We start from the raw sequence: 57,671 nt of genomic DNA, 5'->3' as shown, positions 1-57,671 counted from the left end.
TGGATCCTAACGAATACGACTTACTCCAAGGAAAGTTGTTTGCCAGTTTCGGTAACGTCAATAGTCAGTATCTCGTTTTCGTTGGTGTGGCGGTACTCATGATTTGTGGGATACTTTGGCGGGAAAGTTACCGTTTAGACGTTTTACATTTAGGGAACCATCAAGCCCAGAATTTGGGGATTGCTGTGAATCAGTTTCAATTAGTGTTGTTGTGTTTGATCAGTAGTCTGGTCGGCTTATCAACAGCATTAGTGGGACCGATTACATTTTTAGGTTTTATCGTGGCCAATATGAGTTATCAATTCATGAAAACCTATCGCCACCGAGAACTGTTTGTGGCAGGGAGTTTAATAGCAGTCTTTTTACTGGTGTTTGGTCAATTGATGGTTGAACAGGTCTTCCATTTGAATACCCCGCTAAGTGTGGTGATTCAATTTGTTGGGGGCGTTTATTTTATATGGAAAATTATTGCAGAAAGGAAGCAACGCACATGATCCAGATGAGTGATGTATCAAAAAAATATGGCGATAAATTTGTCGTTTCAGACATTGATTTACCTATTTCTGAAGGCAAATTAACGGCCTTTATTGGGCCAAATGGCGCTGGGAAAAGCACGCTGCTAGCCATGATGAGTCGCTTAATTCCCAAAGATACCGGGGAAATTTATCTGGACAAGCAAGAAGTAAAAACCTGGAAGCAATCGGCTTTTTCACAAAAAATTGCCCTTTTAAAACAAGCCAACGGTGTACAACTTAAATTAACTGTGCGAGAACTGGTCAATTTTGGTCGTTTTCCTTATTCCAAAGGTCGCTTAAAAAGCGCTGATCATGAAAAAGTAACAGAAGCGTTGGAACAATTGGGCTTAACTGAAATGGCGGAAGAATACATTGATACCCTTTCTGGGGGCCAATTACAGCGGGCGTATATTGCCATGATTTTAGCCCAAGATACCGATTATATTTTATTGGATGAGCCCTTAAATAACCTCGACATGAATTATGCGGTTCAAATGATGCAGATTCTTAAACGCTTAGTGGATGAACTAGGAAAAACGATTCTGATTGTTCTACATGATATTAATTTTGCCGCAAGCTATGCAGATGAAATTGTCGCCATGAAAGGCGGAAAGCTCTATGCGCATGGCGCAACAGAAGAAGTTATTCAAACAAGTATTTTAAATGATCTTTATGAAATGAATATCCGGATTTGTGAAATTGAAGGAAAACGCTTTTGTCTTTATCACTAAATCGGGCAATTTAAAAATAACGTTTTTGGAGGAAAAGAATGAAAAAGAAATTTTTAGCAATGATGGCAGTTTCAATGATGGGACTGTTAATGTTAAGTGCTTGTCAAACAAATAAAAAAACAGCAGATTCTGCAACAAAAGAAACAACAGCTAAAACGGAAGTCACAGTCAAAGACACCAATGGTCAATTAACCGTTCCCAAAAATCCTCAGAAAGTCGTTGTTTTTGATAATGGTTCCTTGGATACAATGGATGCACTAGGTGTCGGTGACCGCGTGGTAGGTGCGCCAACCAAAAATATCCCTGCGTATTTAGAAAAATACCAAAAAGTTGAATCAGCAGGCGGTATTAAAGAACCAGATTTAGAAAAAATCAATCAACTAAAACCAGACTTGATTATTATTTCTGGTCGTCAACAAGATTATCAAGAACAATTAAAAGCCATTGCGCCAACCATTTACTTAGCTGTAGATGCCAAAAATCCTTGGGCATCAACGAAACAAAATATCGAAACGTTAGGCACTATTTTTGATAAAGAAGAGGTAGCTAAAGAAAAAATAACTGGCTTAGAAAAAGAAATTGCTGACGTGAAAAAACAAGCAGAAGCTAGCGCGAATAATGCGCTTGTTGTGTTAGTTAACGAAGGTCAACTTTCCGCTTACGGAAAAGGCTCTCGTTTCGGTTTAATTCATGATACATTTGGCTTCAAAGCAGCAGACGATAAGATTGAAGCTTCCACTCATGGGCAAAGTGTTTCTTACGAATATGTTTTAGAAAAAAATCCTGGAATTCTCTTTGTGGTAGATCGCACCAAAGCAATTGGTGGCGACGATTCAAAAGATAACGTCGCTGCAAACGAATTGATTCAAAAAACCGATGCTGGTAAAAATGATAAAGTCATTATGCTTCAACCAGATGTTTGGTATCTAAGCGGTGGTGGATTAGAATCAATGCATTTGATGATAGAAGATGTTAAAAAAGGATTAGAGTAAAATTGTTTTAGAAAAGAGGAATTGAAACCTCTTTTCTTTTTTTAATGAAAAACAAAAAAGTTTTAAATTAAAAATGTGGTTGACGGCCTCGAAAATGTTTGCTAAACTATCCGTAAATCAGTATGATTGATGAAACAAATAAAAGAACAAAATGTGATGAGAAGGAAAGTACTTTTTAAAATAGCTTGCAGAGAGCCTCGTTTGGTGAGAAGAGGTAGTGACGTTAAAGGGGAAAATGGCCTTTGAACAGGTTGGTTGAAGCCGTTCGCTTAAACCAATTCAGGTGCGCCTGTTATAGCGCTACAGTATGATTGTACTGGAAACGAGCGGATCTTTTTTAGCGAAGAGATCAACAAAGGTGGTACCGCGATTGCATAAGCATTCGTCCTTTTTAGGACGAATGCTTTTTTTATTTGTTTAAAAAATATGAGGGGGCAACAACATGAAATTGGGGAAAAAAGTAGTAGGTTTGATTGCAACAGGGTTTCTTTTAGCCGCATGTGGCGGAACCAAAGAAGCGGCAGAGAAAGTAGATTCGGGAAATTTAGCAGCTGAACAAAAAATCAGTATTAGTTCACCTGCACCAATCTCAACATTGGATACAACACAAACAACAGATAAAAATACCTTTACAATGGCACAACATTTATTTGAAGGCCTTTATCGGTTTGATGATGATAGTGCCACGGTGCCAGCTCTAGCTAAAGATGTCAAGATTAGTGACGATGGGCGCAAGTACCACTTTACCTTGCGGGAGGGGATTAAGTGGAGCAACGGCGAGCCAATTACGGCCCAAGATTTTGTTTATTCTTGGAAAAAACTGGTGACACCAGCGACGATTGGACCGAATGCCTATTTACTAGACAGCGTTAAAAATAGTTTTGAAATACGCAACGGTGAAAAGTCAGTCGATGAATTAGGGATTTCAGCCCCGAATGACAAAGAATTCATTGTTGAATTAAAACAGGCCCAACCTTCCTTCTTAGCAGTCGTTTCGATTGCTTGGTTAGCGCCACAAAATCAAAAATTTGTCGAAGCGCAAGGCAAAGATTACGCCTTGGATAGTGAACATTTACTTTATAGCGGGCCATTTACGCTAGCCAATTGGGATGCGACTTCAGATACTTGGACATTGAAAAAAAATCCAGAATACTATGATGCGGATCAAGTGAAACTGGAAGAAGTTGCGGTTAGTACAATCAAAGAAGATAATACTGGGATTAACTTATATCAAGCGAATGAACTAGACTTAGTTCGCATTAACGGACAATATGTTCAACAATATCAAGAGGATCCAGGCTATGTCAGTCATCCAGATGTGGCCAACTACTTCTTAGATTTCAACAAAAAAGAAGGAACGCCATTAGCGAATGTTCATTTACGAAAAGCGATTGGCCAAGCAATTGATAAAGAAGCCTTAACACAAAGTGTCTTAAACGATGGGTCAAAACCCCTCAACGGATTGATTCCAAGTAAACTTTATGCGAATCCAGAAACAGATGAAGATTTCCGAGCTTACAGTGGCGAGTATTTGAAAAATGATGTCAAAAAAGCCCAAGCTGAATGGACGAAAGCCCAAGCGGATGTCGGTAAAAAAGTGAAACTTTCCTTGCTGGCGGCAGATACAGATCAAGGAAAACGAATTGCGGAATATGTTCAAAGTCAGTTGCAAGAAAATCTGCCAGGTTTAGAAATTACCATTTCATCGCAACCAAGTAATAATGTGAATCAATCGCGACGTGAAAAAAATTATGAGTTGTCTCTTTCAGGATGGATTGCCGGCAGTAGTGAATTAGACTCTTACTTTAACTTATATGCAGGAGAATCAAGCTACAATTATGGCAATTATCATAATGCCAAATACGACCAATTGGTAGAAGATGCACGAACGATTAATGCCAATAATCCAGAGAAACAGTTTGCAGAATACAAAGAAGCGGAAGACATCTTGCTGAACCAAGATGCTGCCCAAGTACCGCTGTATCAAAGTGCCTCAAATTATCTAATCAATCCTAAATTGAAAGGCATTAGTTATCACTTGTATGGGGATTATTTCCACTTGCGCAATGCTTATTTAACAGAATGATTCAGGAAGAAGGAGTAAAAAATGGAAAAATTAGTCGAACGATTTTTAACTTACGTGAAAGTTAACACCCGTTCAGATGCCAACAGTCAAACCACACCGACGACGGTCGGTCAAGTGGTTTTGGCCAAAATGATTGAAACAGAACTTCATGAATTAGGTTTGGCCGATGTGCATTATAACGAACAAAACGGCTTTTTAACGGCACGGTTGCCTGGTAACCAACCTGCAGCGAAGAGTATCGGCTTGATTGCACATCTGGATACGGCGGATTTTTCAGCAGAAAACATCCGTCCCCAAGTCATCACTAATTATGATGGTCAAGATGTCCTCTTGAATCAAGAACAAGGCATCGTTTTATCAGTTGCTGAATTTCCCAATTTAAAAGAGTATCAAGGGGAAACGTTGATTACTACAGACGGAACCACACTTTTAGGAGCAGATGACAAAGCGGGAATTGTCGAGATATTAGCTGCTGTTGAGTATTTTTTGGCACATCCAGAAGTAGCGCGGGGGGATGTTTGGCTCGCCTTCGGTCCAGATGAAGAGATTGGACGCGGGGCCGATCAATTTGATGCGCCGAACTTCCCAGTCGCTTTTGCGTATACGATTGACAGTGGCCGCGTGGGGCATTTCGAGTATGAAACGTTTAACGCTGCCCAAGCTGTGATAACAATTGAGGGAACCAGTGTCCATCCGGGAACGGCCTATGGTTCGTTAGTAAATGCCATTAAATTAGGCGAACAACTTGATCAATCACTGCCGCAAAAGGAAGTACCAGAACAAACACGTGGAAATGAAGGATTTTATTTACTCAATAAATTTACAGGAAGTATTGAAAAAGCAGAACTTGTCTATATCATTCGGGATCATGATCGAGAAAACTTTCAAGCGAGAAAGCAATTTTTGGAAAAACAAGTCCAACGTTTAAATGCGCTGGCGGATAAACCCAGACTAACAATTACTTTCCAAGACCAATACTATAATATGAAGGAAATCGTCGAAAAAGATTGGACGCCTGTAGAATTGGCCGTCCAAGCAATGGAAAGTTGTGACATTGAACCAATCATCACACCCTTTCGTGGCGGGACAGATGGTTCTAAGATTTCTTTCATGGGCATTCCCACGCCTAATCTATTTACAGGAGGCGAAAATTTTCACGGGCAATATGAATTTATTACCGTTGAATCAATGGCCAAAGCTGTTCAAACGATCATTGCCATCATTCGCTTAAACGCTAATTAAAGAAACACGCGAGGGAAATGCCGATTTTCCTTGCGTGTTTCGCTGTTTTTCGGTAAAGTATGTAGAAAAGTAGGGAGTTTTGCTCATGAATTATCCATTGATTTTTGCAGAAAACCAACGAATTGAAACCGAACGCTTGATTTTAAGACCTGTCACATTAGCCGATGCAGAAGATATGTACGAATATGCTTCAGATGAGGAAACGGTCCGCTATGTGTTTTTGAAAAATCAAACAATCGCTGAAACACGACAAAATATTGCTAAATATTTTATGGGGGAACCTTTAGGAAAATATGGGATTGAAGTGAAAAAAACGGGCAAAATGATTGGCACGATTGATTTGCGGGTCAATGAAACCAATAATATTGGAGAATTAGGCTATGTCTTGAACCGTGCCTTTTGGGGCAAAGGCTACACGCCTGAAGCCGCGACGGCGTTAGTTGAACTGGGTTTTGCAAAAATGAAACTCATGAGAATCTTTGCTTTACATGATCAAGACAATCCAGCTTCTGGTCGTGTCATGGAGAAAATTGGTTTTACCTACGAAGGAACACTGCCCAATGCCCGAATTAGTAAAGGGAAAATTGTCACAGATGTTTATCGTGGGATGACACTGGAAACATGGCAAAATCGACAAAAATAGAAGCGGAAGACAAGTTGAGAGAGGAATTAGAGAAATGTTGATGTTTACAGAAAAAGAATTCGCAGCCTTTGAAGTTGCTGGATTAGATGAACGAATGGCGGTTATCCGTGCGCAAATTCAACCGATTTTTCAAGAATTAGACACGTATTTTGCCGAACAACTAGCGCCTGAACTAGGAACGGAGTTGTTTGTCCATATTGCGCAACATCGCCGTCGCACCGTGTATCCACCAGAAAATACTTGGTCAGCACTTAGTCCGAATAAGCGCGGGTATAAAATGCAGCCGCATTTTCAATTAGGCATTTGGGGCGACTATGTGTTTATGTGGTTGTCATTCATTGATAATCCTAAAAATGAAAAACAGATTGCGCAAGCCTTTTTAGAGAATCAGCAATTATTCCAAGCATTACCAGAAGATACGTATGTTTCCTTGGATCATACGGTTTCTCAAATTACTCCACTGCCAGAAACGGATTTAGAAAAAGCCTTAACTCGTTTTAGAGATGTAAAAAAAGGTGAGTTTGAAATTGGGCGCATCATTCCCAAAGATAGCGATTTGTGGCAAAATCCTGAAAAAGCACGAGCTTATATGTTGGCAACCTATCAACAACTCCTGCCATTGTACCAATTGGCTATTGCCCAATAAGAGAAACAGACAGTTATTTTATGTTTTAGTGTTATTTTATCGAATTATCCAATCGTCAAAAATGAGAAAAGCTCACAATGTTAGTTTTAAACACTAACATTGTGAGCTTTTCTTTAGTTTAGGTGATGGAAATTTAAGAAATTAAAGATGATTTTTTTGAAAAAGGGGATAGTCTTTACTGTTTTCCCTTGTTTCCTTTAAATAACGTAGCCTAAAAGACACGATATATAAGGAACTTGTTGAAATAAGGGTTATCAACTGGAAAAAACTGTTGTTTTGAAGAGTCTTTTTTTTGCTATTATAGAGCTATGAAAATAGGTTGTGAGAGATATTTAAATGCAAAAGGAGGTTTTTAAATGAAAAAAAAGCGTTATTTAATGATTGCGTGTCTACTATTTTCCCCTAGTTTTTTTATAAATGTTGAAGCGTCTGATGGTGGTTCTAGTTCGGTGGGGATTGAATTTTACCAAAATCCGACAACACCCGCTCCTAAAGATCCCCCACCGAAAACAGATGCGCCAGCTGCCGATCCCAAGGAACCAGCTGGTCCTCCGCAAGGAGATCAACGAAGTGGTGGTTCGACACAGACCACCACAACTGGCTCAACGCTCCCTCGTACAGGGAGCAAGAGTCAGGCAAATTTGAACATTCTCGGCTTCGCCTTAATCGGTTTGGCGGGAATCGTACATAGAAAGAAGGGACGACATGAAGCGAAATAAATGGCAACGTCTTGCAGCTATTGGCTTATGTAGTTCTTTGCTAGTGAATGCCTTTTCTGGCGTGACGGCAGTTGCGGAAACCGTGACGATTGAAAGTAGTCCGACCGCCGAAAGTAGTGCCAAGGAAGAGATGCCAGCAAGTAGCGTGAAGGAAGAAACAACGAAAGCCAGCACGGAAAATAGTCAAGTAACGACTGACACGAGTCAGGAAGAAGAAACGAAAGAAGCGGAACAAAAAGAAAAAACGGAAATCGTTCAAGAAGAAAATATACTTGAACCATCCAGTGTTCAAGCGAAAATTATGCCTAGGGCATTTGTCTGGGCAGCTACAGGGACAACGAATAAAACTACGGTTCGTCTCAATGATGTAGTTGATTATCGGTTGAAATTTGAAAATATTACAACAGATGACACAAATTCAGATATTGTTGGTCCGATTCGAATTGAATCAAAATTGGCAGCAGGAATGACTAGACCCACTTCAGTTATTATTAAAGTTGGCCCCGAGGAACAAAATGTAGTTCTAGGGGAAGGCTCTCATAATGCCAATAGTGGTGGCGAATATTTTGTTTGGACAGAGTCCACTAGGACGGTCACTGCATTTATTAATCGTCTACACGGGAGAACTTCTGGAAATACTGGGTATATCAAAACGTTGTATTTTCAGACAAGAATTACTTCTGGTATACACAATGAAAAAAAATATATCGATTCCACGATTCGATTTAATGGTTTTGGTGCAGTCAATAGACGAAATGAAATGACATATGTGGATAAATTTGCTGGTAACTTAGGTTTAAAAGGGAGTTTAAAATTTTACGATGAGGATGGACAGTCTAGTAAGGAACAAATGAGCCTTTCCATGAATCCAGTACTATTTAAATCAACCAACTCTAAAGTTGAAGGAACACTGTTAAGATATCCTTTAACTATGACAAACGCTGGCAATGGACTTTATAGTTTTAATACAGGACTAAAAACTGTAGGCACTAGTAATGGGGGTTCGTGGCTTTTCTTTAGTAACGACATTGCGATTAATTTTGCTACAGCTACCACCAATAGAATTGATAAAATTGTGTTAACGCCGCCTAAAACAACATTTCCAGATAGCCGAACAGGTGTGATGACTTCCAGAGCATATACATCAACAACTTATACGAGAAGCAACTATGATATTTCAGCATATAACTTTACTAAAGCGACTGGTAAGACGTGGCGCATAACTAATCTTAATCCTCATAGCGGAGTAAGTACTAATATTATGTTTAGTGACAATCTTGTGGGAACAACAGGACAATTTAATGCAGGAAATAATAGTGCAACGATTACCTACTATATTTATTACAAAAAACTTTATGAGAATTTTGTTAATAGTAGTGGACAAAAAATCGCACCACCCCCGGGATTCACTCAGGGTAAGAAAACAGTTATAAATAGTGAAGCGTACACTTTCAAACAAGCAGGCACCTTACCAGACACCTACACAACAGGTGGTAAAACCTACAAGTTCAAAGGTTGGTACAAAGGTAAAACAAAGCCAAGTACCTTGACAACTACCAAAGCACCAAGCTATGCGGTGACGTATGATGGGAATGATGACTTGAATGTGGTGTATGAGGAAACAAAAGAAAAGACTGCCACGATTCCAGCAGTTACGTATAAATTTGGTTTTGTCGATGAAAAAGGTGCTTTAGTTGCACCAACAAATTTTAACATGACAACCAATTTAACAACTATCATGAATGGTACGCCGAAACAAGTCGGCACAGCTAGTGGCGTGAACAACGGTAACTTGAAACAGTTAACGATTCCGAGCCAACAACTAACATATACACCAACGGTTAATCCTGCTTTTTCTGGTAGTACAAATTTTCGCGTAACTGTTCCTAAACAGTATAAGTTGCCGACAGTAAAACCAGGCACGTACTATACAGGCTCTAGCACCACTTATCCAATTGCTACGACAAAATTTAGATACGTAGGTGGCGCATTACCTGATAGTCGTTTAGAAACAGATGGTAAAGAGTATGGTTTATTTGCAACAACCACGGCTCACTCTTATCAAATGTATCGAGATTATTGGATACCAGATACAACTAAAACCTATTTTAGTGGAGCTTTATCACGTGTAACTGCAGATGGGAATACACCTGCTTATTACACCACAGATGAGACCATGTATTATTTCTTAGAAAACCGCCGTGTCACCGAAAACTTTGTAGACACAAGCGGTGCCAAGATTACCGCACCAACAGGCTTTACCCAAGGTAAAAAAACGGTGATTAGCAGTGATACGTATCATTTTAAATTGGCGAAAGAGTTGCCTTATAGTTACTACACAGATGGCAAAGCTTACCAATTCAAAGGTTGGTACAAAGGCAAAACCAAACCAGCAAAATTAGAAACAACACGCACGCCTGAATACGATGTATCCTATAATGACGACGATGATGTCACCACTATTTATGAGGAAATTAAATATGGCGGTAACACCGTACAATTTGGCTTCGTGGGTGAAGATGGTCAATTAATTAATCCGACTGGTTTTAAAGTAACAACAGATGTTGTTCAGACGATTGATGGTGTAAGTACTACTTTAAACACCTTGACAGCTGGTAATGCAACAGGAAATCTTAAAACAATGACGATTCCGCAAAAAACATATCCGTTAGGCACAACAGCGAATTATTTTGGTACGAAAAATTCTTTGATTGAAATTCCGAGACAGTACCTCAATATTACCTTTAAAAAGCCAACAGATTACCAAGGAAAAGAATATCCAGTGGCTGAACGAGTCGAGCATATGTTTACGGGCGCCCCATATAACAACCCTGCAGAACCGCTATACTACACGGTAACAAAAGTCAAGAATCAACAGTATAAATTGCGAGAAATAACTTGGGAAGAGACAAACCAAGCCTTCTCCAGTCTCTATAAAACGACGTTGATTCGATCAAGCACTACGCCAAATGGAGTGGAAATGTATCCGACAGGTACCATATATTATTATCTGAAAAACCGCCGTGTCACCGAAAACTTCGTAGACACAAGCGGAGCCAAAATCACAGCACCAACAGGTTTCACCCAAGGTAAAAAAACGGTAATCACAAGTGATGCCTATACGTTCAAACAAGCAGGCACCTTACCCGACACCTACACAACAGGTGGTAAGACCTACAAGTTTAAAGGCTGGTACAAAGGTAAAACCAAAACCGAGCCCTTGAAAACGACGAAAGCGCCAAGCTATGGGGTAACCTATGATGACAATGACGATTTGAATGTGGTGTATGAAGAAGAAATACCAACGGCTAGTGTCACATTAACTCGACCAAAAGAAGTGATCGATACGAATACCAATGTAATCTGGACAACAACGATCACGAATACTAGCAAAGCACCCTTACAGAATCTTAACTTGAAAAAAGGGCCCAATTGGTCAGCTGGTCTGACGATCCCGACCTTTATGGAAGTGACACCAGAAGGAGAAACGACAAAATCAATCCTAGTAAATAGTACACTTTGGACAGAGGGGGTTTCTTTACCAAATGCCGTTCCTATCGGCAAAAAAGTTTCAATTGCTTTCACAACTCGCGCAACAGGGAAACCAAACACTGTTTTGAAAGCAGAAGTTGTAGTATTTGGTGGTATTAAAGATAGTACAGTGGACAACTTCGTGAGAATTCGTCCAAATGATCAAGAAGTAGTCACACCAACGACCGAAGGCTTCATCAGTGTGCCAACCTTCGACTTCGGCCAAGTGGGCGTTGCAGGAACTAAGCAACAACACAGCTTGAAACAAGCCGCGGATTACTACGGTAACGGTACCCGCAATCCGTATGTCCGAATTAAGAAAACGCAACCGAATTGGAGCTTAACAGCGCAACTGTCACAACCAAAATCAGCGACAGACAGCTTGCCTACAGCGACCCGCTTATTATTAGGGGCGGCACCTGTCTCTAGCTTCACCAATTACAATCAACCAACCGAGTTGAAAAATACGGTCGGTACCACGAGTGCCATTAGCTTAACAGCCAACAACACGGCGACGAGTATTATTGCCAACAAGCAATTCACAGGTAGTAATGTTTACCAGTTGGACTTCACCTTCAATAATGTCAAACTTGAAGTGCCAGCCAATCAAGGTATTAAAGGGCAACAATACAAGGCCGCGGTTACGTGGAATCTTGTGACTGGACCTTAACAAGAATACGTGAATAAAAGCTAAACCGCCCTCAAAAAGTCTAACTTTTTGAGGGCGGTTTATTATTTTTATGGAAAGCCAATTTTATCTAACGGATAATAACGAAAAGTCAAAACACCTTCCACACTCTCTTGTTTAACAAAGCCAAAGTAACGACTGTCATCTGAGCGCGGGCGATTATCCCCCAAGACAAAATACATGCCTTCTGGAACGGTCAGGGATTGGGTGGCTTCTAAGGTCTCTAGCGTAAAATCTTGGGTATAATTTTCATTTTTAGAGACATTTCGTTTAGCACTTGCTAAGTAATCTTCACTGAGTGATACACCATTAATATAAAGGGTATCATCGCGATACTCGACTGTTTCGCCAGGTAAACCAATTAAACGTTTGGCTACTCGTTGGCCGTTGCGAGGACTAGGGAAAGCGATAATATCAAAGCGCTGTGGCTTTTTAATCGAGGTCACCCATAAACGGTCGTTGTTATGAAGTGTTGGTTCCATTGAAGAGCCGTTCACCGCAGCAGGGGAGAAAACATAGTGTCGAATTAGCAAGACAGCGACGACTAACAAAACCAACTGAACCAATCGTTTTAATAATGAGGACATGGACTTCACTCCTTTGTCCTTTTAGTGTACTACAGACAAGGAAAAGAAAAAAGTTTTCCCCTTAAGAAAGGTGTGCTAAAAAACGTTTCATAAAGCGTTGGCGAATTAAAATACCAACATAAGCAGCTGCGACAGCCTTGATGATACCAGGAATAATAAACGGAGCAAACCCGCCAGCGAAAGCGTTTGGCCACGGTAGATTTGCGGAATATTTCAACCAAATCATACCGAAAACTAAGGTAACTAAGGCGCCGGCAATATTTGCGATAATGGCCCAAGTATAGTTAAAGGTTGTTTTTTCTAAAATATAACCAGTTAATAAGCCGTTGAAGATAAACCCGATTAAATAGCCGCCAGTTGGTCCGAAGAGTACACCGAACCCGCTAGACATCCCCGCGTAAACGGGTAAACCAATTAATCCTAATAAGAAGTAAATTAAAATAGCGTAGGTCCCCGTTCGCTTACCCAAAACGGTAGCGGTTAAGCCAATGGCAAATGTTTGTCCAGTTAAGGGGACAATCCCCAATGGAATTGTAAATTGTGAAAGTACAGCAATAATCACAGCGAATTCTGCTGCTAAAATTAAAGAGCGTAACGATGCTTTATTCATAAGAAGCCTCACTTTCTATTGTTAACCAATTGTTTTATTTGGTTAACAATAGTTTAGCGGAAGTAAACAATTTTGTAAAGAGGGCAAAGAAAAAAACCTTGCCAAGAAAGGCAAGGTTTTGAAAGAAGGTAAGAACCGTAGTTCGACCTTTTGAAATCTTAAAGTTTTTGGTTGTAGTATTCAACGACAAGTGCTTCGTCGATTTCTGGGTAAAGTTCATCACGTTCTGGTAAACGAGTGAAGCTACCTTCTAATTTTTCAGTGTCAAAGCTTACGAATGCTGGACGTCCAACAGTTGCTTCAACCGCTTCTTTAATTGTTGAGATGTTTTGAGATTTTTCACGAACACCGATCACTTGACCAACTTCAACGTGGTATGATGGAATATCAACACGTTTGCCGTCTACAGTGATGTGGCCATGGTTAACTAATTGACGTGCTTGACGACGAGTAGTTGCAAGACCTAAACGGTAAACAACGTTATCTAAGCGTTGTTCTAGTAAAACCATGAAGTTAACACCGTGTTTACCTTCTTTGATTTTGCTTGCTTTAATGAACAACGTACGGAATTGACGTTCGTTCATGCCATACATATGACGTAATTTTTGTTTTTCAGTTAATTGCATTCCGTATTCAGAAACTTTACCACGGCTGTTAGGTCCGTGTTGTCCTGGTTTGTACGGGCGACGAGCTAGTTCTTTACCAGTACCTGATAAAGAGATACCTAGACGACGAGATACTTTCCATGATGGTCCAGTATAACGAGACATTAAAAATTCCTCCAATAAATAAATGTTTTTTTGGAGTAAAATAATTAGATGAAAAATTCATATTCGTTCAGTTCATTCTTCAACCTTCGCCTTTGCAGCCGCGGTTACGCAGTTGAACCAAGTTTGGCAATGAACTGTTGACGAGTTATTATTCTTCTGCTGCAATTATTTTACACAAAATCTAGTATACTTAATAGGATAGGAAACGTCAAGGTTTTAAAGTGAAATCTGAAAAAAAGGTAGACAAAAACACTTTTCCTCATTAGAATAAGGGGAGATGTTTTGAAAATATAAGTTGAAAACGGAATGAAAGGGAGTTTACAATGAAGTCTGGTTCACCATTGTTTGAACAAATTGATAAATCCATCGACAAGAAAGTGAATTTATTCTCAAACAGCTTTTCCCGCTACGCTGTTCGTGCAATGCTTGCTTGCCTATTTTTAACGTTGGGAACAGCCGTTGCTTTTGCAATCGCAATTAAAGGAGAAGGAATTTCTCATGGTTTAGGGAAAATGCTTTACGCCTTCATGTTCAGTTGGTCACTTGTAATGATTTTATATATGAATGCCGAACTTGGTACCTCGAATATGTTGTACATGACTGTTGGGGTCTATCGTAAAAAAGTCAACTTTTCCTTAGCTGCAAAAATTTTATTTACCTGTATCTTATTCAATTTAATTGGTGGCGTCTTGTTTGGTTTCTTGGTATCACTTACGGTGCCATTCCAAGATTTGCCAAAAGATAGTTTCTTCTTTACATCGATTGCTGGAAAATTAGAAAAAACTACCCTACAGATTTTAGTTGAAGCTATGTTCGCCAATATTGTGGTTAATACAGCCGTATTAGTGAGTATGCGAATGAAAGATGATGCCGGCAAAGTCGCGGCCATTATTTTCATTATCTTTATCTTTGCGTTCCTTGGTTTTGAACACGTGATTGCCAACTTCCCAGCCTTCAGTTTAGCTTACTTTGCTTCGAACGGCGCAATTGAAGCTTTCACAGCTGGTAATGTTGTTCATAATCTGTTCTGGGCCTTTATCGGTAACTTTATCGGTGGTGGCTTAATTATGGGTCTCGGCTATGCCTGGTTAGATAAAGACAACAAAAATTTAACGTATTTTGATTAATTGACCAACCAACTATACTAAAACATGGTACACTGTTTTAGTATAGTTTTTTTATTATAAGGAGCGAAGGAATGGACACACTTCAATTTCAGAAGAACCCAGAAACAGCAGCAAAAATGTCTGCTTATATGAAACATCAATTTGTTTTTGCAGGCATCCCCGCCCCAGAACGTCAAGCGTTAAGTAAACAACTTTTAAAAGAAAGTCATACGTGGCCAAAGGAAAAATTATGCCAAGAGATTGAGGTTTATTATCAAAAAACAGAACGAGAATATCAGTATGTCGCTATTGATTTAGCCCTTCAAAATGTTCGAAGATTTTCATTAGAAGAGGTCGTAGCGTTTAAAGCCTATGTTCCACAAAAAGCGTGGTGGGATAGTGTGGATGCTTGGCGAAAATTTTTTGGGTCGTGGGTGGCGTTGCATCTGACTGAATTGCCAACGATTTTTGCCCTTTTTTATGGCGCTGAAAATTTCTGGAATCGGCGTGTTGCGCTGAATTTACAGTTGATGTTGAAAGAAAAGACCAATCAGGACCTGTTGAAAAAGGCGATTATTTATGATAGAACTACAGAGGAGTTCTTCATTCAAAAAGCGATTGGCTGGTCATTGCGCCAATATAGTAAAACGAATCCGCAATGGGTCGAGGAATTGATGAAAGAATTAGTGTTGAGTCCTTTAGCACAACGAGAAGGCAGTAAATATTTAGCGAAAGCGAGCGAATAAGGAGAAATGATGGAAAGAAAACTTTTTGCATTTGATATTGATGGGACGTTGTTAAATTCGGAGAAGAAAGCATTGGATAGCACGAGAGAAGCGCTAGCAAAATTGCGGGAGCAAGGACACTTAGTTACGCTGGCAACTGGCAGAAGTCGTTATATGGCGCAAGAGGTGATTTGGGATTTAGATTTTACCAATTACGTATTATGTAATGGCGCCGCGGCTTTTGTGGATCATGAGCAATATTATCAAAATTTATTGCATGCTGAAGCGTTGGAACGTTTGGCACAAGATAGTGATCAACGCGGCTTAGGGTTTGCTTGTGTGGGCTTAGATGATATTAAGAAGAGCAACCAGCACCGTGCTGAAAAAATGGAAATTGCGATGAACTCTTTTCATTTTCATTCACCTGCTTATGATGAACACTTTTACCGTCAAAATGATATTTACCAAGCGCTGGCTTTTTATGACGCAGAAGATCAGTGTACGTTTGAAGAAGAATACCCAGAATTTCGCTTTATTCGCTGGCATCAACATAGCGTAGATGTTGTGCCTAAAGATGGCTCAAAATCAGCTACGTTAACGTATTTAGCTAAACGTGTGGGCATTGATGCAAAAAATATCATTGCCTTTGGGGACGGCGAAAATGACCGAGAAATGTTAAGCCATGCAGGGATTGGCGTCGCAATGGGCAACGCGAGTCCTTCTATTCAAAAAGTGGCCACAATGGTCACAGATACAAATGATAATGATGGCATTTGGAAAGCCTTAAAAGAAATGAAGGCCATTTAAAAAAACTGCACCGTTTGTCTGAAAACAAACGGCGCAGTTTTTTTCTTTATTCGATGACTAAAACGCCCTCTTTTAAAGCAAATGGATTTTCTTTGTTAATATGATCGTAGAACATGATGCCATTAATATGATCAATTTCATGTTGAACCACAATCGCTTCGTAGTTTTTTAAACGAACTTTGTGTTTTTCGCCAGCCATGTCAAAATAACTGACGGTAATTTTGTTATGGCGAACGACATACCCAGGTACATCCCGATCGACAGATAAACAGCCTTCCCCTTCACCTAAACAGACATCTTGCACAGAATGGCTCAAAATTTTAGGGTTGTACATTACCGTACTTAATGAAGGCGTTTCGTTTTCTGGGTCGTTACTAGGAACATGGACAGCAATAATTCGTTTAGAAATATCTAATTGTGGTGCAGCTAAACCAACGCCACCACGTAATTGTAATTCTTCGGCTTTGACTGGATCTTGACTATTTTTTAAGAAAGTCAACATGTCTTCGCCTAATTGTCGGTCTTCCTCAGTGATAGGGACAGGCACTTCTTCTGCCACAGCACGAAGTGTGGGATTCCCTTCACGAATAATATCTTTCATTGTAATCATTCAATGGTTCCTCCTTTGAAACATAAAAAAATTCTTCTTTTATTTATTCATGCGCTGAAATAATCAGTTGTTTACCACCATTTAGTGTATCACAAAATCACCAAAAAAGGGGCTAGATTGTTTAAAAAAACTATCGAATAATAGAGATTAAGCTTGCATTTTAGCGGTGTTTCCTGTAAAGTAAGCTTGTGTGGAAACACACCATCTATCACTTGGTTTAGCGAGTCACCAACGCTTCACTCAGTGATCAGACGAATAATAGAGAAAGAGGTGGAACAAATGGCAATTTCACAAGAAAGAAAAAACGAAATCATTAAAGAATACGCACGTCATGAAGGAGATACTGGTTCTCCAGAAGTACAAATTGCTGTCTTAACTGAAGACATTAACCAATTGAACGAACATGCGCGTACACACAAAAAAGATCACCATTCTTACCGTGGTTTAATGAAAAAAATCGGTCACCGTCGTAACTTGTTAGCTTACTTACGTAAAACTGACATCCAACGTTACCGCGAATTGATCCAACGTTTAGGATTACGTCGTTAATCATTACGTATAAAGCGAGGTTCAATCAGAATCTCGCTTTTTATCTTATTGTCACTATTGAAGGTCCTCTTTGGAAAGTTTTTAAGAACTACTAACCAAATGAAAGAGCAGCAACGACTTGTTACTTTTTCATTTGTTTAGTAGCCGTCTGACTTTTCCAAAGAGCAAGAGTAAAGGAGAAGAATTATGACAGAAAAACAAGTCTTTAAAACAACTTGGGGCGGCCGCCCACTAGAAGTAGAAATCGGCCAATTAGCCAAACAAGCCAATGGAGCTGTCTTAGTACGTTACGGCGATACGGTCGTTTTAAGTGCTGCTGTTGCCTCTAAAGAAGCAAAAGATGTAGACTTTTTCCCATTAACTGTAAACTATGAAGAAAAAATGTATGCGGTAGGAAAAATTCCTGGCGGCTTCATTAAACGTGAAGGTCGTCCAAGTGAACGTGCGACATTAACCGCTCGTTTAATCGACCGTCCTATTCGTCCAATGTTCTCAGAAGGCTTCCGTAACGAAGTTCAAATCACGAATATCGTTATGAGTGTGGATCAAGATTGTACACCAGAAATGGCTGCAATGTTTGGGTCTTCCTTAGCGTTAGCAATTTCAGATATTCCGTTTGATGGACCAATTGCTGGTGTTGACGTTGGCCGTATTAATGGCGAATATGTTTTAAATCCAACGGTAGAACAAGCGGAACAAACAGATATTGAATTAACTGTTGCTGGAACAAAAGAAGCCATCAATATGGTTGAAAGTGGTGCCAAAGAAGTATCAGAAGAAGATATGTTAGGTGCCTTACTTTTCGGTTTTGATGCCATTAAAGAACTAGTGGCGTTCCAAGAAGAAATCGTTGCCGCTGTAGGTAAACCAAAAATGGACGTGGACTTATTGCAAGTGGACGCTGATCTTAAAAAAGAAATTTTTGATGCGTACTACAATACAATGAAAACAGCCGTAATGACGGAAGAAAAATTAGCACGTGAAGTTGAAATTGACAAAGTAAAAGATACAGTCAAAGAAGTTTACGCTGAAAAATTTGCGGAACACGAAGAAGAAGCGCAATTACTAAAAGAAGTGAAACAAATTGCGGAAGATCTTGAAAAAGATGTCGTACGTGAGTTAATCACGATCGATAAGATTCGCCCGGATGGCCGTAAATTAGACGAAATTCGTCATTTATCATCAGAAGTAAGTATTTTACCACGTGTGCATGGTTCTGGCTTATTTACTCGGGGTCAAACACAAGCTTTATCCGTTTGTACATTAGCGCCTTTAGGGGAACATCAAATTATCGATGGGTTGGGTGTCCAAGATAGCAAACGTTTCATCCATCATTATAACTTCCCACAATTCTCTGTTGGTTCAACAGGACGCGCGGGCTCACCAGGTCGTCGTGAAATCGGTCACGGTGCGTTAGGTGAACGTGCCTTAGCACAAATTATTCCATCAGAAGAAGACTTCCCTTACACAATCCGCTTAGTGGCAGAAGTGTTAGAATCAAATGGTTCTTCTTCACAAGCAAGTATTTGCGCGGGAACATTAGCATTAATGGATGCGGGTGTGCCAATTAAAGCGCCAGTTGCAGGTATTGCAATGGGTCTTGTTAGTGATGGCGAAAACTATACAATCTTAACAGATATTCAAGGTTTAGAAGATCACCTTGGCGATATGGACTTTAAAGTAGCGGGAACGAAAGACGGAATCACTGCTTTACAAATGGACATCAAAATCCAAGGAATTACAGAACAAATTTTAACGGAAGCATTAGACCAAGCGAAGAAAGCACGGATGGAAATTCTAGAAGAATTAACAACAACGATTGCTGCCCCTCGTGAAGAATTAAGTCAATATGCACCGAAAATTGAAATGATTCAAATTAAACCAGCGAAAATTAAAGATGTCATTGGTAAAGGTGGCGAAACAATCAACAGCATCATTGATGAAACTGGTGTTAAGATTGATATCGATCAAGACGGTAACGTAAGTATTGCTTCATCAGATGCTGAAATGATTAAAAAAGCCATCAAGATTATTGAAGAATTAACCAAAGAAGTCGAAGTCGGTCAAGTTTACTTAGCAAAAGTTGTCCGCATTGAAAAATTTGGTGCATTTGTTAACCTAATTAAAGGCAAAGATGGCTTGATCCATATTTCTCAATTAGCAAACGAACGTGTGAACAACGTTGAAGATGTCGTGAAATTAGGCGACGAAGTCCTTGTCAAAGTAACTGAAATTGACAAACAAGGCCGTGTCAACGTGTCAAGAAAAGCATTATTAAACGAAGAAAACAAAGAAAAATAATTTCTTTTTAAACCAACGAAAACCAAGGAAGCTTCCTTTCTTTTCGTTGGTTTTTTCGTTGAAAACAAGCCCTAAAAAAGAAATGATAAAAAAAGCTAAAGACGATCGCCAACTCTTTTGTTTATAGTCAATTAGTGGTAAAATTAATACTATCAGTCTGAAGAATATCTGGGGTGTCTTTGTGAAAAAATTTAATCCAAATAAAAATATAATCATTACCTTAATTTTAGTCATTATTTTAGTAACCATTATTAGTTTAACTGCTGCGCAACGTTCTGAAAAAGGCAAAACCAATGTCGTTCAAGGTGGCGTCAATAATAGCGTTAGTATGGTGGACCGTGTGATTTCTTTTCCAGCTCGTGTGGTGGAAAATGGCTTGTCTTCAATGGGCAATTTAATTAACACGTTTAAAGAAAACGAACGTCTAAAAGAAAAAATTGATAGCTATAATGAATTAGCTGTCCAAAACAATAACTATAAACGTGAAATTGATAGTTTAAAACAAGAATTGAATCTGAACGAAACGTTGGCCAACTATGAAAAAGTAACTGCGAATGTCATTACGCGTTCGCCGGATACTTGGCAAGACTTATTAATTATCGATAAAGGAACCAATGACGGCATTGAAGCGGGCATGGCGGTCATGGCGCAAAAAGGGTTAGTGGGGCGTGTCATTGAAGTCAATGCAACGACTGCAAAAGTGGAACTACTAACGTCTAAAAATGTCAACTCGAACCATTTCCCTGTGCGAGTAACTTCCGCAAATGGCGAATCGTTTGGTTTACTTAAAAATTACGACAATAAGACAAATGCATTAATTGTGTCACAATTAACTGGCGATGCCACTCTGAAAGAAGGCGATGTCGTTCAGACTTCTGGCTTAGGTGGTAATTCCCCAGCCGATTTAGCGGTAGGGACAGTTATTAAAGTGAAACCAGATAGTTTTGGTTTAGATCGTGAAGTGTATGTGAAACCTTATGCGGATGTCTATGGTATCTCCGTTGTGACGGTCGTGAAAAGATCGGCAGGGGAAAGCGAATGATTCGGAAAGAGTATTTAAAATACGTCACACCTATTCTCTTGTTTTTCTTAATGTTAATTGATGCTCATTTAACAAAGTCTTTTGAAACGTGGACAAGCAATGTTTACTTCGCCAGTTCTCATCTGTTATTACTTGCGTTTATGTTTGCCGTTCCTAATTTCTCTAAACGTTATTTATTAATTACTTCGTTAATTTTAGGCTTTATTTGCGATAGCTACTACATTGGCATTATCGGGATTTATACAGTCGCACTGACGCTTTCGGTTATGTTGATGTATACATTTAAAGAAGTAATTCAAACAAATTTATTAACTGGTTTTTTTGGGATCGTTATTTTTACCACGTTGTATGAACTGATTGCGGTACTGATTCAAGTGGCCTTTCATTTAGCGGATGTCAGCCCAATTTTATTTATTACACGTGTGTTGGGCCCTACATTGCTATTGAACATGGTGTGGTATGTTATTTTATCTTATCCACTGAAAAAACTGTTTTCCGTAAAATAAAAATTGAAAATTTTGTTCGTTTGCGAAAAATGCTCATTTGTTAGCATTTTTCGCTTTTTTTATTCTCTTTAAATAACAAAACAATGAGAAGCTTACCCTGGAGCCATGAAGAAAGTTGTGAAAAAAGTGAAGCTTTTTTTTGTCATTTACAAGAAGAAAATTGAAATATTACTGTAACATCCATATTATCTCAGTGACATACAGCTATGCTACAATTGCTCTATCGTTGAAAAAGAGAAATTTATTCAAATTTTAATAAATAATAAAAAAGCTTAACAAAAAAGGATTTTCGGAGGACAACAGATTGAAGAAAAGTGTATTATCGGCTCTAATGGTATGTTCCATTACCTTAACAAGCGTAGCGTTGCCATCCGCAGCATTTGCAGATGAATACGATACAAAGATTCAACAACAAGATCAAAAAATTAATGCGTTAACTAGCCAAATGTCAGATGCAGAAGCAAAAGTTGCCGCGATTGAAAATGATATGGTTGAAACGGCCAAACAAATCGATACATTAACAGCTAAAAAGAACAAGCTATCATCAGAAGTATCTAAATTATATAGTGAAATTTCTGATTTGAATGTCCGTATTCAAAAACGTGAAGTACAGATGACAAAACAAGCACGCGATGTCCAAGTGAATGGTCAAAGTGATTCAATTATTGATGCTGTCTTAGATGCAGATTCAGTAGCAGATGCAATTGGTCGCGTTCAAGCGGTCTCAACAATGATGAGCGCCAACAATGAATTACTAGAACAACAAAAAGAAGACAAAGCGACTGTTGAAAAGAAAACAAAGAATGTTGAAAAACAAATTGCTGAATTAGAAGCAGCAACAAAAGAACTAAATGACAAAACAGAATCATTAAAAACATTGAAGATTCAACAAGAAGTGGCTAAAAATGATTTAGAAGCACAACGTTCTGAAGAACAAGGGAAAAAAGACGGCTTCATTAAACAGAAAAAAGAAGCGGAAAAACGTTTAGCAGAAGAACAAGCACGCCAACGTGCAGCTGCTAAAAAAGCAGAAGAACAAGCGGCAGCGCAAGCACAAGCCGCAGCACAAAAAGCGGCAGCAGAGCAAGCGAAAGCAACAAAAGCAGCCAATGAGGCAGCAGCATCTGCTGCTGAAGAAAAAGCCGCAACACCAGCAGTAGAATCATCAACAACTACTGAAAGTACCACAACGCAAGAAACAACAACTTCAAGTACTGAAACAGAAAGTGTTGTAACAACACCTGCAGCAGCACCTGAAAAAGAAAAAGAAGTTCCTGTAACTAACCCAACGACTCCTGAAAAAGGTAATGAAGCAAAACCAGGGAATGGTGGCGTGACTTCAGGAAAACAAGCCGCAATTAATGCAGCTTTAGCAGATGTTGGTAATTCTTATGCAACAGGTTGGAATCAACCAGGCGAATGTTTAGTATCTGTTCGTCGCTGGTTAGCGGCAGGCGGTATTAACTTCGGTTATGGTGGTCCAAACAGTGGCTATGTTGCTTCTGGCGCAACACAAGTTAGCTGGAGTAACGTGCAACCAGGCGATGTTGTTCAATATGAAAGTGCCTATAGTCCAGATAGCTGGATTGGTGGCGTGCATACTGTCTTAGTTACAGGTGTAAGTGGTGGAAGTGTCCAAATCGTTGAAGCGAACAACCCAGGAGGTTCTGGTTATGTTTCTTCTAACTCTAACTGGTCACCAGCACCACCAGCAGGATTCCGCGCTGTTGTATGGCGTTTTCCAGGCTAAATAGTCATCTATTAATAATTGATAACAAGGAGTGGCAACTAACAAAAATCGTTAGTTGCCGCTTTTTTTATTCATTTAATTTTAAATATATGCATAAAATGTATCTGAAAATATTGTAATCTGGCCATTTTTTTGCAATTATAGAGGTATATACATATTAGGAGCGGAGGAATCAGCATGAGCGGAACGCACGATACAAAACAAGCAATCGCTTCAGCTTTAATAGAATTATGTGAACAAAAGGATTTTCGTAAAATAAGTGTCCAAGATATTACCAAAAAAGTGGGCTTGAATCGCCAAACATTTTATTATCACTTTACAGATAAATATGATTTATTACGTTGGATTTATCGTCACGATGCATTGATTTACTTGGAAACAGATATTTGTTTGGAAAACTGGGAGGAACAAGCCCTGAAGTTATTAAAAGCGATTAAAGAGAAGAGTCATTTTTACTATACAACGGTGACCTCAGATTCAGAAGTTCTTCTTAATGTTTTTTCCGCTTCGACCAATCGCTTATTTATTTCATTATTTGAACAAGTCGATGTTGAGAACCATTTAACAGATAAAGATAAACAATTTTATGCGAATTTCTTTTCTTATGGATGTAGCGGCGTCTTAACGAAATGGATTCTTGAGGAATATCCTCAGACTCCTTTGGAAATGGCGACGCAATTATTCCGTTTAGCGAAAGATACAGAATTTATGGCTTATCATTTGTATGAACAAGAAGCCAATGAGTAATGTGTGAAGGATAAAAAGTTTTATGAAGGAGTGAAACGTTGTGGTAACTGTGTTATTTGTTTGTTTAGGCAATATTTGTCGCTCGCCAATGGCAGAAGCGATTTTTCGTCAGAAAGTCCAACAAGCCGGTTTAGAATCGACTATTCAAGTGTTTTCAGCAGCTACTAGCCACTGGGAAGTTGGCAGTCAGCCACATAAGGGAACCAGAAAAATTTTGGAGCAACAAGGAATTTCCTATCAAGGAATGCGGGCGACACAAATCCAGCCAAGTGATTTTAAAAAATATGACTATATCATTGGGATGGATACGAATAATGTGGCCGATTTAAAAGCATTAGCTCCTCAAGAAGAGCAACCGCGGATTCATTTATTTATGGAAGTTGTGGCTGGTAAAGAAACCATGGACGTACCTGATCCTTATTATACTGGAGATTTTGAGGAAACTTACCGCTTAGTGGAAGCAGGTACCTCAGAATGGTTGAAAAAAATAAAAGCACAGCTGAAAGATTAGGACTATAGTCCGATAGTACTTTCTGTTTCCCCTTGGTACAATAGTGTTAACAAATTGTTCAGGGAAAAAGAGACAGGAGGGAAGTAAGATGAACAGTAGTTATTTATCCTATGTTTTTGAATTGAGTTTGTATTATTTATTGTTGATAATGAGTCTGCCGCTAGTGTATGCTGTCACGTATCATTTATCTTTTAGTAGTATGTATACAAGTGAATGGTTAATGATCTCTGTTTTCTTATCTCCGTTAGTTTTATTATTTGCAGGTATTCGTTATGGTTTTGCTCGTCTGAAACAGCAAGAACGTCAAGCGATGAAATAAAGCAAAAAATCCTTGAAAAGTGTCAAAACTTTTTAAGGATTTTTTTATTAAGCCACCCAATCGGCTAAGGTTTTTTGCTCCAATTGGAAAGCCTTTAACATATCGTCGTTGGCGTCTTTAATAGGCGTCGTTGCTGCTAATGTTCCTTGAACAGCAATTCGCGTCGTTGCTTGTAAATCGCCACAGGTAATTAAGGTAATCATATTTTGACCAGGAACGTCATCAATTAACTCAACACGAGTTGGTTCGATTTTTTCTACAGAAGTTATTTTGTATGTATAAACAGTAGATAAATCAGTGATATAAATGAGTTCGTCTTTTTTGGTTCTTTCTAAAGGTGAAAATAAGGAAACACCATCTTCCGTTCGATGACTAGCCAAGGCATAATTGTTTTTCCCCATGACTTGATCTTCTTTCATGGTCCCCGCACCAGTTAATAAAGCGACATTTGACAATCCTTTAAAAATGGGCAAATTAATTTCGACACTTGGTATCGCAATGGCACCAATCACAGGTAAGTTTTTGTTTTCAAATTGGGCTTTCATCACCGCTTCTGTGCTCAAGGACTCAACTGAATCAAAGTCAAACGTTGTTTCACGGGCCATGTTTTTCTTCACATCAGCTGGTTTCAACTTGCTAACGGCGTACGAGCGGCTATTTTGTTGAACCACCCAACTGCGTATCTGATTGTTAAAAATTAAGGCCAAGCCAATGATAAATAGTAAAACTAATAAGCTGTTGATTAACCAATTTTTTCCTCTTTTTTTCTCTTTTGGGCGCATATTCTCCCTCCTTTTAATGTATCAAGTTTACCACAATTTATTTGAAAAACCTATTTATTTTCTTTGGTGAATAGGTAAGCTAGCTGGACCTTGATTTAATAAAAAACAACTGAATCGATTGATTTTTCAAAAAAATCCTCATTTTGTAATGGAATTTTAAAGTAAAAGAAACAAGCTTTTCTTTTGAAAATATTGTAAAATGGTAAGGAGGCTAGTAGAGGGGAGATGGGAATTTGCTTGATTTAATTTATGTACATATAGATGTAACCAGCAACGCGGTTTTATCTAAAGGAATTACCCATTCCGATTTTGTTCGTTCAATTGTGCATCATCCACAGAACTTACTATTATTAGATCCTTCTGCCGAAGCTGGCGAATACGATATGCATTCAGGCTTGAAAATTATTCGCGGAGAAGAAAGCGTCAATCGCTATTTTCAATCGCTACAACGTCGTTGGATGACTGAAGAAATTAAATGGATTGACTTTTCCGATGTGACGATGCTAAAAGAGCTAACGCCATTAGAAATTTCGGAACTTCTTTATTTTGGACACATGAAGAATAGTTTGCATTCGCCTTTCTTTTATAAGCTACAAAATGATTTTGTCTTTTTTGAATTTGCAGATCAGATGACGCGTGTCTATTATCGTTATATTGATGAATTTTATCGAATCTTTGCTGATAAAATTACACGTGTTGTTTTAGAGAAAGTCAACCAGAAAAAGGCCTTCTTTAAACGAAATACGCCTGTCGAAAAATTAAGTCCTGAATTACTTAAAAATATGAAAGGTATCTTGCAAGAAGGTGTTATTTTTTGCTTCCAACAAACGGAAGTGGATAAAGAAGAATATCGGATTCCTATTTACTTGGTGGAAGATTCACTTAGCAAGATGAAAAATACGTCATACCAAAAAGAAGAAATTTTGGCAACGCTTGTCTATAATAGTGAAAAACGCATTTGGCACATTGAACAAGAGAATGATTTCGGTGAAATTTTTATGTTGGCCCATGAAGGCTGAGAGAGCTCTAACTTTATCAACTAAAGTAGGGCTTTTTTTTGTAGCTATGATTTGGATGAGAAATCAAGTATAATAAAATGATAAAAAGGAAAGAAGGTTGTTTAATGAAAAAAATACTCTATGGCTCTATGACTGGCTTGGCACTCTTTTTGGTAGCTGGCTGTACAGCCAAAACACCTACAGCTGTTTCATCAACAAATGAACAAAAAGAAACAGTAATATCAACTACTGAAACAAGTTCATCCGTACAACAAGAAGCAACGACGACATCAGAGAAGACAAGTGCGGTAGCTGTCTCTTTAGAAAAAGTAACGACAGCATTTGAGAAAAAATATCCAGAAGCTAAAATAACAAGTCTGCAGTTAGATACAGATTTTGGACGTTATTTTTATGAAATAGAAGGCGTGGATCAGCAAAAAGAATATCAAGTTGAAGTGAACGCAGAAACAGGCGAATTCACAAAAGAAAAAGTCGAAACCTTGGATGTTGATGAACAAAATGGCGTTAAAATGCAAGAAGAGGCACTTGATTTAACAAATATCATTTCCAGAGAACAAGCCACAACCTTGGCTGAAAAAGAAGCGAAAGTCGGCCAGGCAACAGATTGGAAGTTAGAGAAAGAATTAGGAATCACCTATTGGGAAGTAAAAGTGAAAGAGGGCCAACAAAAAATAGAGGTAAAAATCGATGCTCATTCTGGTAAAATTTTGACAACTGAGCGGGATGATTAATGGATAAAAAGTAGCTGGCATGCGTTAGAGTAGGAGTTGATTCCCTTAAATGCTGATCAGCTATTTTTTTGCTTGTTCGACAAACGTGTTTTTCTAAAGTCCCTATGGTAAAATAACGATGTATTAGTGGTTGAGAGCGTCAGAACATAGGAGGAAATTTGTTTGGCTAGAAAAATGGATTTACGTATTTGGGTAGAAGGAACAGTCGTCGCAGCAATGGCAATGGCCCTCTCTTTTTTACCGATTGAATTTGCCAATAGTGGCTTGGACCTATCGTTGGGAATGGTCCCATTAGTTCTTTATTCGTTTCGTCGTGGGTTGCTTCCTGGAGTTGCAGCAGGCTTTGTTTGGGGCATGTTAAATATTATTCTCGGTACAGCCATGAAAAATTTCTTGTCCGTTCCACAGATTATTTTTGAATATCCCTTTGCTTTTGCGTTTGGAGGAATGGGTGGCGTATTCGCTAGAAAAATTCAACTGTATTTTCAAGCGAATCGTTTAAAATCAGCCATTCGTACGATTATTTTAGGAAGTGTTGTCGCAGTCTTCGCCCGCTGGTTTTGGCATTTTTGGGCGGGTGTATTGGTTTGGGGCATGTATGCACCAGAAGGGATGAGCCCATACCTCTATTCTTTTGTACTAAACGGTACGAGTACCGTCGTCAATTGTTTGTATGTAAGTCTAGTTCTAGGCTTATTGGCAAAAGTAGCACCGCAATTATTTGTTCCTAAGAAATAAGTTGAGTCCTAAGTCAGAAGTTTCATGGGATTTTGACTAAAGTCATAAATAAAAGAAACCACCAACCTGCAATCGACAGGCTTGGTGGTTTCCATTTATTTTATAAAGACTTCAATATTCTAGTGAATTTGACGTTGGTGACGATTGGCTAACGTGCTGACTTTCATGACAGAAGCAACAGGAATCATGCGCAACTGTTGTTCATCCGTTTGTAAACGAACGACGATATTGTCCGAAATATTTTTTGAGACAATCCAGCCGATCACCGTTTCGAATTTATGCGCTGTAGGGACTTCTTTCAATTGTAAGACCACTAAGGATTTTTGGGCGGCAGCGACTTGGAGCTCTTGTAAAAGCGCACTGCGTTCCTTTTCTTTATTCTTTTGATCTTGAGAATCTTCTAAAAATGCCGAAAAGAAATGTTGGGAAGAGAGCGTAATCAGTTTAGAAATGCTCTTGATGGTAGCTTTATGTTGATCCATTCTTCTGCCTCCTTTACGAATAAAATAGAATAAAACTCAAATGACTAATTACCTGTATTTTACCTAATTTTGTGATAAAATTCAAGAAAATATGTTCGCCTTCAATAATTATGAGAATTTACCAACGTTTCTGTTTTTCGAAAAAGAAAGTAGTATAATGTGTGAGCATATAAGAAATACATAAGATTATCGGATGTAGTCAATAGATAGAAAAGGATGAATAGTATGTCAAAAAAACCATCAGGTTACCAAAAAAAAGTTCTCACGGTGTTGTTGGTATCGTTTGGCTTTGGCGGGTTGTTAGCGCAGTTTTCGCCGATGAAATCAGGTGGGTTTTCAAGTTGGTTTGATGATTCATATGTTAAAGCTAGTGCTGAATCAAGTAAAACAAAAGAACCAGCACCAGTTAAAATTGAGAAAAAAGTCAAACCTTTAAGCTATGGACAACAGGTCAATCAAGAAATTGAAAAGAAGCAATATGATGGACATCTGGATTTGCCGTTAGAATTGCAGACAGATGCTAAATGGAAAGACACCGCGTACGGATTTGGCAATGTAGATAAGCCGAATACAATCGAAATTAATGGATGTGCGATTGTGTCACTTGCAATGGTTGGTTCATACATGGATCACCAAGAAGTTACCCCTCTGGATGTGTTAGCTTGGGCAAAAAATGACTTCTTTATGGAAGGGCAAGGGACGGCGTGGTCTATTTTTGGTGCATATGCTGAAATGAAAGGCTATAACTGTCAAGAAATTGGGGATATTGAAACAGTGGCAGCTTTCTTGAAGGAAGGTCATCCAGTCATTATTTCTGTAAAACCGGGCTATTTCACTACAACTGGTCACATTATGGTGATGAGTGGTGTGGATGAAAAAGGCGATTTCTGGATTAATGATCCAAACGATTCAGAAGAAAAGGGCCATTCAAAACGGACATTTACAGCCGAAGAAGTGATGAATGAAGCGTTAAACTTCTGGGCATTTTATTAGGAATAAGAAAAGGTGTGGAACAACAGGCAGTGCCTTTGTTCGCATCTTTTTTAGCAAATAAAAGGAGGCAGGACAATGGAGCGATGTACTTGGGCAACGAATACAACTGAAGAGATACAAGCCTATCATGATGATGAATGGGGACGTCCAGTTCATGAAGAGCAACAGTTATTTGAGTTATTGACCTTGGAAAGTATGCAAGCAGGCTTAAGCTGGGCGATTATTTTGAATAAACGAGAAACGCTCAGAGCAGCTTATGATGCGTTTGATTATCGGAAAATTGCGCGATATGATGAGGAAAAAATTTTAGCTTTACTAGCAAATCCTGGTGTGATTCGTCATCGTTTAAAAATTCAAGCGACCATCACGAATGCGCAAGTTTTTCAAGAAGTTCAGGCAGAATTTGGCTCCTTCGATCGCTACCTCTGGAACTTTGTCGATCAGCAACCAATCGTTAATCACTGGCAGCACCCAGAAGAGGTTCCAGCCTCCACGGAATTATCGCAACAGATTAGTCGAGCGTTAAAAAAACGAGGATTTAAATTTTTAGGTGTCACGACAGTCTATTCCTTTTTACAGGCGGCGGGATTGGTGAATGATCATTTAGAAACGTGTCAGTATAAATAAGTATAGAAGAATTAAAAAGGAAGGAACTAGCAAAATGAATTGCTAGTTCCTTCCTATTTTTTTTAGTGATTATGGACACTCATTTAACATCGTTGAAACAGTTTTCGCCAACTTTTCTATTAAGAATAGTGCAGGTAGTTGGGACGTTACGTCTGCAATGGAACTTTTCTCGGTTGTGATATAGTAGGGAATCGTGACTGTTGAAAGTTGAGCAATCGTGCTTTTTTCACTATTTGTAATGGCAATTACATCAATTCCCATTTCGATGAAATAATCAATATTTTGCCGAACTTTTTGTGTTTCACCCGAAACTGATAAGGCGATAACGCCCACTTTTTTAGCCGTTTCTTCGGATAATTTGCTAACGGGATGGGAAAAAAGATGGGATACAGAAGCAGATAAATTGTAGATACTGGAAAAATAAATTTCACCAAATTCAGCTAGGACTTTGGACGTTCCTTCGCCAATAAAAAGAACAAATTCTTTTTTTGCCAGCAATTCCGCAGCTTGAACAATCCGTCCTTCTAATAATTCTTCTGATGAGCGTTGCAAAAAATGAATCAGCATTGTTTCATCTAAAGATTTTGGTTGGGCTGTTTTTTTTCGTTCGCTTAGATAATTCTTCAATTTAAATTTAAAATCTGTATAGCCTTCACACTCGAATTTTTGACAAAAACGCCAGATTGCCGTTTTACTGAAATGAATTTCATCTGCTAATTCTCGAATTGTCATATAAGGAACTTTTTCAATATTGTGGCTAATATACTTGTAAATCTCTAATTCTGTTGGATTTAATTGTGGATCATAGGTTAAAAACAGCATGCTGATCCCTCCTGTCGTTTGTGAACGTAATGTCCTTTTTTAGGGACATGGTCTTATTTGTAGATTATAGCACTCAATCAGAAAACTAGCTATAAAAAAAGGCGTCACTTAGCTACAATCAATAGAGAAACAACTAAAAATTCATGAAACAGAAGAGAGAGTGGGGAAAAATGAGCAATAAAAAATTAATTATCAACGCTGATGATTTTGGTTACACGCCAGCGGTAACGCAAGGAATCATTGAAGCACACAAACGTGGCGTGGTTACTTCAACAACTGCATTACCAACTTCTCCTTATTTTTTAGAGGCCATGGAGAGTGCTCGAATCAGTGCACCGACTTTAGCTATCGGTGTCCATTTAACATTGACATTGAACCAAGCAAAACCTATTTTACCTCGAGAAATGGTCCCTTCCTTAGTAGATGAAGCTGGTTATTTTTGGCATCAATCGATTTTTGAAGAAAAAGTCAATTTAGAAGAGGTTTATAACGAATGGGATGCTCAAATTATTTCATTTATGAAAAGTGGCAGACGCCCTGATCATATTGATTCTCATCATAACGTTCATGGAAAAAATAAAAAGTTATTGGGCGTAGCTTTGGCACTTGCTCGCAAATATCAATTACCTTTACGTAACGCCTCAAGAAGTATTGAAACAAAAGACTATTTAGAGTTATATCAGGATGTTCGCACGCCAGATGAAATGTTGTACCAATTTTATGACAAGGCGATTTCAACTGAAACCATCTTGCAATTGCTTGATATGGTTGTTTGTAGTGAAGGAGAGGTCTTTGAAATCAATTGTCATCCTGCGTTTATCGATACTATTTTACAAAATCAATCAGGGTATTGTATGCCTCGAATTCGTGAAGTGGAAATATTAACGTCTCAAGAAGTCAAAGAAGCGATTGAAGAACGCGGCATCTTGTTAGCCAATTATGAATCGCTAGCAATGTAAATCAAAGAAGCGTGAATAGCGTGTGAGTAAGTTCTTAATCCGAGCGCTTACTTACACGCTAAATTATTGAAAGAAAGAGGACGTACATGAGTAAAGAACAACCAATAAATCTGAATATCAGCGATTTTTTAAAAGTTTTCGCTGTAGCATCAGTTATTTTACAAACGGTTTTATCATACGTGTTGACACATTCTCCACAAACGGAAGCAATGAATTCAATCGGTAGTTTTTACCGAATGTCTAAATATTCGGCACCCATGTTTATTTTTGCAATTATTTACAACATGGTGTTAAAGAGTCAAGCTGAATCGTATCTTGAATTTTTAAAGGAAAAATTTTATGAATTGGTGCTTCCTTATGTGGTCTGGTCCAGTCTCTATCTATACGCTTTTCCTAGTTTACAACAACGAATGCCCTATGAAACGCCCCTAGGATTTCTAGGAAAAGTTCTCAGTGGTGATGGCGCGGCACATCTATGGTATGCCGTAATGATGTTGCAATTCCAATTATTTATGCCGTATTTTATTTGGTTGGCAACAAGAATTACAAAAAACAAAAAAGTGATTTTACCAATTGTTTTTTTTACAATCGGTGCGCATATCCTTTGGTGCTTCTGGTACCAGAAAATGATTTTTCCATATGCAGAAACTTCTCTTTGGTACTTAATAGATCGTTCAGGGCTTAGTTATCTCATTTATGGTATTTTCGGGGTCATCACAGCGAAGTATCAAGGGGAAATTTTTACTTTCTTGAAAAAGACAAGAGTGGCACTATTTCTGTTGTTTCTTTTTATTTTTTGGCAGGCAGTCCAAGGGAATTTATTTGATGGAACACAGATGACACCGAACGATCTACCTTATTTGGATCCTCTTCAAAGTGCCTATAGTTTACTGATTATCGGGTTGGTTTTTTATTTGGGAACACAAGGAATAGCCAAAAAGATTCGTCTTTTACCAATAGTTAAATGGATAGCCACTTATGCGTATCGCAGTTATTTAGCGAATGTTTTTGTTTTTCAATTGGTCTTGAAACTGGTCCATCCGTTTTTAACCAATCAACCAGTCAGCTTGGTTATTCTTGTGTTGTATATGGGTACATTTGTTGGCTCGTTTGGGTTAACGGTTGTAATCGAGCATTTTTTCAAAAGCATCTTTAAGTTGGGACGCCTTGTATCTATATAGGGACATGTTCTTAAATAGAAATCATTGTCCAAAATCATGGGAAAGCATACTCAATTGTCACAAGAATTGTTACACTCTTTGAGGAATAAGTTCTGCTTATCCAATTAAATAGTAAGCTCAGTAAATAGTTAGGGGAGAAAGAATAAATGATAGGTCTTATTTTAACGGGACATGGGGTATTTTCAACTGGAATGCATCAATCAGTTAGTATGATTGCAGGAGAGCAAGCAAATGTTCAGGCAGTCCCTTTTTTCAATGATACAGGGCTTGATGTATTAGAGTCAAACATTCGTAAAGCCGTTGACTCTATGCTGGAGACGTGTCCAGCAGTGGTCATTTTAACTGATCTTTTAGGTGGCACACCGTTTAGAATTTCAATGACTGTCGCAAGTAATTATCCAAATGTCGAAGTGCTAGCAGGAACAAATTTACCGATGGTTCTTGAAGGGCTTGCATTACGCACAATCAGCACGAACGTAGAAGATTTTGTTTCAATGGTCACAGATTCAGCCAGAGACGGGATTGTTCATAAAAAACTAGAACAACCACAAGCAAATACTCAAGAAGAAGCAGACGGAATTTAACCAATTAGAAAAGAGGAGGAAGCACTATGCCGAATATTTTATTAACAAGAATTGATAATCGCTTGATTCATGGTCAAGTCGCAACACAATGGAACGGTTCTTTAGGCGCCAACTTAATTTTAGTCGCAAATGATGCAATTTCTGAGGATACAATGCGCCAACAATTGTTAAACATGGCGGCCCCTGCAGAAGTACAAACCCGTTTTTTCTCCATTAAGAAAACGATTGAGGTCATTCATAAAGCCTCAGAAAGACAAAAGATTTTTCTGTTAGTTGATAATCCTGTTGATGCATTGCGCTTGGTAGAGGGTGGTGTGCCAATTGAAAAATTAAACATTGGTAATATGCATATGGAAGAAGGCAAAAAACAAGTAGCTACCGCTGTTGCCGTTAATAAAACAGATGTAGACGCCTTTAAAAAGCTACAAGAATTAGGTGTTAAACTTTCGATTCAACGTGTACCGTCAACGCCAGAAGAAAGTTTAGATGCATTATTTTCATAAAAAAGTAATGTTGGACAATAATTTTGAAGAGAAGAAGTGGGAAGAATGATTATTCAAAGTAAAAACGTATGGATTAACGAACAATTTCAACCAGCTCAAGTTGAAGTGTCAGAACAACGAATTGTTGCAATTCTACCGTACAATGAAAAAGCTGTCGATAAAGAATACGGAGCAAATCGCATTCTTCCAGGATTTATTGATATTCATGATCATGGTTGGCATGGTGGGGATGCCAATCATGCCAATCATGAATTTATCAAAGAGTGGCAAGCTTACCTTCCAGAAGAGGGGATTACAGCTTTTTTACCAACAACGTCAACAACATTTCCAAAAGACTTGGAACATTCATTTGAAGTGATTGGTTCATTTATTGAGGAAGACCAAGGAACCAACGGGGCACAAATCATAGGGATTCATGCGGAAGGACCAATGATTTCTGAAGAATTTCGTGGCTCTCATAATCCAGAGTTATTAGTAAAACCATCCGTTGAGACATTTAAAAAATGGCAAGAGTTAGCAAAAGGGCACATAAAATTAATGACGTTGGCACCAGAAAATGATGTAGAGAATGCCTTGACTACATATTGTCATGAACATGATGTAGTCATTTCAATTGGCCATACGGCTGCAACCTATGAACAAGCAATGGCAGCTGTCGAAGCAGGTGCAAAAAGTTTTACCCATACGTTTAATGGAATGGAAGATATCAGTCACCGGAAACCAACCGCAGTAGTTGCTGCTTTGGATAGTGAAGAAACGTTTGCTGAAATTATTGCTGATGGGGTACATGTTGATTATTCATTAGTACGTGTGTTAGCCAAACTAAAAGGCAAGGACTATTTAATTGCTGTGACAGATTCTATCTGGGCCAAAGGGTGTCAACCAGGCGTTTATCCAAAACCAGAAAAAGGGATCGAAATGGTTATTGATGAACAAAATGTGGTCCGTTTAGCGAATGGCAAGTTAGCTGGAAGTACGAACCATTTAAATAATATGGTTCGCAACCTTGTTGAAAAAGCATTACTTCCAGAAGTGATTGCTATTAATTCAGTCACGAAAAATCCAGCTCGTTTGTTGAATGTGAACGAATCTATGGGAGAAATCAAACTAGGGCTTTTAGGTAATTTTACAATTATTGATGAGAAATACGAAGTACTAGAAACCTTAGTAAATGGTGAAACAGTTTATAAAAAGTAGACGAAGTCTAATAGGAGGAAAAAAATGTTAGTACAGGCAATTTTGGTAGGAATTTGGGCTGGTATAGCAGGGGTTGATAAGCTTGTCTTACAGACACATATTCATCGTCCGATTGTTACAGGGCTGATTGTTGGTTTAATATTGGGAGATGTCAACACAGGGTTAATCACTGGAGCAACGCTAGAGTTAGTTTGGATTGGTGCAGTAGCAATCGGCGGTGCGCAACCACCCAACGTAGTAATTGGGGGAGTTATTGGAACAGCGTTAGCAATTATCACAAAATCTGACCCACAAGTGACCGTAGGTTTGGCTGTTCCTTTCGCAGTTGCAGCGCAAGCGTTAATTACCTTGTTATATACAGCGATGTCACCAATTATGCATAAATTTGATGCTTATGCAAAAAAAGCAGATACAAGAGGCATCGAAAGAATGTCTAGTTTTTTACCAATCGTTTTATTCATTTGTTATTTTTTTGTAGTATTTTTATGTATTTTCTTTGGTGCTGATAAAGCATCTAGTTTCATTTCTATTCTACCCGAATGGAGTATTCATGGCTTGAGCGTTGCAGGTGGTATGATGCCAGCAGTAGGTTTCGCCATGTTATTAAAAACGATGTGGGAAACATCCTACGTACCGTTCTTTATTTTTGGGTTTGTTATGGCTGCCTATTTAGGATTAGATACATTAGCGGTTGCAGGTTTAGCTGTCGCAATTGCTTTATATGAATTTTACGCACAAAGAAATAATACAGTCACTGCATCAAATAATAATGGAGGGTTTGAAGAAGATGGCATCTGAAGAAACATATAATGATACGATATCCGAAAAAGTAATAACAAAAAAAGAGTTAAAAAAAATAATGTTCCGTTCGTATCTGCTACAATCTTCATTTAATTATGAAAGAATGCAAGCAGGCGGCTGGACCTACTCATTAATTCCAGGATTGAAAAAGATTCATCGTGATAAAGAAGACTTAGCTCTTTCTTTGGAAAATCATTTACAATTTATGAACACGAATCCACAATTGGTGACGTTCATGCATGGTGTGATTATTGCAATGGAAGAGTCAAAAGAATCACCAAAATCCATTCAAGCGATTAAAACAGCGTTGATGGGCCCGTTAGGCGGAATTGGGGATGCGTTATTTTATTTAACCGTTTTGCCGATTGCAGCAGCGATTGGTTCACAACTATCATTAGAAGGCAATATCTTAGGACCAATTGTTTTCTTGTTGTTATTTAATATTCCGTATATGGCTGCCAAAATTGGGTTAATTAATCTAGGTTATAAAATGGGCGTCAAAGCAATTTCGGTCTTAAGCGAAAGTACCAAAAAATTATCTCGTTCAGCAACAATTGTAGGAATTTCCGTGGTGGGCGCGTTGATTCCGAAGAGTGTACAATTAACGACAACTTTTGTTTTTCGCTTGAAAGACACTAAGTTAGACCTTCAAACACAATTGTTTGATACAATCATGCCCAATTTATTACCTTTAGTGTTTACGCTGTTTTGTTTTATTATGTTGAAAAAAGGACGCACGCCGATTGCTTTAATTATTTTTACTGTGATTTTTGGGTTGTTAGGTTCTTTAATCGGGATTATATAAAAAAGATTTGGAACAATAGCCAAAATCGCTATTGTTCCAAATCTTTTTCTAAATTTAATCGAGTGATTATTCTTTATACGCCCACTTGAAGTCGTATTTAGCACCTGTTGGATGATAAATAATTTCTTTCACGTTTGGTGCACGTAAGTGTGATTCTGCTTTTTGGTAAATTGGCACAACACCCATATCAGCAATTACTGTTTTTTCAGCGTTGATTAGATCTTCCCAGCGTTTTTCAGGATCGTTAACATCTGTGGTTTTGGACGCAGCAATGAATTTATCGTATTCAGGATTGCTGTAACGTCCACGGTTATTAGAAGTTGAGCTTTCTAATAAATCTAAGAAGTTAATTGGGTCTGAATAGTCGGCACTCCAACCACGAACAGCGATTTGGAAATCCCCTTTTAAGGTACGATCTAAACGAACGGCCATTGGGACAGGCGTCACAGTTACTTTTAAGCCTTCCAAAGTATCAGATAGTGATCCTTGAAGATATTCGCCCATTTTTTTAGCGCCTTCAGAGTCGTCTACCATTAAATCAACCGTTAAGTTGGAAACACCAAGTTCTTGTTTCGCTTTGTTCCAGTATTCCACAGCTTTTTTCTTGTCGTATTTGACTAATTTGTCGCTACCAGCTTCTTTAACAAAGTCTTCACCCGTTTTTGGTGATTTCGCGACATCCACAGGAACGAAGCCTTGTGAAGGAAGAGAGCCATTGGCTAAAATGTTTTTAGCTAATGAATCGCGATCGATGGCATAAGACATAGCACGACGTAAGTTTGCGTTGGTCAATGGTGATTTTTCATCTGCTTGATTCATTTCTAAATAGAAAGAAGAAGCGGCTTTTAATTGGACCAAGTCAGGCGAGTTTTGCATTTGTTGGGCCAGTTCGCCAGATAAATACGTATCATCCACTTCACCAGTTTCATAAAGATTTAAGGCAGTTGGGGCTTCTTTCACCACGTTGATAGCGACTTTATCTAACTTGACAGTCTCTTTATCCCAATATTCTTCATTTTTAGTTAGAGACCATTTAGTATCTGTTCCGGGACCATCAAACTCAGTTAGCGTAAACGGACCATTGTAGACTGCTTTATCGCTACTCTTTGTATAATCTTTACCAAAACGTTCAACGATATCTTGACGTTGCGGCAAGAAAGAAGGGAAAGCCAATAAATCGTCAAAATATGGTGTTGCTGTTTCTAAGGTGATTTCTAATTCATGATCATTGATTGCTTTAATGCCCAATTCTTCTTTAGGTAGTTCTCCTTTAGAAATTTTTTCAGCATTTTTTACTGGTTCAAACATGTAGGCATATTCTGAAGCAGTGGCAGGATCCACTGTTCGTTGCCAACCGTAAACGTAATCTGCAGCAGTAACTGGTTTGCCATCAGACCATTTTGATTCTTCACGTAATTTAACTTTGTAAACTAAACCGTCTTCTGAAACAGTCGCTTTTTCGGCTGCACCAGCAGGCGCGGGTTTGTTGTCTTTATCTAAACGATAGATTCCTTCGTAGACATTATTTAAAGTGGTAAAACTCACTTCATCTGTCGCAAGGGACGGATCGGCACTAGGCATTTCTTGGGATTCAACCATTGTGTATACTTGGTTGTCGCTGCCGCCGTTGCTAGCTCCTTTATCGTCACTGCCACCGCCGCAGGCCGCTAAAGCTAAGCTTGATAATACAAGTAATGAAGTAAATAAAACAGATTTCTTCATTTGACACGCTCCTTTTCATTTTTAGCAATACTCTCAGTATAATGTAAAAATGAAAAGGAGAAATTAAAAAATCGTTAGAAATGATTATTCTTTTATCAATTTTTAAAAAATGTCTAATCTTTTTTATGAAAAAAGTGGACAAACGTTGATAAGTAAAGATTTAAGCTGATTTCCATGCAGAAATCATTCGATTTTTGAGTATTTATTCATCATTGATTTGATTTTTTTGACATAAAATAAACATCCCTTTTACAAAAAACAAATGAGAAGAAAAAAAGATTGTTACAAAAGCAAATAAGTGCTTTTGTAACAATCTTTTTAATCTTTTAATCGTTGGATGTCAATGACAGTTCCTGTGTAGGCATCTGCAGTGAATTCGTATTGAACAATGCCGTCGTCTTCAATGCGGCAAATTCCTCCAGTATATGTTTTGGAGTGGATGGCGAATTTCCGCAAGGGCTTTTTCTCAAACTCAATCCACGAACCTTCAATCGGTCCTTCTTTTAAAAAAGCAGCTTTTACATTTTCTAAGACGAGATCAGCGGAGATTGTTTTTTTCTTATGGTAGAACAAGGTTGAGGCAATGCCGCCTACTAAACCAAGACCAACGCCTAGCGCTAAGCCGCCTTTAAAGTATGTCAACTCATTTTCTTCGTTCATTTGTATGACCTCCCTTGGTCGGTTTCTGCTTACTATTACTTTTGTCAGTATCACTCTTATTTTACCATAGAGAAGGGGCCGCTGAGAAATAAAAAAAGTTTTTCAATCATTCTTTTAGGGCATTCTCATTGTCACGTTTAAAAAGAGAAAGCAATGTGCATTTTCTAGTATTTGCGTTATAATAAGAGTGAAATCATATGAAAGGAGTACCTATTTTTATCGACAGGATAAAGTGACTTTTTAGAGAAAAAGTGACGCTTGGTTGGCGTAATTTCCAACAAATCAAAAGCAATAGGACATACATCTATGGAAGAAAAAACATTTCAACGAATCAAGGAATTAACTGAATTACAAGGAACCAGCGGATTTGAAGACGACATTCGCGCGTACATGAAAGAACATATCACCCCGTTAGTGGACGATGTTCAATATGATGGTTTAGGCGGTATTTTTGGGATTAAACGTTCAAAAGTGGAAGCAGCGCCACGCGTAATGGTAGCAGCCCACATGGACGAAGTTGGCTTCATGTTAACTCAAATTAACGATAATGGTTTATTCCAAGTGGTTCCTTTAGGTGGCTGGAATCCCTATGTTGTTTCAGCACAACGTTTTACGTTAAAAACAAGTAAAGGGAACTATCCATGTATTTCTTCATCTATTCCGCCACACTTGTTGCGTGGTACGAGTGGTCAAAAACAATTAGAAGTCTCTGATGTGTTATTTGATGCAGGATTCTCTTCAAAAGAAGAAGCTGAAAGCTTTGGCGTTCGTCCAGGGGATTCCATTGTTCCACAAACAGAAACGATTAAAACAGCCAATGGCAAAAATATTATCAGTAAATCATGGGATAACCGCTATGGTTGTACGTTGGTATTAGATGCATTGGAAACGTTACAAAATGAAGAATTAGGCCACACATTAATTGCTGGGGCAAACGTACAAGAAGAAGTTGGTTTACGTGGTTCTAAACCATCTGTTCATAAATTTAATCCAGATATTTTCTTTGCGGTGGATTGTTCAGCGGCAGATGATATTCATACGAAAAAAGGGACGTATGGTCATTTAGGTGAAGGAACGTTATTACGGATTTTCGACCCAGGTTTGATCACATTGCCTCGCTTACGTGAATATTTATTAGATACAGCTGCGACACACAATATTCCGTATCAATATTTTGTTTCTAAAGGCGGAACGGATGCTGGGGCAGCGCACACAACTAATAATGGTGTACCAAGTACAGTCATCGGCGTTTGTGGTCGTTACATCCATACGCATCAAACAATGTTTAGTATTGCGGATTATGAAGCAGCGCGGGAAATGTTGTTACAAGCATTACGTGGCTTGGATAAATCAACAGTTAATACAATTGTTTACGGAAAGTAGAGGATGTTTAAATGATTTATCCCAATTCATTAGAAGAACTAGCAACTTATGTTGAAAAAGGTAAAAATGTTTTCTTCTTTACTGCTGATTGGTGCGGAGACTGTCGTTTCATTAAACCAGTCATGCCTGAAATTGAAGAAGCATTTCCAGCGTTTCAATTTATCGAAGTCGACCGTGATCAGTTTATTGACGTGGCTGCCGAGTGGAATATTTTTGGTATTCCGAGTTTTGTCGTAATTGAAAACGGTCAAGAGTTAGGACGCTTAGTAAACAAAGACCGAAAAACAAAAGAAGAAATCAGTGCATTTTTAACTAGCTTAGGCTAATTTTCATGAACCAGAGGAACCATTAAATTAAGAGAGAATCAGCTGGACAAAAGGGCGTTCTGCGCAAGGGTCCTAAATTCATTTTTGACTCTAGTTTCTTAGTCAAAGAAGCCTTTTAGATCAGCCTCCATCGGGAAGGTGACGAAAATGGAAGAACAAATGTATAAAAATATTCTTGTCGGCGTAGACGGTAGTGATCAAGCCAATTTAGCTTATGAACGTGCAATTGAGGTTGCTCGTCGAAACGGAAGCCGAGTCATTGTTGCAAATATTTTAGAAAATCAAGTGTATACAATGATGGGGTATTCGACGTTAAATGATCAATTAATTGATCAAGAAACAGCCGCTGCGGAAGAATTAATGGCCGATTGTAAAAAGTATGCTGAAAGCGTTGATTTTCATAATGTTGAAACAGTTACCATGTTTGGTTCACCCAAAGAAGTCATGAGTCATGAATTACCTGAAAAATACAATGTTGATTTAATTATGGTGGGACAATCAGGATTAAACGCAGTCGAACGTGTGGTCATGGGAAGCGTCAGTAGCTACATTATTCGTCAAGCTCCTTGCGATGTCTTAATTGTTCACTCTGAAGAAAAATAAGCAAAAAAAGTTATTGATTGAATAGAGAGTTGACCTAACGTTTCTTTTGTTTTTTCAAAGGATCAGCGGCTTGTCATTCAAAATTGAGGACTTGGAGAATAAGTCATAGCGACATATTTTCCAAGTCTTTTAGTTTTTCGACAAAAAAGTATGCACAATGGGTTAATTTTTGATAAGATAAGACAGGAAAACGACAGAGGAGGAACAGAAATGATTTTTGCATATAATAAAGAACACGTTGGCGATGTCTTACTTGTCATCGTTGCGGACGATCAAGGTGCGGAAAACCAAGTAAAACGTGTCGGCGATGTGGCACGTGTAAGTTTAGTTGAGGCGCCAGAAACAGTGGTAGCTTGGAATATTTTCAATGCTTCAGCGCTTCTAGGTGACATTAATGGCACCGGCCAAGTGACTTTAACAGACGAACAAATTGAAAAAGTCAATACAGCGATTAAAGATGCGGGATTTTCAGAAACCCTTGAAAAAGACGACACCCCTAAAATTGTGGTTGGCTTTGTCAAATCATGTAAGAAACACCCAGATTCAGATCATTTATCTATCACACAAACAGAAGTAGACAACGGCGAAATCTTACAAATTGTTTGTGGCGCACCGAACATCAAAGCAGGACAAAAAGTAGTTGTGGCCAAACCAGGCGCAATGATGCCTGATGGTTTAATGATTTGGCCAGGGGTTTTACGTGGGGAAGAAAGTTTTGGAATGATTTGTTCAGCAAAAGAATTACGTTTACCAAATGCACCTGCTAAAAAAGGAATCTTAGAATTGCCTTTTGATGCAGAAGTTGGTTCTGCATTTGCGGTAGGAGAATAAAAGAAAGAAACGACCTGTTGTTCAGACAACAGGTCGTTTCTTTCTTTTATTGATTGCTTCGATTATTTTGTTGTGTTAAAGCTGATTTATCAATGGTTAAATCGATGGTTGCTTTCATTTCTTTAGAACCACGATAATAAGTCACTTCCATTTTGTCGCCAACTTTTTTCTTGTAAAGCGCGCTTTGTAAATCTGTAGTAGAGCTTACGTCTTGGCCGTCAACTTTCGTGATAACATCGTATTTTTCCAATCCAGCCTTTTCAGCAGGGGTCGCTGCTTCAACACCACGAACCACTACGCCAGTTTTTACAGAAGCTGGAATTTTTAAAATTTGTTCTTGTTGTTGTGAAGAGATACCTGTTAAATCAGACATCGTAATCCCGAGAGCTGGCCGCGTCACTTTACCATCTTTTTCTAATTGGTTGATAATGTTGACTACGTCATTACTTGGAATGGCAAAGCCCATCCCTTCAACGCTCACTTGACTAGTTGATTGCACAATTTTTACTGAGTTAATGCCAATGACTTGTCCTTCAATATTGATTAGTGGACCACCAGAGTTTCCTGGATTGATGGCAGCATCGGTTTGAATGGCATTAATATTGATAGTTTCACCGGATTCATTTTTATTGGTAATATTTCTATTCACAGAAGAGATGATTCCTTGTGTGACAGAGTTAGCATAATCAGAGCCTAGAGGGGAACCAATTGCAATAGCAGGCTCACCGACTGTGATTTTACTAGAATTTCCAAACTCAGCGACTTGATCAACTTTGTCGGAAGAAATTTTAATCACGGCTAAATCCGTGTAAGCATCGGTTCCGACTAATTCGCCTTTCACTTTGGTACCATCAGATAAAACAACTTCCAATCCTTGCGCTTTATCTACGACGTGGTTATTTGTCACGACATAAGCCGTTTTACCATCTTTCTTATAAATAACCCCACTACCTTCACTGGCTGCTTCTAAATCGTTACCATTGTTGCCAGAAGAGTCTTGAGTACCTTCATTCCCACCGAACAATCCCCCAAAAGGATCATCTGCCGAAGAATTGTTGCTAGCACTTTGCATATTAATGACAGAAACCACAGAATTTTGAACTTTTTTCACGGCTTTTGTGACATCGCTAGACACATTGTAACTTACATTGCTGACTTTTGTGTCGCCGTGATTAGTGGATGTCGTCGTCGCCGCATTATTTCCGCCGTTGGGTGTGGGAATAATCCCAGAATAAGCGCCTCCTAGAATAAGAGCGCCACCAAGTAAGCCGCCAGCTAAACCAATCCCAAATTTTTGCAATAAACTTTTTTTATCTGAATTAGGTGTAACATCTTTTCGTTGCATAAAATAACCTCCCAATAAGTGCATCTGAATTTTCTATATTAAGTATATCTGTTTCCTACTCCTTTAGTCTATCGAATAGCTTTGAATTTTTTATGAACAACTTAGGGAAAAATTACAGAAAAAATACGAATGAAAAAGTTATACACAGAAAAATGTGAACAAATCGGGAATAACTCTGTGTATAGTTTTTAAGAAAGTTATCCACAGAATGTGGATAATGTGGACAAATCAGTGGCGAATATGTGTTTGTATTGAAAAAGCTGTTAAATAAAGTAATTTTTTAGTTTGTTCTGTGGATAACTCTGTGTATATGTGTATAAGTATGTGGAAACGTTGTGGAAAGTAGCCAAACTTCGTGCTAAAATAAGAAAGAAGAGAAAACGAGAAAGTAGTGGAATAGGTGAAAATTAAACTAGTAACAGTCGGAAAACTGAAAGAAAAATACCTGATTCAAGGCATTAATGAATATCTGAAACGTTTAAATAGCTATGCCAAGATGGAAATCATTGAAGTACCAGATGAAAAAGCCCCAGAAAAACTCAGTGACGCTGAAATGCTTCAAGTCAAAGAAAAAGAAGGCCAACGTATTTTGGGGAAAATTAATGACAACGAATACGTCTTTATTTTAGCCATTAATGGCAAACAATTATCTAGTGAAGAATTTTCAAAAGAAATTGAACAATTAGGGATTAGTGGCAAAAGTAACCTAACCTTTGTCATTGGTGGCTCCTTAGGTCTCAGTGATTCAGTCCTTCAGCGAAGTAACCAACAAATTTCTTTTGGCCGCTTAACTTATCCACATCAGTTAATGCGTTTGGTATTAGTGGAACAAATTTATCGCGGTTTTCGGATTATGAAAGGGGAACCGTATCATAAGTAGGGATGTTTTTGAAAAGTAACTGTATACCAGGAGTTTATGTGTGGAAATTCAAGGTGGAATGATAAGGATGCTGGATGGGATTAGGAATTTAGAAGTATATAGAATTCACCACAAATATTGTTTCTTCTGTTATTCCTAGTTTCTATGAATTTGATAGTAATCCTTTTTTATTTGAAATAAATCCCATTATTTATGAATATAGTTTAACTAGTTTTGGCAAAATTTTTTGAAAATTATAGGATAAATCTTTTATCGGAAGATATATCTATTCAAAGTAAATAGTAAGATGTTCTTTTTATGCGCAATTAGGTTTTATAAAGTAAGATTTAAGAGGAGGCTATGGAAGTGAAAGGCAATTGTATTCTATGTGGAAAATACGCTGAACTTACTAAAGAACATGTACCACCTAAAAAATCAGGAAATACTGGAATGAAAAAGACAAGAACGGGTAATTTAGATGATTTTATTAAAGGTGACTTTACAAAAGGTGATTTCCCGAAGGGGATTAAAAGGAAACCATATGGAAATGTTCATTATACATTATGCAGTGAGTGCAATAGTTTCTTTGGTAGTGAGTATGTCAAAGAGTATATTGAATTTGCAGAAAACAATAAAAATTTCCTTTATAAAAACACTAGTTTAAAGAATGGTAAAGTTTATTTAACACATTCAATAAAGAAAATAAATTCATTTAGAGTTGCAAAGGCAATTGTAGCAATGTTTTTTAGTTTAAATGGGGATAAAGATTCAATGGATAAGCCATTTTTAGACTCAGTACGAGAATATCTTAGTAATCCTAAAAATACTTTATTTCCTCATGAAGACTACAAAATTATAATGAATTATTATCTTCCGATAGGTGCTCCGCAAGATTCTAAAATCAAAATTCCTAATGACATAATAAATGATGGTGGCACTCACAATGTAATAAAAGGTTTTATGACTCTCAATATATCAAATGGAAGAAAAATTCGATTTTCTGAAATACAGTATGAAGGAATTGGTTTTACTCTTATAGATTTAAAAAATTCAACTTTTGAAATAAAAGAAGGATTAGATTTAAAAAATCTTCTTTGTGGAGGTGACAAAATCAGAAAAATACAATTGTACAAAGTTCCTATACTAACACCTACAGTACTTACAATGTTTGAGATGAAAAATAAAATTAGATACTCCGATTCTGGTTCAGATCTATTGATTAGAAATCAGCTAATAACAGATTTTCTTACAGAATTAAAGATAAGTAAAGCTGCTAAACTCAATTCTTTCTAGACTTTGTAATATAACTCAATTTTAGGGAGACTGCTTTTTTGAAATTATCAATGAGATATAATTAATTAGTAACAATATCTGTTAGAAAGGGTACAAAAGCTGACATCATAAAACTGATTTCATTGTAGAAATAATAGCTCATAGAAGAATGTAAGTGAATGAAGAGAGAAATGTCCTGATACTAATTTAAAAAGAAAGCAGAGACAATGTAAATTGCAAATATATATTATAATTATGAAGCCCAATCATTCTAATCGGTGATTGGGTTATTTTTGTGTCTAAAGAAGGATTAAGCAGTGTTCGATACACAAGAAAATCGTTATAACACTAGGAAAGTGAATAAACAAGTACCGAAGGAGATACAGATGCGCTGTTTTCAATTGATTTATAAGAAGGGGAAACAAGATTATCTACAGATATTCGAGTTCAATCGAGGTAATCAGAGAGGAACGATCACGATTGTCCCTTGTCAAGAAGAACTGTTCTTTATTGATTATCACGAACGTTGAATAGTGGAGGCTTTAATAAAACAATGAATGCAATGGAAAGAATTTAAGGAAATTAGCCCGATATTATGGTTATAGTGAAAGATATCATAACAGGCAACGAAGATGAAAATGGAGGAAGCAAAAGTGAAGTTGTTAAATAATTTGAATAATGTAGGTGCAGTAGTGATGATTGTTGGCTTATTTATTGGAAACTTCTATACTTCCGCAAATGGAGCGTACGCTAGCTCGTATATTTTAACAGGCACGAAGATTATTACTCATATTTGGTATTAGTATTGATTCCAATCTTAAACAGTGACATAAAAGAGATCGATAAAAATATTGAACGATTGGAAAAGGTCATTTACTTTGTACTAGACATGAAAGCAGATGGGGGATACCGAATAAATGATATGCAGACTAAACGCTTAAAAAAGCAATTTGAAATAGATGTAATCCAAGAAAAATTGTGACAATGACTCGAAATGTTGATCTAGATGACGCTGAGGAATGCTTAAGATACCTTTAGGAAGTGATGAAAGGAGTTTCCTAAAGAATCACTAACAGCCATTTATCAGACGTTTATTAATTCTATTGTCTATAATAAAATAACGAAAACAGTCAAAATAAAACTAACTATCAGCCAACAAGTTTTAAGTAAAATAGAAGATTACAACGAAATTAAAACATCAATTCCATTTGACGGAATTGATGCTTTGTTTGTGTATTGTGTACATAGAATGGAAATAAACTAGAGTTGTCACATTAGATGATCTGTTTTAATTTCTATGTTGTCTAATGTGATAGATTCTTCAGAAAATATTTTATCTATGAGCTGAATAGTTTCTGAAGGCTTGAAATTATTATACTTGTAAATTGAAGCGACAATAATTTGATTGTCCTTAAAGTCTTCATTTAGAATATCAAATGTTTCTTCGACATTTTTTTGATCTACTTCCCTACCACTCGGCGAATCTAAAATTATTGGAAGTTTGTAACCTAAATAATCTTGTAGTTCAATAATATAGGCCATCTTAAATGAGAATACAATTTTGTGTAAGATAGCCCCACTTAAAGATTTTAAATCAGATGTGAAAATATAATTTTTTGATTGATCAATATATTGGTCCACGCCCAACTTAGTAGCATATTTCATTATACTAAAATGTAGATTATTTAATGTTTTATTACTAATTGAAAGTTTTTCCTTCATTTCATTTGTAAGAGAAGTTTTTCTCTTTCTTAAAGATTCAAGTGTCTGGATTAATTGTTCATAAGGAACACTTACTCGGGAAATCAAATTATCAGCCTTATCTATTTCACTTTGCAGCGAAAAAAGATTGTTACTTTTTTGAATTTCTAACATGATTTCTCTAATATCTTTTTCAACATAGGATTGTTCTCTTTTCAACAAAGAAACTCGAGCATTAATATACTTTTGGTTATCATTAAAATGAATTATAGTGTCTTCCTTTACAGGAATTTCAATTCCAGAATCTTTGTCCTTAACTACAAGATTCATCTTTTCAATATAATTAATAAACTGTTTATTTTCCTTAAGACTATTTTCTAAATCACTAATTTTAGCCTTTAGTTCCTCGCTTCGTATTTTTTTTAATTGAAGCTTACTTTCTAGTTCTAAGACATAGTCAGATGAAAAAATAGAATCATCACCTATCTGTGATAGGTGATTCTTGTATTCTATTATATTTAATATCTGAGAATACTTTTTTATTTCGGCATTTATGTTTTCTAGTTCAGTTTTTTGTTCTGATAAGTCTCTGTCTGACACACCTTCAATTAAATCTTCTACTTTGAATTTGATGCTACCGATTACTGTTCCCCTATTAAGTAAAGTCCATCCTTTTTCTTGATCCATGTAAACGGAGCCAAGAATACTTTTTAATACATTTTCATTTTTAGTGTTCCAAATGGCAGAAATTACTAGGCCTTCATCAGTAGGTAGATTATATTCGAGGCTAGAATCATCTTCGTAAATCAAAACTATTTTATCATTAGCTCTTTCTACAAATTCTAGTCCCATTGGTGTTTTTAAAGAGAGACGTGTTTTTACTTTTTTAAACGGTAGCCTTTTAGTTTGTGGGATACTGTAACCCATTGAATAGAATAGCAGTCTTAATAAGGTGGATTTTCCAGCACTATTTTTAGCACTATGAATTAATGTCCTAGAATCTAAGCTAAAAGTTTTTTTAATTCCGTTATATTCTAAATCTAGCTGGTTTAACCTCATAATCCTACCTCCTTATCTAGTCTTTCAATCAATTTTATTTTTCTCAGTATTTTCCATATTATAAACTTGGTGACAGCGTTAGATGTATCATTAGACTCTGAAAAGAATATTTTTTTTTCGTAGTAATTAGCGTATTCTTCTATGAAGCTCTTTGGGGCAGTTCTTTTGCTAGTGTAATTTTTACTTTTAAGATAATCACGGTATTGTTGAACTACTTGATTAATAAAATGGAAATCAATCGATTTTCTTTCGATGAATTCAGAATAGGTATTTTCAATAGCATCTTCTTCGCCCATATCTAAATCAAATTCTTCAAAAAAATCATCATTTACAGGGTCTAAAGCGAAGATGACGATCGGCCATGTCAAATCCCCTTTTTCCAAGGCAATTGATTTAGATGGATTTTTTGCAAAATCGAGCTGATAATTTTCAAATACTCGAGCTGCTTGCGCGTTACTTAACCCAATATTAGTTAAAAATTCAGTAACACTTTCTTTTATAAATCTGTACCTAGTTCGATCATCATCGCCGAAAAAAGGAAGGGTTCTAATTATGAGGCGGTTAACATCAAAATTTGATATATCTAGCTTTTCTTGTTGAGCTATTTTTAAACCATAGGACTGTATTTTGTCTTTTATTTTATCTGGCAATTCTGAGAAAGAATACTTTGTAGGGCTATTGGAAAACATAGTTGAAAACTTTTGAAAGACAAAGGGATTAGCAATATTGGTTCCGTACACTAGGTAAGCATAACTATTGGTTTGGGAAGCATTTATTAGTGTTTTCAAGGCATCTTTTAAGTGTTTATTAGTATTGCTACTACTATAAGGATCACGTTGGGATTTAGCTTGAATATAAATCATCTCTTGATTTTTATACGAAATTTCAATGTCTTCTGTTTTGCCTTCTACCTTGATGCTCTTCAAGTCTTTTAAGTTTTGAGACACAATAAAAAGAGCTAGGCTACTTTGAAAATCCCAACCAAAAGCAGAAGCTTGAGCATTTGTATCAATGATATTAAGTTCTTCTTTTCTATTTTCCATATAGACACCTAAACACCTTACACGTAGAAGTAAATTTATAATTCTATTATAAACTATTTTCAATATATTTAAAGGAAAGTATGTTATTTATCGAGCTGACATATCAATTTAGATATGATAAAATTAATTTGCTCTATAAGTAGTTGTAGAGGGATAATGTTTGCTAAAGTCAAGCACTAGCAGTATTACAACAAGTAGTCTGTTTGTGTGGTACAAAGTTGACATAGGTCTGAACAGGCTCATAGCCGCTTCAACTCCTTTCGTTAATTCAATGGCTTTATCAATATTATACAGGAACAGTTTGATGTTCTTTGGGCGCTGTGAGTATAGAACTATACCACTTGTAAGGTTTGCGTGCAGGAAGAGTAGTATCCCATTGGCCCTAAATGGTGCTTTTCCTCATCCAAAAAATAAAAAGGAGATGTAGTTTTGGAAGACTTTATCACAAAATCTTATCTTCATTTTGACTATAGAACAAGATATAATTCCGTAAAAGACTATGTAGAAAGTCCTCAAAGGATTATAAAACATGGTTTTTTTCCTTTTATACACAAAAAGAAAGTGTTAGTAAAGTATAAGGTTAATGGTGCAGGGGAGAGGCCTGTCAAGATTAAACCGCGTGAGCTTTATAGAGCCTCGCATTTAGATTCTTGTATTTACAGATACTACGCGGATTGTCTAAATAAAGATTATGAAAGAGTAGCAGAAATAAGAAATATTGATAATAATGTCGCTGCTTACAGGGCCGGAAAAGGAAAATCGAATATAGATTATGCGGCAGAAACAATGGATTTCATTAAGAGAACCAGCTATGGTTGTTTTATTTTTTTAGGGGATTTTGAAAAATTTTTCGATACTCTGAATCATGAATATTTAAAATGTAAGCTAAAAGAAGTCTTAAATACAAATAAATTGGCTGAAGATTGGTTTAAAGTATTTAAAACATTAACAAGTTTTTCTTGGGTTGAACAAAAAGATTTAAATGACCTATTTGGTTCAGAAAAAGAACAATACAAGAACTGTTTAAAAACTTATTTTGAAACTTGGAAGGAATTTAGAAATTTTAAGGCTGATGGTCATGTACATAGAAATACTAAGCCTTTTGGAATCCCCCAAGGAACCCCAATAAGTGCTTTATTATCAAATATTTACATGATAGATTTTGATGATTGGTTAAATAAATTATCATCTAAGTATGAAGGGAAATATTTAAGATATGCGGATGATTTCATTTTGATACTGCCATGTAGTACAACATCTAAAGACGTTTATCTTGAAATTGTTAATGAGATTTTGCAATATGCATCCGATGTTACTAAGTTGAAGATTGAGAAGAATAAAACAGAGAAATATCTTTTTAAAAACGATACAATTTATTTATTTGAGCCTAATAAAACCGACACGTCAAGTCTAGTAAAATCAAAATTGGATTATTTGGGCTTCGTATTTGATGGCAGTAATGTAAAAATGAGGCAAAAAAGTGTTTCAAAATTTTATAGAAAAGCCGATAAAGCGATAAGAACTGCTAGAGCAAAAAGTCGAATTAAAAAATCGAGTTATCTAATTGGTAAAAGGCACATTTATAGATATTTTTTTGATGTAGGTGCAAGGGATAGTAGAGGGAGTAAATTTGGGAATTTTATCTCTTATGCTAGAAGATGTCAAAAGAAATTTGATCAAATATCTCCTATGACGGAGAACTTAATGATGGAACAAATAAAAAATAGACGAAAAAAATTATTAAAAAAAATGCATAAAAGCTAACGATCAATTTATTGATTGCTAGCTTTTTTAGCGCAAAATAAATTATTTCGAAGAACTGTATAAATAAATAGGTTACTATTGTGAAGTTTATGAGGAAAGAGGAATTTAAGTGTCTAAAATTGTTAGTTTTTCAAATTCTACTATTAAAGCACTGTAGGCTGGTGATAGTCAAGATTACTATGTCTATTGTTTAATAGACCTAGAGATAATTGATCTTTCTATATTGGAAAAGGCAAAGGAAATAGAGTTTTTTCACATAAGCTGGCAGCAAAAGCATTATTAAAAATATGGGATAAGGGGAATTCATTAGTAACTTAAAATTAAACCATATTATAAAAAATATTCATAGTGGTCAAGATGTGAAAGTCATATCATTTCTTAGTTGGATTAACAGAGAATGAAGCTTTTTCGTGCAAAAATACTTTAATCAATGATGCAAAATTAATACAAAAACTACCATTGGCTAATTTAGTTAATGGATATGGAAATAGAGGAATGTTAGTAGAGGATTTAGAAAGTCGATTTGGTTACGAATCTATTAACATTGAGAAAATTAAAACAAATGAACTGATTTTAGCAGTTAAAATAAGAGATGCTTTTAAGTTAAACCAAGATGAAACATTGAATTACACTTTGGATAATAGACAAGAGGATAATTTGAAAAGTAGTACATTAGGAATTTGGGTAATTAGTGAGAGTGAAGTACAACCAATTAAATACATCATTGGAGTTCATACTGGGGCAGATAATGCTCTGGTATCAGCTTAAGAAATAACAGTTGAATACTCGGAAAAAAGAATACAAAAAATGGCTGGGTAAGATATTCTTTTTTTGCACTGTCAAATTCAGTAAAAACAATGAAAAATTAGGAGTTTATAAAAAAAGCTTACCTGAATTAAAGTTTGGATATGGTACAGCTATAGCATATATAAATTATAAGTAGTAATTAACGAAAAAAGCAGACTTCCATACAAGAAGTCTGCTTTTTCATTAATTACTCCGCTTCCGCATTTTGCAAGTCAGCGACATCAGTCAGATAAGTGGCTTCATCCAACAAATCTTCCGAATGTGCGACATAAATCGCAGTGGCGCTATCACCAACCACGTTTAGGCTAGTAACGAGCATTTCGATTGGACGATTAATGGCTAAAATCAATGAATACGTCGCAATCGCAATCTCATTGTTATAGTTTAAACCAGTTAAAATAGTGAAAAGGATAATTCCGCCAGCGCCAGGTGCCGCCGGTGTACCAATGGATGACATTAAAGCTAAAATGGCAATCAAGGCAATATTAGCTGGTGTCACTTCATAACCAGCTACGCCCGCTACAAAAATAGCCGCAATTACTTGCATAATCGCTGTGCCGTTCATATTAATAGTCATTCCTAACGGCAAGACAAAGGCGGCAACATCGCTGTCGACACCTAACTCTTCAACCGTTGTTTTTGTATTTAACGGTAAAGTGGCTGCCGAAGAAGAAGTAGAAAATCCAAAGACCACAACTTTCATAATCTTTTTAATAAAAGGAACAGGATTTAATTTTGTCGCAAATAAGATAAATAATGGGTAACCGATCATCAAAAAGGCTAAGAGCGTCGCTGTCGTTGTTACGACGTAGACTAATGCTGGTTTTAAATAATCAATCCCGTAAGAAGCAAACGTCCGAACTAACAACATAAAGACGGCGATAGGAGCAAATTTAGTAATTACAAAGGTTAAAAATAACGTGACCATCGCATTGACTTCTTCAATTAATTTTTTGAAAACACGAATTTTATCCCCTAATGCATTAATACATAAACCAGTAATCACTGCCAACACAACAACAGCTAAAATCGCACCATTGTCGCTAAATGCAGAACCGATATTTTTCGTGACAGCATTGACTATCACCATTAATGGGTTGCCGCTTGTACTTACTTCGACAGGAGCTAGCGTTTCAGATAACGACACATTAAAAGCGCCAGTTAAATATACGCTATAGCCCACAATTCCTGCCGTTAATAGAGCAATCAGTGACATCGATAAAAAGCCAAAAATTGTTTTATAAGAAATTCGTCCTAATTTTTGCGTATCGGTAATATGACAAATGGCTAAAGTAATTGAAGTAAAGACCATCGGCACAATCACTAATTGTAGGCCGTTGATAAATAGTTGACCAATAATATAGAAAAGCCCAATCGCAGATTGTCCTTTTTCAGGATCTGAAATATCTTGGAAAAGAATCTGATTGATTGTCTGCCACACAGCGCCTTGATTGCTGCGAATAAGGTGCTCTCTTAAAAATAAAAAGCCGAGCCCAACGATTAAACCTCCCACCAATGAAATCACCATTTTTTTGGTAAATGAGATACCTTTCACTTCACGTTTTTTCTTTTCCACTTTGTTGCCTCCCAAATAAATTGATTAAGCACCGCGCAAAAAAAGCCTTGCACACAAAAAAAGGGCAAGACATCTCGTATCATTCACTATACAAAAATACAGAATTTTACAGAACTTTGCCTTGTTAGCCTCTCGGACTATCTTAAAGGTACTTTTCCACATACTAAGGGAAACTACGAGAATTGTCAATTCTTTTTTACTTAGGGGGGTGTTATTTTTGAAGAAAGAAAGTGATCTTTACCCTTTCCGCAGATACCGCAGCCAAAAAAGAACTACAACGGATTCTTTTGCAGTATAATAGAAAATAGAAACGAAAGAACAGGCACCAACACAAAGGAGGTATTTTTATGAAAGTCACTCAACTTTCTAGTGAAACCCTTGACCGAGCGCACGAACGTTTTGAAGAAACACTTGCGCAAATGACCGTTGCCGAAGCAAACACGATGCCCGCACCATTAATTAAGTCTGTTACTTGGCTAATGTGGCACACAGCCAGAGAATTAGACCTACAAATTTCCGCACTTAATCATAGTGAGCCGTTATGGCTTAGCCAACACTGGACAGAAAAATTTGCCTTGGATTTGCCAGATGAAACAGAAGACTGGCATCACACACCAGAAGAAGCGGCGAAAGTCGTGGTGGCAGAAAAGCAATTGCTTAGTGACTATTTGGCTGCCAGTGTGGCACTTACCAAAAGCTATTTAGACCAAGTCAAAGAAGAACAATTGTCAGACGTGATTGATAAAAATTGGACCCCGCCGGTGACTAGACAAGTGCGTTTAGTTTCAGCGATTGATGATGCAGTGATGCATTCTGGGCAAGCCGTTTATACACGAAGATTAGTCATTGGAAAATGATAAATAAGAAAAAACAAAAAATGCTTCTGCCTAAGCAGGAGTATTTTTTATTGAGAGAAAAAATACATAAAAATAATGAACGAAGGACTGTCCACTTTTTCCCTAGTTGAAACGTTGTATAAGTGAAAGGAGAAATCAGATGAAAAAGGAGGCAAATTTTGACGAAGTACTATTTTCTTTGGGGCAAGAAGTCATCCAAGTCTTGATTCACCGAGGAGCAAGTCTTGAAGATGCACAAGATGCAGTGTCGCAAACGTATACAACGATTTTTTCAATATTACCTGAAATTACATCAGAAAATCTACGCCCGTGGTTTTTCCGAGTAACATTTAATTACTACATTACGATGTATCGAAAAAAGAAACGAGAACGCACTTTTGTGGCAAACAGCCATCCTGTGCAATCAATAGAAAAAATGGAAGGGCAAGAGTTATTATTATTGATTGATTCCTTAAAAGATGAGGAACAAGAACTATTGCTTTTGAAATATTATTATCAATTATCGTATGCCGAGATTGCGTTGATTTTAGAATTATCTGTTGAAAATGTTCGCAAAAAATTGTATCGCACACGTCAAAAATTAAAAAAAGAACTGGAGGAATAGAAGTGGATTTAAAAAAAAGTATTCGTAAAGCGAAAAGAAAACAATTTATCGTGATTGGTGCCATAACCGTTGTTAGTTTTGCCGTATTGTTTGTCGGTTTTTTTGTGGGAATGGATAAACTTTCGACGAAAAACTATCATACCCTACTAGAAGTAATTAATGATCAAGAAATGATTGCTTCACCAAACACTCAATTAGATTCCCAAGTAATTGCTAATAGTTCGCCTTTTGGGGGCGAAGTTGTAACTAATCGTTCAAAAAATATTGATGGTTACACGGTGGAGTGGAGTAATTTACGTAGCAGATATAGCTTTTTCAGAAATTCGATTGACTGGAATGAAGTCTATCCTGGTAGCTATTATTCTTCTAAGAATTTTTATGAATACAACCGACAAACCAAGCAGAAAGTAGCATCTTTTTATAACCCAGCGATTACCAATTACTATGGTGGTATCAAAAACGAATTAAGTGAATTAGATAAAATGGAAAACCAAGTAGCGGAAGTGGCGATTTCTTTTGATAAACCTTATCCATATGAAGAAGTCCGCAAAATGTTACCGAGCAATATCAACTTAGTTTGGCTCTATGTTTACTCCGAAACGGTTAATGAAGCAGAAGGTCCTTCTGGTACGCTGCCTTATGGTTTTCAATTAAGCATGGACGATCACAACGAAATATTTGATCCTGAAAATGACAAGCAACACTTTTTTGAAACCTTAGAAAAATCCCCCATGTTTGCTGACAACCAAGAAGGCCAAAAGTTTATCCAACAAAATAAAAATAAAAAAGTCGAAAAATTACCTATTTGGGGAGTCATGCTTACCGGACAAACTAAAAATTTCAAAGCCTTACAAAATGAACCTTTTGTTCGTGGTGCTTCAATTGGCGTGACCGCGCCTATCGTTCCTTATATTCAGCCAGAGAAATAAACGTTATTCAGAACTCTAAGCCTTCCGACTGATTTTGCTTCAACGATATTGTCAGTAAAAATAGAAAACGTTATAATAGAATGGATCACAGGAAGTGCTTCTACAATGCGTGGGAGCACTTTTTTTACTTATCTATGAGGAGGGCAAGTGAATGTTTTTTAATTTTATTGGGTTAACGTTATTTTTTGGTATCGGGATCTTAGTTTCGAATGGCGCCAACATTGTAGCGAATAAAGGGAAAAAGAGTAAAGGGACTATTCTATTAATGGTGATGGAACTGCTCTTGTTAGGTATCTTTTTATTTGTGACTTTGCCAAGTAAAAATCTTTCAACCGTGTTATGGATTAATCTGATTGGTGCAGTGATTGCTAGTGGGGTGTTATTAAGTACACGCTTAGCTAGTAAAGTCGAAGTTCCTGGTATCCAAAAGGGCCGCAAAGAAGTAGGAAAGAATACCAACAAAACGGCTAACAAAGACTGGTCTGGCAAAATTTTGGGTGTTGCCGTTTTGGCAATGATTTTGTTGACCATTGTCAGTAGTATTACCAGAATTTCTTCCATTGATGAAATTTATCAAACAATTCCTTTAAAAACGGAAGAAAAAGCTGAAGTTTTAACTTCGGCGAAAGAAACACCCATTGCGATTGCACCACAAACGGCGAAACGAAAAATGTTACAGAAATTTTCTGTCATTCCCAATTCCAATATGTTTACTTTGGATGGTATAACGGCACAAGTTGTCAATGGCGAGTATGTTTATGTAGCAACAGTCGAATTTAATGGCTTCTTTAAATGGCTAAAACTGGGGGAAGTACCTGGCTATTTCATCATTAGTGCGACAGATATCAACGCACAGCCAGAATTTGTAGAAAAACCAATTGTTTATACTCCTTCAGCTTACTTTGGCAAAGATGCCGCACGAAAAATTTATTCCGCTTATCCAGGTTATGCAGCAACTGGCACAATCAATTTAGAGCTGGACGACCAAGGGAATCCTTACTATATTCAAACGCTTTACAAAGAGTATGGGGTTTCTGGTCGCATGCACTATAATGAATTTAAAACGGCGGTATTAAATGCTACAACAGGAGAAGTTAACGTTTATGACAGTCAAAAAGCTCCAAGTTTCGTTGATGCGCCGATTACTAGTTCAGCGGCGAATAGCTTAAATGAATTCTTTGGTCGTTACAGTCAAGGCTGGTGGAACCAGACAATGTTTGGTGCCAAAAAAGATGTTAAAATTCCAACTGAAAATGGTATTTATGCATCAGGACAAATTACGCCGATGATGAACAAGGAAGGGAACCAGTTGCTTTATTTTACGGACTTTACAAGTAGTGAAAAAGACCAAGATTCCGCTTTAGGTTATTCCT

59 protein-coding genes and 1 other annotated feature (2 of these 60 only partly in view) are annotated in these 57,671 nt (G+C 37.3%); of the genes, 46 read left to right on the top strand and 13 right to left on the bottom strand.

Annotated elements, in window-relative coordinates; genetic code table 11:
* From IGK54_RS11990 to IGK54_RS11950, 9 genes are all read left to right on the top strand, one after another.
* On the top strand, window positions 1–494 hold the 3' portion of the coding sequence (locus IGK54_RS11990; protein WP_002371665.1) for an iron chelate uptake ABC transporter family permease subunit. It extends 472 nt beyond the left edge of the window; 494 of the gene's 966 nt are visible here — the last part of the coding sequence; its start codon lies beyond the left edge, outside the window; its stop codon occupies window positions 492–494.
* Window positions 491–1,246, top strand: a complete 756-nt coding sequence (locus IGK54_RS11985) for an ABC transporter ATP-binding protein (RefSeq protein WP_002354962.1) — start codon at window positions 491–493, stop codon at window positions 1,244–1,246. The genes IGK54_RS11990 and IGK54_RS11985 overlap by 4 nt, the downstream gene beginning before the upstream one ends.
* A 38-nt stretch (window positions 1,247–1,284) precedes the next feature.
* Window positions 1,285–2,238: a siderophore ABC transporter substrate-binding protein gene (locus IGK54_RS11980; RefSeq protein WP_010823270.1), complete on the top strand. Its 954-nt coding sequence runs from the start codon at window positions 1,285–1,287 to the stop codon at window positions 2,236–2,238.
* Window positions 2,239–2,385: 147 nt separating this feature from the next.
* Window positions 2,386–2,631: a binding site (T-box leader), on the top strand.
* Between the two features lie 49 nt (window positions 2,632–2,680).
* Window positions 2,681–4,324, top strand: a complete 1,644-nt coding sequence (locus tag IGK54_RS11975) for a peptide ABC transporter substrate-binding protein (protein ID WP_002368425.1) — start codon at window positions 2,681–2,683, stop codon at window positions 4,322–4,324.
* Window positions 4,325–4,345: 21 nt separating this feature from the next.
* Window positions 4,346–5,566, top strand: coding sequence for a peptidase T (pepT, locus tag IGK54_RS11970; protein WP_010777984.1), 1,221 nt, complete (start codon window positions 4,346–4,348; stop codon window positions 5,564–5,566).
* Between the two features lie 85 nt (window positions 5,567–5,651).
* Window positions 5,652–6,209, top strand: a complete 558-nt coding sequence (locus tag IGK54_RS11965) for a GNAT family N-acetyltransferase (protein ID WP_010821903.1) — start codon at window positions 5,652–5,654, stop codon at window positions 6,207–6,209.
* 34 nt (window positions 6,210–6,243) lie between these two features.
* The gene (locus tag IGK54_RS11960) at window positions 6,244–6,855 is read left to right on the top strand and encodes a YktB family protein (protein ID WP_002375582.1); all 612 of its coding nucleotides are present in this window, start codon (window positions 6,244–6,246) and stop codon (window positions 6,853–6,855) included.
* Window positions 6,856–7,211: 356 nt separating this feature from the next.
* The gene (locus IGK54_RS11955) at window positions 7,212–7,574 is read left to right on the top strand and encodes an LPXTG cell wall anchor domain-containing protein (RefSeq protein WP_010777982.1); all 363 of its coding nucleotides are present in this window, start codon (window positions 7,212–7,214) and stop codon (window positions 7,572–7,574) included.
* Window positions 7,561–11,775: a WxL domain-containing protein gene (locus tag IGK54_RS11950; protein ID WP_185938058.1), complete on the top strand. Its 4,215-nt coding sequence runs from the start codon at window positions 7,561–7,563 to the stop codon at window positions 11,773–11,775. The genes IGK54_RS11955 and IGK54_RS11950 overlap by 14 nt, the downstream gene beginning before the upstream one ends.
* Window positions 11,776–11,843: 68 nt before the next feature.
* Here the strand turns inward: IGK54_RS11950 and lepB are convergent, their stop codons facing one another.
* From lepB to rpsD, 3 genes are all read right to left on the bottom strand, one after another.
* A complete protein-coding gene (gene lepB, locus IGK54_RS11945; protein ID WP_010712890.1) occupies window positions 11,844–12,380 on the bottom strand; it encodes a signal peptidase I in 537 nt (178 codons plus the stop codon).
* 61 nt (window positions 12,381–12,441) lie between these two features.
* Window positions 12,442–12,990, bottom strand: coding sequence for a biotin transporter BioY (locus IGK54_RS11940; RefSeq protein WP_002354975.1), 549 nt, complete (start codon window positions 12,988–12,990; stop codon window positions 12,442–12,444).
* A 158-nt stretch (window positions 12,991–13,148) separates the two neighbouring features.
* On the bottom strand, window positions 13,149–13,760 hold the full coding sequence (rpsD, locus tag IGK54_RS11935; RefSeq protein WP_002365342.1) for a 30S ribosomal protein S4: 612 nt from the start codon (window positions 13,758–13,760) through the stop codon (window positions 13,149–13,151).
* 323 nt (window positions 13,761–14,083) lie between these two features.
* On the opposite strand from rpsD, the gene IGK54_RS11930 reads away from it, so the two are divergent.
* From IGK54_RS11930 to IGK54_RS11920, 3 genes are all read left to right on the top strand, one after another.
* Window positions 14,084–14,887 carry a formate/nitrite transporter family protein gene (locus IGK54_RS11930; RefSeq protein ID WP_002365340.1) on the top strand — a complete coding sequence of 268 codons (804 nt, stop codon included), beginning with the start codon at window positions 14,084–14,086 and terminating at the stop codon, window positions 14,885–14,887.
* A 71-nt stretch (window positions 14,888–14,958) separates the two neighbouring features.
* Window positions 14,959–15,612, top strand: coding sequence for a DNA alkylation repair protein (locus tag IGK54_RS11925; protein WP_010825540.1), 654 nt, complete (start codon window positions 14,959–14,961; stop codon window positions 15,610–15,612).
* Window positions 15,613–15,621: 9 nt separating this feature from the next.
* Window positions 15,622–16,398, top strand: a complete 777-nt coding sequence (locus tag IGK54_RS11920; protein ID WP_002361040.1) for an HAD family hydrolase — start codon at window positions 15,622–15,624, stop codon at window positions 16,396–16,398.
* 46 nt (window positions 16,399–16,444) lie between these two features.
* Here the strand turns inward: IGK54_RS11920 and def are convergent, their stop codons facing one another.
* A complete protein-coding gene (def, locus tag IGK54_RS11915) occupies window positions 16,445–17,008 on the bottom strand; it encodes a peptide deformylase (protein ID WP_002354981.1) in 564 nt (187 codons plus the stop codon).
* 279 nt (window positions 17,009–17,287) lie between these two features.
* On the opposite strand from def, the gene rpsO reads away from it, so the two are divergent.
* From rpsO to IGK54_RS11875, 8 genes are all read left to right on the top strand, one after another.
* Window positions 17,288–17,557 carry a 30S ribosomal protein S15 gene (rpsO, locus tag IGK54_RS11910; RefSeq protein WP_002354983.1) on the top strand — a complete coding sequence of 90 codons (270 nt, stop codon included), beginning with the start codon at window positions 17,288–17,290 and terminating at the stop codon, window positions 17,555–17,557.
* A 186-nt stretch (window positions 17,558–17,743) separates the two neighbouring features.
* Complete coding sequence (gene pnp, locus IGK54_RS11905; protein ID WP_002367402.1) at window positions 17,744–19,858, top strand: polyribonucleotide nucleotidyltransferase; 2,115 nt, start codon at window positions 17,744–17,746, stop codon at window positions 19,856–19,858.
* A 181-nt stretch (window positions 19,859–20,039) separates the two neighbouring features.
* Complete coding sequence (mreC, locus tag IGK54_RS11900) at window positions 20,040–20,900, top strand: rod shape-determining protein MreC (protein WP_002383273.1); 861 nt, start codon at window positions 20,040–20,042, stop codon at window positions 20,898–20,900.
* On the top strand, window positions 20,897–21,406 hold the full coding sequence (gene mreD / locus IGK54_RS11895) for a rod shape-determining protein MreD (RefSeq protein WP_002354987.1): 510 nt from the start codon (window positions 20,897–20,899) through the stop codon (window positions 21,404–21,406). The genes mreC and mreD overlap by 4 nt, the downstream gene beginning before the upstream one ends.
* Before the next feature lie 331 nt (window positions 21,407–21,737).
* On the top strand, window positions 21,738–23,156 hold the full coding sequence (locus IGK54_RS11890; RefSeq protein ID WP_002390314.1) for a CHAP domain-containing protein: 1,419 nt from the start codon (window positions 21,738–21,740) through the stop codon (window positions 23,154–23,156).
* 177 nt (window positions 23,157–23,333) lie between these two features.
* Window positions 23,334–23,903, top strand: a complete 570-nt coding sequence (locus IGK54_RS11885; protein WP_002354991.1) for a TetR/AcrR family transcriptional regulator — start codon at window positions 23,334–23,336, stop codon at window positions 23,901–23,903.
* A 40-nt stretch (window positions 23,904–23,943) separates the two neighbouring features.
* A complete protein-coding gene (locus IGK54_RS11880; protein WP_002387365.1) occupies window positions 23,944–24,414 on the top strand; it encodes a low molecular weight protein-tyrosine-phosphatase in 471 nt (156 codons plus the stop codon).
* 88 nt (window positions 24,415–24,502) lie between these two features.
* Window positions 24,503–24,733 (top strand): hypothetical protein, encoded by a 231-nt coding sequence (locus tag IGK54_RS11875; RefSeq protein ID WP_002383277.1) that lies wholly within the window; start codon window positions 24,503–24,505, stop codon window positions 24,731–24,733.
* A gap of 47 nt (window positions 24,734–24,780) precedes the next feature.
* Here IGK54_RS11875 and IGK54_RS11870 read toward each other — a convergent pair whose 3' ends face one another.
* Window positions 24,781–25,515 carry a class A sortase gene (locus tag IGK54_RS11870; RefSeq protein ID WP_002354994.1) on the bottom strand — a complete coding sequence of 245 codons (735 nt, stop codon included), beginning with the start codon at window positions 25,513–25,515 and terminating at the stop codon, window positions 24,781–24,783.
* Between the two features lie 233 nt (window positions 25,516–25,748).
* Here IGK54_RS11870 and IGK54_RS11865 point away from each other — a divergent pair, with 233 nt between their 5' ends.
* The 3 genes from IGK54_RS11865 to thiT all read left to right on the top strand — a co-directional run bounded on the left by IGK54_RS11865 (window position 25,749) and on the right by thiT (window position 28,003).
* Window positions 25,749–26,534 carry a hypothetical protein gene (locus IGK54_RS11865; protein ID WP_002354996.1) on the top strand — a complete coding sequence of 262 codons (786 nt, stop codon included), beginning with the start codon at window positions 25,749–25,751 and terminating at the stop codon, window positions 26,532–26,534.
* Between the two features lie 77 nt (window positions 26,535–26,611).
* Entirely contained in the window at window positions 26,612–27,265 is a 654-nt protein-coding gene (locus IGK54_RS11860) for a PepSY domain-containing protein (RefSeq protein ID WP_016633395.1), read from the top strand.
* A gap of 162 nt (window positions 27,266–27,427) precedes the next feature.
* Window positions 27,428–28,003 carry an energy-coupled thiamine transporter ThiT gene (gene thiT / locus IGK54_RS11855; RefSeq protein ID WP_002354998.1) on the top strand — a complete coding sequence of 192 codons (576 nt, stop codon included), beginning with the start codon at window positions 27,428–27,430 and terminating at the stop codon, window positions 28,001–28,003.
* 119 nt (window positions 28,004–28,122) lie between these two features.
* Here thiT and IGK54_RS11850 read toward each other — a convergent pair whose 3' ends face one another.
* On the bottom strand, window positions 28,123–28,485 hold the full coding sequence (locus tag IGK54_RS11850) for a hypothetical protein (RefSeq protein ID WP_002354999.1): 363 nt from the start codon (window positions 28,483–28,485) through the stop codon (window positions 28,123–28,125).
* A 216-nt stretch (window positions 28,486–28,701) separates the two neighbouring features.
* Here IGK54_RS11850 and IGK54_RS11845 point away from each other — a divergent pair, with 216 nt between their 5' ends.
* Both IGK54_RS11845 and IGK54_RS11840 read left to right on the top strand, forming a co-directional pair.
* Window positions 28,702–29,478, top strand: a complete 777-nt coding sequence (locus tag IGK54_RS11845; RefSeq protein ID WP_002419589.1) for a peptidase C39 family protein — start codon at window positions 28,702–28,704, stop codon at window positions 29,476–29,478.
* A 75-nt stretch (window positions 29,479–29,553) separates the two neighbouring features.
* A complete protein-coding gene (locus IGK54_RS11840; protein WP_430603039.1) occupies window positions 29,554–30,105 on the top strand; it encodes a DNA-3-methyladenine glycosylase I in 552 nt (183 codons plus the stop codon).
* Window positions 30,106–30,174: 69 nt separating this feature from the next.
* Here IGK54_RS11840 and IGK54_RS11835 read toward each other — a convergent pair whose 3' ends face one another.
* The gene (locus IGK54_RS11835) at window positions 30,175–30,927 is read right to left on the bottom strand and encodes a MurR/RpiR family transcriptional regulator (protein WP_002365331.1); all 753 of its coding nucleotides are present in this window, start codon (window positions 30,925–30,927) and stop codon (window positions 30,175–30,177) included.
* Window positions 30,928–31,070: 143 nt separating this feature from the next.
* On the opposite strand from IGK54_RS11835, the gene IGK54_RS11830 reads away from it, so the two are divergent.
* From IGK54_RS11830 to IGK54_RS11800, 7 genes are all read left to right on the top strand, one after another.
* On the top strand, window positions 31,071–31,886 hold the full coding sequence (locus tag IGK54_RS11830) for a carbohydrate deacetylase (protein WP_002387362.1): 816 nt from the start codon (window positions 31,071–31,073) through the stop codon (window positions 31,884–31,886).
* A gap of 86 nt (window positions 31,887–31,972) precedes the next feature.
* Entirely contained in the window at window positions 31,973–33,067 is a 1,095-nt protein-coding gene (locus IGK54_RS11825; RefSeq protein WP_430603036.1) for an acyltransferase family protein, read from the top strand.
* 146 nt (window positions 33,068–33,213) lie between these two features.
* Window positions 33,214–33,651 carry a PTS sugar transporter subunit IIA gene (locus tag IGK54_RS11820; RefSeq protein ID WP_002361048.1) on the top strand — a complete coding sequence of 146 codons (438 nt, stop codon included), beginning with the start codon at window positions 33,214–33,216 and terminating at the stop codon, window positions 33,649–33,651.
* A 26-nt stretch (window positions 33,652–33,677) separates the two neighbouring features.
* Window positions 33,678–34,154, top strand: a complete 477-nt coding sequence (gene agaV, locus IGK54_RS11815) for a PTS N-acetylgalactosamine transporter subunit IIB (RefSeq protein WP_002355007.1) — start codon at window positions 33,678–33,680, stop codon at window positions 34,152–34,154.
* Between the two features lie 45 nt (window positions 34,155–34,199).
* A complete protein-coding gene (nagA, locus tag IGK54_RS11810; protein ID WP_010821890.1) occupies window positions 34,200–35,351 on the top strand; it encodes an N-acetylglucosamine-6-phosphate deacetylase in 1,152 nt (383 codons plus the stop codon).
* 24 nt (window positions 35,352–35,375) lie between these two features.
* Window positions 35,376–36,149, top strand: a complete 774-nt coding sequence (agaW, locus tag IGK54_RS11805) for a PTS N-acetylgalactosamine transporter subunit IIC (RefSeq protein WP_002365326.1) — start codon at window positions 35,376–35,378, stop codon at window positions 36,147–36,149.
* Window positions 36,121–36,957, top strand: a complete 837-nt coding sequence (locus IGK54_RS11800) for a PTS system mannose/fructose/sorbose family transporter subunit IID (RefSeq protein WP_002396861.1) — start codon at window positions 36,121–36,123, stop codon at window positions 36,955–36,957. The genes agaW and IGK54_RS11800 overlap by 29 nt, the downstream gene beginning before the upstream one ends.
* Window positions 36,958–37,023: 66 nt before the next feature.
* Here the strand turns inward: IGK54_RS11800 and IGK54_RS11795 are convergent, their stop codons facing one another.
* Together IGK54_RS11795 and IGK54_RS11790 are read right to left on the bottom strand one after the other, a co-directional pair.
* Window positions 37,024–38,679, bottom strand: coding sequence for a peptide ABC transporter substrate-binding protein (locus tag IGK54_RS11795; protein WP_002355011.1), 1,656 nt, complete (start codon window positions 38,677–38,679; stop codon window positions 37,024–37,026).
* 318 nt (window positions 38,680–38,997) lie between these two features.
* Complete coding sequence (locus tag IGK54_RS11790) at window positions 38,998–39,339, bottom strand: PepSY domain-containing protein (RefSeq protein WP_002355012.1); 342 nt, start codon at window positions 39,337–39,339, stop codon at window positions 38,998–39,000.
* A 306-nt stretch (window positions 39,340–39,645) separates the two neighbouring features.
* Between IGK54_RS11790 and pepA the strand changes: the two genes are divergently transcribed.
* The 4 genes from pepA (at window position 39,646) to ytpR (ending at window position 42,482) form a co-directional block, all read left to right on the top strand.
* Window positions 39,646–40,722 (top strand): glutamyl aminopeptidase, encoded by a 1,077-nt coding sequence (pepA, locus tag IGK54_RS11785; RefSeq protein WP_002355013.1) that lies wholly within the window; start codon window positions 39,646–39,648, stop codon window positions 40,720–40,722.
* Between the two features lie 11 nt (window positions 40,723–40,733).
* The gene (locus IGK54_RS11780; RefSeq protein ID WP_002355015.1) at window positions 40,734–41,048 is read left to right on the top strand and encodes a thioredoxin family protein; all 315 of its coding nucleotides are present in this window, start codon (window positions 40,734–40,736) and stop codon (window positions 41,046–41,048) included.
* Window positions 41,049–41,195: 147 nt separating this feature from the next.
* Entirely contained in the window at window positions 41,196–41,651 is a 456-nt protein-coding gene (locus tag IGK54_RS11775) for a universal stress protein (RefSeq protein WP_002385249.1), read from the top strand.
* A 210-nt stretch (window positions 41,652–41,861) separates the two neighbouring features.
* The gene (gene ytpR / locus IGK54_RS11770; protein WP_002361057.1) at window positions 41,862–42,482 is read left to right on the top strand and encodes a YtpR family tRNA-binding protein; all 621 of its coding nucleotides are present in this window, start codon (window positions 41,862–41,864) and stop codon (window positions 42,480–42,482) included.
* Between the two features lie 46 nt (window positions 42,483–42,528).
* Here the strand turns inward: ytpR and IGK54_RS11765 are convergent, their stop codons facing one another.
* The gene (locus IGK54_RS11765) at window positions 42,529–43,827 is read right to left on the bottom strand and encodes a S1C family serine protease (protein ID WP_002368406.1); all 1,299 of its coding nucleotides are present in this window, start codon (window positions 43,825–43,827) and stop codon (window positions 42,529–42,531) included.
* A gap of 400 nt (window positions 43,828–44,227) precedes the next feature.
* Between IGK54_RS11765 and rlmH the strand changes: the two genes are divergently transcribed.
* The 4 genes from rlmH to IGK54_RS11745 all read left to right on the top strand — a co-directional run bounded on the left by rlmH (window position 44,228) and on the right by IGK54_RS11745 (window position 46,761).
* A complete protein-coding gene (rlmH, locus tag IGK54_RS11760; RefSeq protein ID WP_002378942.1) occupies window positions 44,228–44,707 on the top strand; it encodes a 23S rRNA (pseudouridine(1915)-N(3))-methyltransferase RlmH in 480 nt (159 codons plus the stop codon).
* Window positions 44,708–45,046: 339 nt separating this feature from the next.
* Complete coding sequence (locus tag IGK54_RS11755) at window positions 45,047–45,979, top strand: hypothetical protein (protein ID WP_142957058.1); 933 nt, start codon at window positions 45,047–45,049, stop codon at window positions 45,977–45,979.
* A gap of 296 nt (window positions 45,980–46,275) precedes the next feature.
* Entirely contained in the window at window positions 46,276–46,488 is a 213-nt protein-coding gene (locus IGK54_RS11750) for a DUF960 family protein (protein ID WP_016633824.1), read from the top strand.
* Between the two features lie 123 nt (window positions 46,489–46,611).
* On the top strand, window positions 46,612–46,761 hold the full coding sequence (locus IGK54_RS11745) for a hypothetical protein (RefSeq protein ID WP_168354161.1): 150 nt from the start codon (window positions 46,612–46,614) through the stop codon (window positions 46,759–46,761).
* Window positions 46,762–47,227: 466 nt separating this feature from the next.
* Here IGK54_RS11745 and IGK54_RS11740 read toward each other — a convergent pair whose 3' ends face one another.
* Together IGK54_RS11740 and IGK54_RS11735 are read right to left on the bottom strand one after the other, a co-directional pair.
* Window positions 47,228–48,718: a hypothetical protein gene (locus tag IGK54_RS11740; protein WP_002378939.1), complete on the bottom strand. Its 1,491-nt coding sequence runs from the start codon at window positions 48,716–48,718 to the stop codon at window positions 47,228–47,230.
* Entirely contained in the window at window positions 48,715–49,761 is a 1,047-nt protein-coding gene (locus tag IGK54_RS11735) for a hypothetical protein (protein WP_002378937.1), read from the bottom strand. Before IGK54_RS11735 ends, IGK54_RS11740 begins: the two co-directional genes overlap by 4 nt.
* Window positions 49,762–50,190: 429 nt before the next feature.
* Here IGK54_RS11735 and IGK54_RS11730 point away from each other — a divergent pair, with 429 nt between their 5' ends.
* Window positions 50,191–51,525: a reverse transcriptase domain-containing protein gene (locus IGK54_RS11730; protein ID WP_002378936.1), complete on the top strand. Its 1,335-nt coding sequence runs from the start codon at window positions 50,191–50,193 to the stop codon at window positions 51,523–51,525.
* Between the two features lie 459 nt (window positions 51,526–51,984).
* The gene (locus tag IGK54_RS11725; RefSeq protein WP_002378935.1) at window positions 51,985–52,293 is read left to right on the top strand and encodes a hypothetical protein; all 309 of its coding nucleotides are present in this window, start codon (window positions 51,985–51,987) and stop codon (window positions 52,291–52,293) included.
* A gap of 226 nt (window positions 52,294–52,519) precedes the next feature.
* On the opposite strand, the gene IGK54_RS11720 is transcribed toward IGK54_RS11725, so the two are convergent.
* The gene (locus IGK54_RS11720) at window positions 52,520–53,923 is read right to left on the bottom strand and encodes a dicarboxylate/amino acid:cation symporter (protein WP_002387350.1); all 1,404 of its coding nucleotides are present in this window, start codon (window positions 53,921–53,923) and stop codon (window positions 52,520–52,522) included.
* 332 nt (window positions 53,924–54,255) lie between these two features.
* Between IGK54_RS11720 and gst the strand changes: the two genes are divergently transcribed.
* The 4 genes from gst to IGK54_RS11700 all read left to right on the top strand — a co-directional run.
* Window positions 54,256–54,765, top strand: coding sequence for a DinB family glutathione transferase (gst, locus tag IGK54_RS11715; protein ID WP_002409189.1), 510 nt, complete (start codon window positions 54,256–54,258; stop codon window positions 54,763–54,765).
* A gap of 139 nt (window positions 54,766–54,904) precedes the next feature.
* The gene (locus tag IGK54_RS11710; protein ID WP_025187365.1) at window positions 54,905–55,369 is read left to right on the top strand and encodes an RNA polymerase sigma factor; all 465 of its coding nucleotides are present in this window, start codon (window positions 54,905–54,907) and stop codon (window positions 55,367–55,369) included.
* Window positions 55,370–55,371: 2 nt separating this feature from the next.
* Window positions 55,372–56,298, top strand: a complete 927-nt coding sequence (locus IGK54_RS11705) for an anti-sigma factor (RefSeq protein ID WP_430603031.1) — start codon at window positions 55,372–55,374, stop codon at window positions 56,296–56,298.
* Window positions 56,299–56,449: 151 nt separating this feature from the next.
* Window positions 56,450–57,671, top strand: the 5' portion of a protein-coding gene (locus IGK54_RS11700) for a DNA-binding protein (RefSeq protein WP_430603029.1). 560 nt of this gene lie beyond the right edge of the window; the window shows 1,222 of its 1,782 coding nt (coding positions 1–1,222); it begins with the start codon at window positions 56,450–56,452; the stop codon falls past the right edge of the window.

The organism is Enterococcus sp. DIV2384 (assembly GCF_050534975.1).
Lineage (GTDB): Bacteria > Bacillota > Bacilli > Lactobacillales > Enterococcaceae > Enterococcus > Enterococcus faecalis.
Note: the sequence above shows the minus strand (reverse complement) of the source record. Positions and strands in the feature narration are given on the sequence as shown.

What these genes read in the sequence shown, in the direction of transcription:
- IGK54_RS11940 (WP_002354975.1), bottom strand. Translation starts at nt 12,990, where the DNA reads ATGAATAAAGCATCGTTACGCTCTTTAATTTTAGCAGCAGAATTCGCT.
- IGK54_RS11820 (WP_002361048.1), top strand. Translation starts at nt 33,214, where the DNA reads ATGATAGGTCTTATTTTAACGGGACATGGGGTATTTTCAACTGGAATG.
- IGK54_RS11850 (WP_002354999.1), bottom strand. Translation starts at nt 28,485, where the DNA reads ATGGATCAACATAAAGCTACCATCAAGAGCATTTCTAAACTGATTACG.
- IGK54_RS11955 (WP_010777982.1), top strand. Translation starts at nt 7,212, where the DNA reads ATGAAAAAAAAGCGTTATTTAATGATTGCGTGTCTACTATTTTCCCCT.
- IGK54_RS11780 (WP_002355015.1), top strand. Translation starts at nt 40,734, where the DNA reads ATGATTTATCCCAATTCATTAGAAGAACTAGCAACTTATGTTGAAAAA.
- ytpR (WP_002361057.1), top strand. Translation starts at nt 41,862, where the DNA reads ATGATTTTTGCATATAATAAAGAACACGTTGGCGATGTCTTACTTGTC.
- IGK54_RS11890 (WP_002390314.1), top strand. Translation starts at nt 21,738, where the DNA reads ATGGTATGTTCCATTACCTTAACAAGCGTAGCGTTGCCATCCGCAGCA.
- IGK54_RS11775 (WP_002385249.1), top strand. Translation starts at nt 41,196, where the DNA reads ATGGAAGAACAAATGTATAAAAATATTCTTGTCGGCGTAGACGGTAGT.
- IGK54_RS11875 (WP_002383277.1), top strand. Translation starts at nt 24,503, where the DNA reads ATGAACAGTAGTTATTTATCCTATGTTTTTGAATTGAGTTTGTATTAT.
- IGK54_RS11800 (WP_002396861.1), top strand. Translation starts at nt 36,121, where the DNA reads ATGGAGGGTTTGAAGAAGATGGCATCTGAAGAAACATATAATGATACG.
- IGK54_RS11790 (WP_002355012.1), bottom strand. Translation starts at nt 39,339, where the DNA reads ATGAACGAAGAAAATGAGTTGACATACTTTAAAGGCGGCTTAGCGCTA.
- mreD (WP_002354987.1), top strand. Translation starts at nt 20,897, where the DNA reads ATGATTCGGAAAGAGTATTTAAAATACGTCACACCTATTCTCTTGTTT.
- IGK54_RS11960 (WP_002375582.1), top strand. Translation starts at nt 6,244, where the DNA reads ATGTTGATGTTTACAGAAAAAGAATTCGCAGCCTTTGAAGTTGCTGGA.
- agaW (WP_002365326.1), top strand. Translation starts at nt 35,376, where the DNA reads ATGTTAGTACAGGCAATTTTGGTAGGAATTTGGGCTGGTATAGCAGGG.
- IGK54_RS11795 (WP_002355011.1), bottom strand. Translation starts at nt 38,679, where the DNA reads ATGAAGAAATCTGTTTTATTTACTTCATTACTTGTATTATCAAGCTTA.
- IGK54_RS11950 (WP_185938058.1), top strand. Translation starts at nt 7,561, where the DNA reads ATGAAGCGAAATAAATGGCAACGTCTTGCAGCTATTGGCTTATGTAGT.
- gst (WP_002409189.1), top strand. Translation starts at nt 54,256, where the DNA reads ATGAAAGTCACTCAACTTTCTAGTGAAACCCTTGACCGAGCGCACGAA.
- def (WP_002354981.1), bottom strand. Translation starts at nt 17,008, where the DNA reads ATGATTACAATGAAAGATATTATTCGTGAAGGGAATCCCACACTTCGT.
- pepA (WP_002355013.1), top strand. Translation starts at nt 39,646, where the DNA reads ATGGAAGAAAAAACATTTCAACGAATCAAGGAATTAACTGAATTACAA.
- IGK54_RS11825 (WP_430603036.1), top strand. Translation starts at nt 31,973, where the DNA reads ATGAGTAAAGAACAACCAATAAATCTGAATATCAGCGATTTTTTAAAA.
- IGK54_RS11860 (WP_016633395.1), top strand. Translation starts at nt 26,612, where the DNA reads ATGATAAAAAGGAAAGAAGGTTGTTTAATGAAAAAAATACTCTATGGC.
- rpsD (WP_002365342.1), bottom strand. Translation starts at nt 13,760, where the DNA reads ATGTCTCGTTATACTGGACCATCATGGAAAGTATCTCGTCGTCTAGGT.
- IGK54_RS11925 (WP_010825540.1), top strand. Translation starts at nt 14,959, where the DNA reads ATGGACACACTTCAATTTCAGAAGAACCCAGAAACAGCAGCAAAAATG.
- IGK54_RS11830 (WP_002387362.1), top strand. Translation starts at nt 31,071, where the DNA reads ATGAAACAGAAGAGAGAGTGGGGAAAAATGAGCAATAAAAAATTAATT.
- IGK54_RS11835 (WP_002365331.1), bottom strand. Translation starts at nt 30,927, where the DNA reads ATGCTGTTTTTAACCTATGATCCACAATTAAATCCAACAGAATTAGAG.
- IGK54_RS11840 (WP_430603039.1), top strand. Translation starts at nt 29,554, where the DNA reads ATGGAGCGATGTACTTGGGCAACGAATACAACTGAAGAGATACAAGCC.
- IGK54_RS11930 (WP_002365340.1), top strand. Translation starts at nt 14,084, where the DNA reads ATGAAGTCTGGTTCACCATTGTTTGAACAAATTGATAAATCCATCGAC.
- IGK54_RS11755 (WP_142957058.1), top strand. Translation starts at nt 45,047, where the DNA reads ATGGAAGTGAAAGGCAATTGTATTCTATGTGGAAAATACGCTGAACTT.
- IGK54_RS11740 (WP_002378939.1), bottom strand. Translation starts at nt 48,718, where the DNA reads ATGAGGTTAAACCAGCTAGATTTAGAATATAACGGAATTAAAAAAACT.
- IGK54_RS11985 (WP_002354962.1), top strand. Translation starts at nt 491, where the DNA reads ATGATCCAGATGAGTGATGTATCAAAAAAATATGGCGATAAATTTGTC.
- pnp (WP_002367402.1), top strand. Translation starts at nt 17,744, where the DNA reads ATGACAGAAAAACAAGTCTTTAAAACAACTTGGGGCGGCCGCCCACTA.
- pepT (WP_010777984.1), top strand. Translation starts at nt 4,346, where the DNA reads ATGGAAAAATTAGTCGAACGATTTTTAACTTACGTGAAAGTTAACACC.
- IGK54_RS11885 (WP_002354991.1), top strand. Translation starts at nt 23,334, where the DNA reads ATGAGCGGAACGCACGATACAAAACAAGCAATCGCTTCAGCTTTAATA.
- IGK54_RS11735 (WP_002378937.1), bottom strand. Translation starts at nt 49,761, where the DNA reads ATGGAAAATAGAAAAGAAGAACTTAATATCATTGATACAAATGCTCAA.
- rpsO (WP_002354983.1), top strand. Translation starts at nt 17,288, where the DNA reads ATGGCAATTTCACAAGAAAGAAAAAACGAAATCATTAAAGAATACGCA.
- lepB (WP_010712890.1), bottom strand. Translation starts at nt 12,380, where the DNA reads ATGTCCTCATTATTAAAACGATTGGTTCAGTTGGTTTTGTTAGTCGTC.
- IGK54_RS11710 (WP_025187365.1), top strand. Translation starts at nt 54,905, where the DNA reads ATGAAAAAGGAGGCAAATTTTGACGAAGTACTATTTTCTTTGGGGCAA.
- IGK54_RS11845 (WP_002419589.1), top strand. Translation starts at nt 28,702, where the DNA reads ATGAATAGTATGTCAAAAAAACCATCAGGTTACCAAAAAAAAGTTCTC.
- IGK54_RS11765 (WP_002368406.1), bottom strand. Translation starts at nt 43,827, where the DNA reads ATGCAACGAAAAGATGTTACACCTAATTCAGATAAAAAAAGTTTATTG.
- IGK54_RS11870 (WP_002354994.1), bottom strand. Translation starts at nt 25,515, where the DNA reads ATGCGCCCAAAAGAGAAAAAAAGAGGAAAAAATTGGTTAATCAACAGC.
- agaV (WP_002355007.1), top strand. Translation starts at nt 33,678, where the DNA reads ATGCCGAATATTTTATTAACAAGAATTGATAATCGCTTGATTCATGGT.
- nagA (WP_010821890.1), top strand. Translation starts at nt 34,200, where the DNA reads ATGATTATTCAAAGTAAAAACGTATGGATTAACGAACAATTTCAACCA.
- IGK54_RS11980 (WP_010823270.1), top strand. Translation starts at nt 1,285, where the DNA reads ATGAAAAAGAAATTTTTAGCAATGATGGCAGTTTCAATGATGGGACTG.
- IGK54_RS11920 (WP_002361040.1), top strand. Translation starts at nt 15,622, where the DNA reads ATGGAAAGAAAACTTTTTGCATTTGATATTGATGGGACGTTGTTAAAT.
- IGK54_RS11975 (WP_002368425.1), top strand. Translation starts at nt 2,681, where the DNA reads ATGAAATTGGGGAAAAAAGTAGTAGGTTTGATTGCAACAGGGTTTCTT.
- IGK54_RS11965 (WP_010821903.1), top strand. Translation starts at nt 5,652, where the DNA reads ATGAATTATCCATTGATTTTTGCAGAAAACCAACGAATTGAAACCGAA.